The organism is Thermosynechococcus sp. Uc, assembly GCF_029335995.1.
Taxonomy (GTDB): Bacteria; Cyanobacteriota; Cyanobacteriia; order Thermosynechococcales; family Thermosynechococcaceae; genus Thermosynechococcus.
In genome coordinates this window covers 1-57,487 of record NZ_JARJMS020000076.1, presented here as the reverse complement: position 1 = coordinate 57,487, position 57,487 = coordinate 1, and the positions used below count along the sequence as shown (strand labels likewise).

Below are 57,487 nucleotides of genomic sequence, written 5' to 3'. Positions count from 1 at the left end.
CTGTGAGCAGGTGCCCCTGATTGTGGATGGGGGTCGCTGTCGCTATGGACAGCGAGGAACCCTTGTGGACTTCACCTTAGAATTTCCAACAATTATGAACTTTGGCCCTGTCTCTGTGGATGATTTACGACCTATACTACCCAACATCATTTTGCCGTCTCACCTAATGAAATAGGTATAATCGTTAAGCGTTGTCTCGCTACCGCTGGGGGATGCACGATTTCTCAGGATAACCAGTGCCTACTCATTACCGGCGTGGATACGGGTGTAGGCAAAACAATGATCACACGGGCACTATGGTCTTACGCGCATCGCTATCGTCCCCAAGAACGTTGGGGTATTTTCAAACCGATGCAGAGCGGGACTGCAGTTGAGATTGGAGACGGGGACTATTACTGCCAAACGCTGCCTCTGGAACAAACAGCCAGTGAAGTGTGCCCCCTTAGTTTGACAGCACCCCTTGCTCCTCCCATTGCTGCCGAATTGGAACAACGCACGATTGATTTGGTGCCAGTGTGGCAAACTTACCAGCAGCTTCAGGAGCGCTTTGATTACCTTTTAGTCGAAGGGATTGGCGGTCTAGGGTCACCGATAACGTGGGAGTGGACGGTGGCGGATTTGGCGGCCGCTTGGAAGTTGCCCATTGTCTTGGTGGCAACGGTGCGCTTGGGAGCGATCGCCCAAGTTGTGGCCAATGTGAGCCTTGCCCGGCAGTACAAGTTAGACATTCGCGGTTTGATTCTCAACTGCGTCAACCCCTGTACAGACACAGAGATTGCACAGTGGACGCCCCCCGCCTTCCTCAGTCACTTGACCCAAGTGCCGGTGCTGGGGGTGCTGCCTTGGGGGCAACCCACAAATGAGGAGTTAGCCGAGATTGTGGCTGAGTGGCCTCTAGACCTGCTTTGGCGCTAGGCCAACTATTTTGGCCTGACAAGGAAGCATAATAATTAAACTGATACTAGCCAAATTGACCCCTTACTGGTGACCACTCGTCTATGCTAAAGCTCTATGGCGGTGCCAAATCCCGTGCCAGTATTGTTCGCTGGTATTTAGAAGAATTGGAAATTCCCTATGAATTTGTGCTGATGGATCTGCAAGCAGGGGAGCAGCAGCAGCCCGACTTTCTCAAACTCAACCCCATGGGTAAAGTTCCTGTGATCGTAGATGGGGATGTGGTGCTGTGGGAATCGGGAGCAATTTTGCTTTATCTTGCTCAAGTCCACGGTGAACTGCCCAAGGATGCGGCGGCGGCTGCCCAAGTTTATCAATGGGTACTGTTTGCCAATTCCACGTTGACACAGGCAATGTTTCCGCCTGAAAATCGCGATCGCCAACTACCCCGCCTCCTTAAGGGCATTGAGACAGCCCTCACGGGGCACTCCTACATTCTGGGCAATGACTTCTCAGTTGCCGATGTTGCCCTGGGGTCAGTGCTGGCCTATCTTCAGATGCTCTTTCAGGTGGATCTAAGTCCCTATCCTGCGGTGGCGGACTACGTCGCTCGCTTGCAACAGCGACCTGCATTCCAGAAGGGCTTAATGGGAGCTTCGGCATGAATGTCATCTTTCGCGAAGTGAATCCCTTTGATTTATGGATTTGGGTGGAATTTGCCGCACCCCCTTCGTCTGTGGAGCAGCAGTATCTTGAAGAAGTCTTTAACTCGTGGTTTTTCCTAGGGAAATTGGGGGGATTTAATGCCGAAAACCTACAGGTGCAGGAGACGGGGTTAGACCTCAATTACCTAGAGTATGATCGCGCCCAAGCAGATAGTTCAATGATGGCGGTGATGCATAATATGGGCGAGTTTGAGTACAACGATCGCTGGGCACGCTGCTGGTTTGACTTGGGCACCAGTGATGCTTTGGCCTTGGATGTGCTGATTAACGCCCTCAGTCAATTTAGTGAGGACTATGTGCCCCTAGAAACCCTCGTCATTGGCGGTGACAACCCCGAATGGCCAATCGCCACCAGTGAACAGCGGGAAAGGATTGAACAATCAGCGTGGAACTAAGTGCCCGTCGTCTTGCCCTTCAGGCTCTAGAGCAGGTGGCCAAGGGTACCTATGCCGATGTAGCACTCCATCAGACCCTACAGCAGTCTGCTCTTCAGGGGGGCGATCGCGCTCTGGTCACTGAACTGGTCTATGGCAGTGTCCGCCAACAGCGCACCTTAGATACCCTAATTCAGGGGTTTTGCCCCAAAGTGCCTCCCCTACCGGTACAGCTTGTGCTGCGCCTAGGTCTGTACCAACTGCGCTACTTGGATCGCATTCCCCCCCATGCCGCAGTGCACAGCAGCGTGGAACTGGTTAAAGAAATGGGCTGGGGGCGCTTTGCCGCACTGGTGAATGGGGTCTTGCGCCGCTACAGCCGCTCCCCCACCGATCCCCTGCCCACCCTACTTGCTGACCTGCCGCTGGTGTCTCAACTGGGATGCCGCTATAGCTTTCCCGATGAACTGGTTGGCGCTTGGTTAGAACGTTTGGGAGAGCGGGAATCTATTGCCCTCTGTGAATGGTTTAATCAGGCTCCCCGCCTCGATCTGCGCCTCAATCCCCTGCGGACAACCGCTGAGCGTCTGATGACGGACTTTGAGGCAGCAGGTTACAGTTTGCAGTTCATTCCCCACCTACCCCAAGGACTGGTTCTACCCCACTGTGGCCAGCCAATGCAGGAACTTCCCGGCTATGCCGAAGGTCACTGGTCAGTTCAAGACCGGGCGGCGCAATGGGTCGGCCATCTCCTGGATCCGCAGCCCGACGAGGTGGTGATCGATGCCTGTGCAGCGCCGGGGGGTAAAACCACTCATATTGCTGAGTTGATGGCAGATCACGGCCGCGTCATTGCCTGCGATCGCGCCCCCAGTCGTCTGCGGAAGTTAGAGCACAATCGCGATCGCCTAGGCTTGAGGAGTATTGAAATTTACACGCTTGACAGTGCAACAGCCGAGGATTTTGTAGAAGTTGGCGATCGCGTACTTTTGGATGTGCCCTGCTCCGGTACAGGAACGCTGCACCGCCATGCCGATGCCCGCTGGCAACCCTTGAGAACCCGCTTGGCTGAACTATTGCCCCTACAGGCTCAGCTTTTGGCCAATGTTTCTCGCTGGGTAAAACCTCAGGGGCTATTGGTTTATGCCACCTGTAGCCTAGAAGCGGCAGAAAATGAAGTCCAGATTCAGCAATTTCTCTCCTGCCATCCCCACTGGCACATTGAACCGCCCCCTCCCGACTTTCCCCTAGAGGCTGCACCTGAAGGTTGGATCACCGTGTGGCCACAGCGACAGGATATGGACGGTTTTTTTATGGTGCGGTTGCGACGCGATAGCTAAGCCCCAAAGCAACCAGTATTAAGATACAAACGCCCATCAGGCCGGCGATTGGATTACCGTTAACCCCCGTCAGCCACTCTGGGGCTACACCGGTATAGCTCACTAATTTGCCGACATTAACGCCAAAATAGGCCCAGACCAACCCCCCATGGAGTCCCATGGGAAAGCCCAGCCGCCCCCCAAAGACCCACTTGCCCAAACCGAGAATCCAACCCAGCAGTGCCAAGCCAAAAAATTGCGGCCATGTGGCCAAAATAACCTCCAAAGGATGCAGATAGTGCAATGCCGCAAAAATCAGGCCATTGAGCAGCAAGGCAAACCACGGTTGATATTCTAGCTCTAGCTCCTGCAATAGCCAGCCGCGAAAGAGCAATTCTTCAGCAAAGCCCACAGCGACACCAGTCAGGACGCCATTCAACAGCAGCAGACCAAAGCGATCCGGTAGCCCCTGCCACATCACCCAACCAAGAAGTCCCTCTATCAGGAATAACAGGGCAACTAGAAAAACACCCGCGAACCAACCCCCTAGGGCATCCCGGCCAAAAATCCAGCCCCCCCTGAGACCGTAAAACCCTAAGGGCGATCGCTGTTGATGAACTCGCCGTCCCCAGACTCGCAGCAAAAAAATAAAGATCAGGTACAACAGCCCCATGTTGACAAAGCGAGCCGCACCGCCCTCTCCCCAGAAAAAATAAATACTCAAGCCCCAGGGCAGCCACAGCAGCAGCAGCGTCAAGGCAAAACTCAAGATGCGAATCCAAAAAGGGCGGCGGATCATCTGCCGCCAAAACTGTGAAAAAAGTGGCCTATTCAGCGGGTTCAATGGTACTCGTCAATCCTGCCATTTTCAGGCCTTCACAGTAAAATTCAGCGTGCTCAAGGGCACAGGTAATTACCAAAGCCACTCCTGTCGTGTGCGCCTCCATCATAATATCCACAGCTTGGGGTTGGGTGAGGCTTGGCACCGTCTTCAGCAATACCTCCACCACATACTCCATGGAGTTCACATTGTCGTTGTGAAGCAGCACACGATAGCGAGGAGCCAACTTGCGAACGGTTGTTGGTTTCTCAATAGTTTGCACTGACATTGTGAGCCATACCTCCATTCAGTGGAAGTTGAGTATGGAATCCACTAAATTATGCTTAAGATTTTAGCAAACCCATCACAGTTGCCCACCTTCAGAACGCAGGAGTGGAAAAGCAATCACATCCCGGATACTCGGCGAATCCGTCAGCAGCATCACCAAGCGGTCAATGCCAATCCCTAGACCCCCTGTAGGGGGCATCCCATATTCCAAGGCCGTGAGAAAATCCTCATCAACACTGTGGGCTGCCAAATCCCCAGCCGCCTTGCGCCGTGCCTGCTCCTCCAAGCGCTGCCGTTGTTCCAAAGGATCCGTTAACTCCGAAAAACTATTGGCGTGTTCGCGACCGACAATAAATAATTCAAATCGCTCCACTAGACCCGGTTGGCTGCGGTGGGGCTTAGCCAGCGGCGAAATCTCCACAGGGTAGTCAAGCACAAATGTGGGCTGAATCAGTGTGGGTTCAACGGTTTGCTCAAAGACTTCGTTGAGTACTCGCCCAATTGTGTCACAGGCGTCTAAGTCTTTTACCCCCACCTTTTGAGCTGTTTGCTTTGCTGTGGTCAGGTCGCTCAACTGGCGAAAATCAATACCAGTTACCTCTGCCACTGCATCGTGCATGGTTATTCGTCGCCACGGAGGCGTCAGGTCAATCGTTTCCCCCTGATAGGGAATCTTCAGTGTCCCCAGTACCTCCTTTGCCGCTGTGGTAATAATTGCCTCTGTTAGAGCCATCATATCGTTGTAGTCGGCGTAGGCCTGATAGACCTCAATGGAGGTAAATTCAGGGTTGTGCTTAGTTGAGATGCCCTCGTTGCGGAAGATCCGGCCCAATTCATAAACTTTCTCAAAGCCACCCACAACTAGGCGCTTCAAATGTAGCTCCGTGGCAATGCGCAAATAAAGCTGCATCTCCAATGTGTTGTGATACGTGATGAAGGGACGCGCTTCTGCACCGCCAGCTTCTGCCTGTAACACCGGCGTTTCAATTTCAATAAATCCCTGCTCATTCAGGTAGCGGCGAATGGCTGCGGTAATTAGCGCCCGCTTGCGGAAGGTGTCGCGCACATGGGGGTTGACAATAAGATCTACATAGCGCTGACGATAGCGTTTTTCTACATCTGTGAGGCCGTGCCATTTGTCCGGCAGAGGCAGCAGTGACTTTGTGAGGATACGGTAGGATTCCACCACCACGGAGAGCTCTCCCTTTTCAGTGCGCTTGAGGGTGCCTACAGCGCCAAGGATATCCCCGACATCTGTGAGGTGTTTCAAATCGGCAAAGGCGGCTTCTCCCATCCCTTGGGTGATAGTTTGCTTATCGAGGTAAAGCTGAATCGTGCCGCTGTCATCCTGAAGCGTAAAAAAGGCCAGCTTGCCAAAGACGCGCCGCGCCATAATGCGGCCAGCCACACTCACGCGATCGCCCACCGCTTCGCCCGCCGCCAAGTGGGTATATTTTTCCTGTAGAACTGCTGCAGTATGGGTGCGCTCCCAGCGATAGGCATAGGGGGTCATCCCTTGCATTTGCAATGTTTTTGCTTTTTCAATCCGTGTTGCCCGAATTTCGGCTCCCGTTGCCCCCACGTCAGCCATATTGGTAGAAACTCTCCACGATTAGCAAACCTTAACCTTTTCATTGTACGCTCTGGGGTTGATATCAACGCTGCAAAAGGGGAATCGAGTACAGTGGATGCTAGTGTGACTAACGAACCACAACCAACGGCTATGACCCCTGCGAAATCCCCTCGCCGTAAAGCTCCTGAATCCATTGATCTTGACAATCCACAGTACTACTTCAATCGCTCTTTAAGTTGGCTGGAATTTAATAAGCGGGTACTCCACGAAGCCTATGACCCCCGCACACCGCTACTAGAGCGGCTCAAATTTATGGCCATTTTCAGTTCCAACTTGGATGAATTTTTCATGGTGCGTGTGGCCGGTTTGAAGCAGCAAGTGGAAAGTGGCATTGTTCAAGGGGGAGCCGATGGTATGCCCCCAGCGGAGCAGTTACAAGCAGTGCGGCAATATCTGTTACCGATTGTTACCGAGCAACACCGCTATTTCGACCAAGAACTGCGTGCCCTCTTGGCAAAGGAAGCCATTTTCCTCACTCGCTTTAATGAGTTGACACCCGAGCAGCAGGCCTACCTCAACGACTACTTCCAAGCTCAAGTTTTTCCAGTGCTCACTCCTTTAGCAGTCGATCCGGCGCACCCTTTTCCCTATATTTCTAGCCTCAGTCTCAACCTTGCTGTTCTGATCCGTGATCCAGAATCTGGGCAAGAGCGCCTAGCAAGGGTGAAGGTACCGAATCAGTTTCCGCGCTTTGTGGCACTGCCCCAACATCTGTACTCACCCCAAGGTGCCCATTGGATCGGCGTTCCCCTTGAAGAAATTATTGCCCACAACCTCAGTGCCCTCTTTCCGGGGATGGAGATTCAGGCCTACTTTGCCTTTCGCATTACCCGTAGTGCCGATCTTGAACTGGAAACGGATAAGGCCGATGATTTACTGATTGCCATTGAGCAGGAAATTCGTAAACGGCGCTTTGGTTCTGTGGTGCGCCTAGAGGTGCAGCGAGGTATTCCATCGCTTTTGAAGCAAACTCTAATCGAGGAAATGGATCTCGAAGAGATAGATGTCTATGAACTCGATGGTCTGTTGTGCCTCAATGACCTTTTTGCCTTTGTGGCATTGCCCTTGCCCCAGCTTAAGGATCCGGAGTGGCACCCCCAAGTTCCTCCCCGTTTCCAGCGGGTAGAGGAACGAGAATCGATGTTTGACACCACAAGCGAAATTACGACCCTAGGCACGGACTATTGGGAAGCAGTTGCCAACGAACTCTTTGCCTTGATTCGGGAGGGGGATATCATTGTTCACCATCCCTACCATTCCTTTGCGGCAACGGTACAGCGCTTTATTACCTTGGCTGCCCATGATCCACAGGTGCTGGCAATTAAGATGACGCTCTATCGCACCTCAGGCGACTCACCGATTGTCAGTGCTCTAATTAAGGCAGCAGAGAATGGCAAACAAGTGGCTGTTTTGGTGGAGCTGAAAGCACGCTTTGATGAGGAGAACAATATCCTCTGGGCACGGAAGCTGGAGAAAGTTGGCGTCCACGTGGTCTATGGCGTGCCGGGGCTAAAAACCCACACTAAAACGGTTCTGGTTGTGCGCCAAGAGGCAGGACAAATTCGCCGCTATGTCCACATCGGCACGGGCAATTACAATCCGAAAACAGCTGGTCTTTATGAGGATCTAGGGTTGTTTTCCTGCCGCGAAGAATTGGGTGCTGATCTTTCAGAACTCTTCAATGTACTGACGGGCTATTCCCGCCAACGGGAGTATCGTCAGCTTCTCGTTGCTCCGATTACCATGCGCGATCGCACGCTTCAACTCATTTATCGCGAGATTGAGCACGCCCGCAATGGCCAACCGGGACGGATTATTGCCAAGATGAATGCAATTACGGATACACAAGTGATCCGTGCCCTTTATGAAGCTTCCCAAGCTGGGGTAGAGATTGATCTTATTATTCGTGGCATGTGCTGCCTCCGTCCCGGGGTGCCAGGGGTGAGCGATCGCATTCGGGTGATTAGTATTATTGGCCGCTTTTTGGAGCACTCACGGATTTTTTACTTTGGCAATAATGGTGAACCCGAATACTACATTGGCAGTGCTGACTGGCGATCGCGCAACTTAGACCGTCGCGTTGAAGCTATTACCCCCATTCAAGACCCCAAAATTCAAGAAGAACTCAAAGCACTACTGGAGATTCTGTTAGCAGACAATCGCCAAGCGTGGGAACTGCAACCCGATGGCACCTACCGTCAACGGCAGCCAGCGCCAGGGGAACCGGAACGCGGCACCCACAGTGTGTTGATGGCACGCACCCTCAAGGAAGTACAAGCAAGCCGCTAATTAGCCTTGGCATATCCTTGAGCCATGGCTCGGAAGTCTGGACTCGTTGCCAAAAGTTCCGGATAGCTTCCTACAGCCACCACTTGGCCATGGGCCATGAGGTAGAGGCGATCGCACTCCATGACGGTGCTAAGGCGGTGGGCAATCATGATAATTGTTTTGTTTCTACTCAGAGATTGAATGGCAGCCATGACCCCCGCTTCTGTTTGGTTATCCAGAGCCGCCGTGGCCTCATCCATAACCAGCACTGAGGGGTTGTGATAGAGGGCACGGGCAATCCCTACCCGCTGCCGCTGTCCGCCTGAAAGGCGCACCCCCCGTTCACCAACAACGGTATCTAGGCCATCCGGTAATGTGCGCACAAAAGTGGATAACTGAGCCGCTTCTACTGCAGCCCACACAGCCGTTTCATCAATCGCCTCATCGGGTAAACCAAAGGCAATGTTGCGCCGCAGCGTATCATCGGAAAGATAAATGGTTTGCGGGATATAGCCAATCTGCCGTTGCCACTGGGCAAGGTTGTGGTAAATACTCTCACCATCCACGCGAATATCCCCTTGGGAGGGTTCGAGAAGCCCCAAAATTAAATCCACAATCGTGGTTTTTCCTGCCCCTGATGCCCCCACAAAGCCAACCATTTCTCCCTGTTTGATGGTGAGAGAAACACCGCAGAGAGCGGGGCTTGGTGCATTGGGGTACGTGTAGTAAAGATCAATCAGTTCTAGGCGATCGCGAAAGGGTTTGACGGCCGCAGGTTCTGCCCTCTGAATTTGTAGCGAACGCGCCTCTAAAACATCATCGTAAATAATATCTACAGAAGCAGAGTAGAAAATGACACTATTCAAGTTGATGATCAATCGGTTCGCCGAGGGCAAAAGCCGAAACGCAGCGGCAGCAAACAAAGAAATGAGAGGTAATACTTGAGCCACTGACCCCCGCTGAATCAGTGTCAAAATAATAATCAGAATAATGGTTGTGACGGCAAGGATTTCAAAATAGGCGCGGGGCAATTGGTTAATAAAACTCAAGAAGAAATTAGCCTTGCGCTCTTCAATGAGGTTTTGTTCATAGACATCAAGAAAAACTTGTTCTCGGCCGAGTACCTTGACTTCTTTAATACCACCCAATCCTTGATTGATGCTTTGGACAACCTTTTGAGCGGAGTGAACCCGCTTAGCACCGATTGCCTTGAGCTTTCTGCGGAAGAACCTAAAGAACAGATAGGATAAGATTGCTAGAACTGCAATAACAATCAAGGAAATGAATGGATTACTCAAGATAATTACTGCAAAAATAGCAAAAACAATCAGTGACTCTGAAATGATAATCAATAAGGGTAGTAAGTAGTAGCTAAAAACATTATCAATTTCATTGTTGGCATTTTGAATAAGCTTTGCGGTGTTATTTTGGAGGTGAAAGGTATAGGGCTTAAAAAGATAGCTGCGCAGGAGCATCACTGAAAATTTAAGCCGCTTTTCGTTGAGAAATTTCAACTGAAGATAGCTACTCCCTGCAATAAATAAATTTTTGCCAATAAAGAGAATAGCGAAGCTAATACTGAGAATTAGCAGCCATTGGTACTCTTCTTGCCTTGTTAAGGAAACTGCACTGTGACGCCAAAAGAGGAGATCATTGAGGCGACTTGGCTTTTCAATAATGGCAATAAATGGGAGCACCAAGCCCACCCCTATGGCTTCCAAAATACTGCCAATGAGCATTAAGACACCAATACCTGCCAGTTGCCAGCGATCGCCACGATCAAGGAGTCGCCAAATTTTGATTAGAGGGCGTAGTGCAGGGTGCTTTAGCATTGATTTTAGAGTTCACAACGCTTTAATCTTAGGCCAGCTACGCCCAAGTTGTGCTTCCTAACTCTGGTGGCATATCTTGCCAGCGCCCTTGACCCACGGCGCGAACGGCTTCCCGTAAATCCACTGCCTTCGTATAAAGTGCCTTGCCGACGATCGCCCCCGATAAACCATATGGGCTTAGGGCAAAGAGACTGAGAAGATCCGTGAGGGAACTCACGCCACCTGATGCAATAACTGGGCGATTGGTTGCCGCCAATAACTGCCGCAGTGCGGGAATATTCGGTCCTTGGAGGGTGCCATCCCGCTGAATATCGGTGTAAACAAACCCCGCCACCCCCATTGCTGCCATTTTTTGGGCAAGATCTGTTGCCAAAACTGTTGAGGTTTCTAGCCAACCCCGGGTTGCCACATAGCCATTTCGGGCATCCAACCCAACCCAAATGCGTCCGGGGTATTCTGCGGCCAAATTGGCCACTAGCCCTGGATTCTCAAGCGCCACAGTACTTAAAATGGCACGATTGACGCCTTGGAGAAAAAGATCCGCAACTGCTTGGCGCGATCGCAAGCCACCGCCCACCTGCACAGGAATTTCAAGGGAAGCAACTATTTTGGCAATCAGGTCATAGTTTCGCGGCTCTCCTGTTTTGGCAGCATCCAAGTCAACGACATGTAAGCGGGGAGCACCCAACCGTTGCCAGTAGAGGGCGACTTTTAGAGGATCATCGTGAAAAACGTTAACTTTACCATAGTCCCCTTGCACTAGGCGCACACATTTGCCGTCAAGTAAATCAATGGCAGGGATAACATCCATTGGCGTCAGAAATCCTTATTGAAAAATTAAAAATTTGAGCGCAACTTTCATCCTAGCAGTTACAAGGGGTGGAGCGCATGAGACGATTAATATAAGGCCGCTAGGGACAAGTAAACCTGTAACCCGTTCTAGGTTGAGCTAAGTGTGGGATACGATCCAAGGAATGCAGGCCAGCCTTCAAACTATGGAGAAAAAGCTGGAGATTCACATTGCCGCCAGTAACGAGAAATTTCAAGAACTTGAGAGCGGACGATGGGATTCGAACCCACGGCGTTCAGCTTGGGAAGCTGACATTCTACCACTGAATTACGTCCGCATTCTTGTAATCTCTAATCTTAGCACGAACCGTTGCTCTGGCGATGGTGCTCGACTGTAATCACTGTATGCACATTGCCACGGGGAGCAAAATCCCCCTTGATTTTCATATAGAGGGGATCGCAAGCCGCCACGAGATCATCGAGAACCTGATTGACGGCTTCTTCATGGGAAATGTAGCGATCGCGATAACTGTTGATGTAAAGCTTGATGGCTTTCAGTTCTACGACTTTCTCATAGGGAATATAACTGACATAGAGGGTAGCAAAGTCAGGATAGCCGGAAAATGGGCACTTGCAGGTAAACTCGGGCAAAGTAATCTCAATGGTATATTGCCGACCAAAACGCGGATTGGGAAATGTAATCAGTTGACCTTCCTGAATGGCGCGTTCACCGTACTTCATTTCTGAGGTTTGCATTGCCTTGATTCCACCAGGTTGGGAGTGATATTCTCCTTACACTTTATCAAGATTTAAGTTCCTCAGCTCTTGACCCCGACGTTCTAGGGAGAGAATAGGGGAAAGAGGTTATTGAGATGAGATTGCCATGGAACGCTATCAGCCAAATGGAACCCCTCTCTCAGAGGCCGATAAAGCAGAACTGGCTCAACTAAAGCAACTCCTAGAGCGAGCGATCGCCGATGGGGTATTGACTGCCGATGAAATGGCACAGATCAAGCGCCAAATGAGTGCCGATGGCAAAGTCACCTATGAAGAGCTCGAGCTTTACCGGCAGTTTGTTGAGGAGAAAATCCGTAAGGGACTTTTGGTGCGGGAAATCCGCTAGCACCTTAGACTCTAGACTTTGTAGGGAATGTTGGTGTCCTGAAAGGAGTGGGCTGGATTTAGTCCCATCAGGATGACAGTGTCAATGACGTGGATGATACCGTTTTCCGCTTCAATATCAGGGGCAAGCACAGTGGCATTTTTCACTTCCAAAGGATTGTCGCCATGAATAGGTATGGTGGAACCTTCGAGGGAAGTAACAATCCCCATCTTTTTGAGATCGGCGGCCTTGTAGGCACCAGCAAGCATATGGTACTTGAGAATCCGCGCTAATTGGGGAGGGTTTTGCACAAGGGAGGTAATGGTGCCATCGGGCAGCTTGGCAAAGGCGTCATCATTAGGAGCAAAGACAGTAAAAGGCCCCGGCGATTGCAGGGCTTCCACCAGATTGGCCACCTTCACAGCAGTCACTAGTGTGGAAAAGCCGGAAGTATTTACTGCAATATCAACAATGGTTGCCATAAAAGCCCACCCCAAAATGCGATCAGAATGCACAAAAAAGGTTTGCGATCGCCCCATTATCAAAGCAATGGGAACTATAACAAACGCTAGAATTAGCATACTGAACCTGTATCTGAGTTACTAGCGATCGCTGGTGTCGGCTAGATAGAGAAATTTAATTATGCCAATCGCATCTGTTAATCCCGCAACCGCTGAGGTCTGAAAAACTTTCCCCCTCAGGGGCTGAGGCAGTGCACAGAACCATTGCCCAAGCAGCGATGACCTTGAGAGCTATTGCCTGACATCCTTTATCGGCGTGCCCAGTGGCGAGAAAACACTGCTGATTGACAGGCATCATGGTGCCTAGGCATTTACCGCCGTCCTCTGCAGCGACCGAGGCATTGTCAGCAGGGGTATTTCTTTGCGGATAGAGGTGACTCCAGACAACCCCGTATTTCCCTAGCCACTGAGCCGGTGCTTGAACCAAGGACAGTGATGAAGCAGCGGTACTGGTGTGGCATCTCGAAGCTGGTACTGTCTTTATTTACGCCATGGTCAAGTCCGATCCCCGTTTGCCCTTTGGTGGAATTAAAACCTCTGGCTATGGTCGTGAACTGGGATGGGCAGGCATTTTAAGGTTTGTCAATATCAAAACGGTGTGTCGTTACAGCAAGGCCTAACTAACGGCATAAAATTTCCATTCGCGATCGCCCTTTAGTTCTAGAACGTATTTGTGGTACTGCATCAGGCTCTCACGGTGACCCACACTGATGTAGTTGCGAGCCATACGCTGGATATGTTCATAAACCTTTTTCTCATTGGCTAAGTCTAGGGCACTGGTGGCTTCATCCAAAATAGCGTAGGGACGGCGATTCAGCAGCAGGCGGGCGATCGCCAGTCGTTGCTGCTCCCCAAGGGAAAGCACATCATCCCACGCCAATTCGACATCAAGGCCACCCACCCGATCCGGCAAATGTGCCAAGTTAACTTCGTCGAGAACGCGCAACAGGACATCCTCCGGTGTCTGGCGATCGCCATCGGGATAGAGCAGTTGGGTGCGCAGTGTGCCCAGCACCATGTAGGGACGTTGGGGCAAAAAGAGCACTTGATCCACTGGGGGACGAATAATGCGACCATTACCGCTTTGCCAAAGGCCAGCGATTGCCCGCAGCAGCGAACTTTTACCGACGCCACTAGGTCCCATGATGACCACACTTTCCCCCGCATCAAGGGCAAATGTGACATCTTCTACCAGTCGCCGTGCCAAGTTTGGCGTATCCACAGTCACGTGTTCTAGGGCAATGTAAGGCTTCTCCACCAGCTCAATTTGCGACTGGGGTAACAGGGGTGGCGTTGTCAGTGCCTCATCAAACTCCGCCAAACGCTCAATCCCGGCAATAAAGCCCGTGAGGTTCGTAAACTGGTTTACAATAATTGAGAGTGCCCCTAGTACCTGCGAGAAAGCAAAGCTGGCTTGACTAATCGCACCAAAGTCAATCTCACCGGCAAAGTAACGGGGGGCAACGACAGCCGCTGGCACAATTACTACAAAGTAGTTATAGGCAGTGGTAAAAAATTCAAGATTACGCTGCCAACCAATCAAAAGGTTAAAGTTACGCAGTACCTCTAGAAACCGCTGACGCACCTGCACCGCCTCTTGGCCTTCACCACGATAAAAGGCAATGGACTCCGCGTTATCGCGCACATGGACAAGGCCATAACGAAAATCCGCTTCCCGCCGCAGTTGGTTAAAATTGAGCCAAATTAAGCGCTGACCAATTAAAACAGTGATAATCGTGCCGACAATAGCATAACCAATCAGCGTCAAGGTCAAGGTTTGGGAAATGCTCCAAAGAATACCACTAAAAGCAACGAGGTCAATCATTTCGCCCAGAATAATGAGCAAAAATTGGAGAGAGGTTTGCGTAAATGAGCGCACATCTTCACTAATCCGTTGGTCAGGGTTATCAATCTCCCCTTGGTTTTCAATGGTGTAGTAAGCACGATTCTGGAAGTAGCGATCTAAAAAATGACGGGTAAGCCAATCCCGCCAGCGCAATCCTAGGTATTCCCGCACGTAGCGATAGATCACCACAATGGGTGTGCCGACAACAAAAACACCGGCATAAACCCAGAGAAACCGCCAGTAGGTCTCGGAATTTTTCTCCGCTAGCGCCGTCTGAAAGAAACGCCCCACAAAGCTAATAATTACGTTGAGGCCACTCACAGACAGAGAGAGCATCAAGAGTAATCCCAACAGTGCCCACGCCTGCCAACGGGGGAGCAGGGCTTGTTGCAGCAGCACAAAGACTCCTAGAGGAACAATGACGGTGCCAAGGAGGAGACTGCGGCTAAGGGGCTGCGCCCACAGGGATTGGATCATTTCCATCAGACCGCCAGCAATTTGTCCCATCAGCTCAGGGGCAAGGGTATGGAGACCAAAGGTCACTGCTGCCGTCAGGCCAAAGAGGAAACCAAACATGAGGGCAATTACCAGAAAAAGGAGCAGAATAAAGATCACACTGCTGCCTCGGCGATCGCGGGGAAAGAAATAGGGTTGGGCGATCCGCAGAAACTGTCCCCAAACACGAAGATTAAAGCGATGGGTCGGCTGTGACATTGGCTGGCTCCTTAGAGGTGGCAAGGGGCTACAGGCCTACTATTGTAGTGGCGAGAACTGCGGAGAAAAACGGATGGCCAACAAAAAGAGACCACCGACTATCTCACGGGTTTCTCCTTGGCTTTATTGGGGACTGTGGCCAATCTACCATCTATTTTTGCCCCTTTACTTTTCGCAGATCAGGGTTATTGGGCGAGAGCAGTTACCGAAAGAGGGAGGATTTGTCCTTGCGCCTAAACACTATAGCCGTTGGGATCCGGTACTATTGCCCTTCTTAGGATCCTATCGACTGCGCTTTATGACCAATGCTCTTGAGTTTAGAGGAATTCAAGGTTGGTTCATTCGTCACCTAGGAGCCTTTGCAGTAAACCTCAACCATCCCCAACCCAGCAGTTTGCGCCATGTGCTGGAAATTCTCAACGCCGGCCAGCCCTTGGTGATTTTTCCTGAAGGGGGAATTGTCCGCGACCAAGTGGTGCGTCCCCTAAAGCCCGGCCTTGCCCGCCTTGTCCTGCAAGCCGATCGCCCCCTACCGATTTTTCCCGTTGGCATTGCCTACCATCCGCAGCCACAGTTTCGTGCCCGTGTGGCTCTTTGGATTGGATCGCCCCTCTGGACGCCCGCTGAACGCGAGGGTAACCTTAAACAACAGGCACAGGAATTAACTCAGCAGCTTGAAGCAGCCTTGCATACGGCCGTGCTTGAGGCTCGTAAATGTGCGCAAGCATAGGGTTGGCAAACCCAGTTTGTAACTTATCAGACAATTGGCCTAGGTGAAGAGAATTTTGTAGAATAAAGGCAAGATGGAGTGAGTCATCAACAGCCTCAATCTTTATATTTTTCAACCTTTGAGCGAGCGATCGCCCCCGGTGTTGGCATACTTCAAAACTTTTCATTAAGTTCGCCAAAGTTAGGAAACTACCGCCAATCCTAAAAGTTAATTAAGACAGCGTGCAAATCAGTCTTCGGCCTTTATGCTGAAATTAAAGTTTTGCAAGGTTCAGCAGCGAACAGCCCTTTGCGCAAGGATAGAACAAGCTCAATTCAAAAAAGGCCGTAGGCAAGACTGTAGGAGTAATCGAAAAGTAGGTTTTGGTAAAGGAAGATACTTTCTTACGGGCGATTAAAACTTTAGGGGCTCCCTTCAATCCCATAAAAGTTATCTCAAGCAGCTGTTGTCACCGAGGTTCCAATGATGGTTTCCACACTCCCTGAAAAACAACCCGAAAAACACAAGGTGACAGGTTACATTCACTCCGTTGAAACTTGTGGCACAGTGGATGGCCCTGGCCTTCGCTATGTGATTTTTACCCAAGGGTGTCCGTTGCGCTGTCTGTACTGTCACAATCCCGACTGCCGTGAACCCCATCAGGGCAAACTCGTAACCGTGGATGAACTGATTGCTGACATTCAGCACTACCAGTCCTATCTGCGCCGAGGGGGCGTAACGGTAAGTGGCGGTGAACCCCTGATGCAGCCAGAGTTTGTCCGTGAAATTTTTGAGCGCTGCCATGAATTGGGATTGCACACCGCCCTAGATACGTCGGGCTATGTGATCTTGGAGGTGGCCAAACCGGTTGTGGCGGCAACGGATCTGGTTCTACTGGACATCAAATCCTTTGTGCCCGAGACCTATCGGCGGGTCACCAGTGTCACGATTACCCCCACCTTAGAGTTGGCCAAGTACCTTGATGAGATCCACAAACCCACGTGGATCCGCTTTGTTCTGGTACCGGGGCTGACGGATGATCCCGAAAATATCCGGGGATTGGCGCAATTTGTGTCAGGTCTGCGTAACGTGGAGAAAGTGGAGGTGTTGCCTTTTCACAAAATGGGGGAATACAAGTGGCAGCAATTAGGGTTGCCCTATGAACTCTTTGATACACCGGCGGCGAGTCCCGCAGATGTCCAACGGGCGATCGCCCTTTTCCGTGAATATGATCTCAACGTTCAATAACTTGCCCACTTAAGAAATTGCTTTCCTAAGGAGTCGTCCATGACTGCCCAAGCTTTAACCGATTCTCAACCCGTTCAAACCATTGTTGATCTCGAAGCACTCATTGAGCGCGTCCAAAGGGCACAAACCCAATATGCCCAGTTTACCCAAGAGCAAGTGGATCACATTTTCCACCAAGCGGCCATGGCGGCCAACCAAGCGCGCATTCCCCTTGCCAAACAAGCCGTAGCGGAAACTGGCATGGGGGTGGTCGAAGATAAAGTCATTAAAAATCACTTTGCCTCGGAATACATCTACAACAAGTACAAACATGAGAAAACTTGCGGTGTTATTGAGGACGATCCCATTTTTGGCATCCAAAAAATTGCTGAACCCGTGGGAGTCATTGCCGGTATAGTGCCGGTTACAAATCCGACCTCGACGACCATCTTTAAGGCATTGATTGCCCTAAAAACCCGCAATGGCATTATCTTCTCGCCCCACCCCCGAGCAAAGGGCTGTACAGTTGCAGCGGCCAAGGTGGTGTTAGATGCAGCGGTAGCCGCCGGCGCACCCCCTGATATCATTGGCTGGATTGATGAGCCGACCATTGAACTCTCTCAAGCGCTGATGCAGCACCCGCAGATCAAGCTGATTCTGGCCACAGGCGGGCCAGGGATGGTGAAGGCGGCCTATTCCTCTGGTCATCCAGCGATCGGAGTTGGGGCAGGGAATACCCCTGTGCTGATTGATGCCACCGCCGACATTCCAACGGCAGTGAGTTCGATTCTCCTCAGTAAGGCCTTTGACAATGGCATGATCTGTGCTTCGGAGCAGGCGGTGATTGTGGTCGAGGAGCTCTACGATGCAGTCAAAGCCGAGTTTCAACGGCGGGGGGGCTACATTCTCACCCCTGAAGAACGGCAGCGGGTAGCGCAACTCCTCTTGAAGGAGGGTCGCCTCAATGCGGCTATTGTGGGTCAATCGGCAGCCACCATTGCTGAAATGGCCAATATCCAAGTGCCCCCAGAAACGCGGGTTTTGATTGGCGAAGTGAGTGAAGTCGGGCCGCAGGAACCATTTTCCTATGAAAAACTCTGTCCTGTGTTGGCCTTGTACCGCGCACCCCAGTTCCATAAAGGGGTAGAAATTGCGGCGCAGTTGGTCAATTTTGGCGGCATGGGGCATACCTCGGTGCTCTACACCGATCCCCGCAATCAAGATGATATTGCTTATTTTAAGTACCGCCTGCAAACGGCGCGGGTACTGATTAATACGCCTTCCTCCCAAGGGGCAATTGGGGATCTGTACAACTTCAAGTTAGATCCATCACTGACATTGGGTTGTGGTACCTGGGGCGGGAATGTCACGTCGGAAAATGTTGGCCCCCATCACTTGTTGAATATCAAAACCGTAAGCGATCGCCGGGAAAATATGCTCTGGTTCCGTGTGCCACCGAAAATTTACTTCAAACCCGGCTGCCTCCCCATTGCCCTGCGGGAGCTGGAGGGCAAAAAACGCGCCTTCCTTGTGACCGATAAGCCCCTCTTTGACCTGGGCATCACTGAGCCGATTGTGCACACCCTCGAAGAGCTGGGCATCAAACACGATATTTTCCACGAAGTGGAACCAGACCCCACCCTCAGTACGGTCAACCGAGGCCTAGAACTGCTGCGACAGTATCAGCCCGATGTCATTATTGCCGTAGGCGGTGGCTCACCCATGGATGCAGCCAAGGTCATGTGGCTGTTGTACGAGCATCCAGAGGTGGAGTTTGACGGCTTGGCCATGCGCTTTATGGATATTCGCAAGCGAGTGTATCAACTGCCCCCCCTAGGTCAAAAAGCAATCATGGTGGCGATTCCCACTACTTCAGGGACGGGTTCAGAGGTGACGCCCTTTGCAGTGGTTACCGACGATCGCGTAGGGATTAAATACCCCCTGGCGGACTATGCCCTCACCCCAACGATGGCGATTGTGGATCCTGACTTGGTGCGGCACATGCCGAAAAAACTCACAGCCTATGGCGGCATTGATGCGTTGACCCATGCTTTGGAGTCCTATGTCTCGGTGCTTGCGACGGAGTTTACTGAGGGTTTGGCGCTAGAGGCAATCAAGTTGCTCTTTACCTATCTACCCCGTGCCTATCGTTTGGGGGCAGCTGATCCAGAAGCTCGCGAAAAAGTTCACTATGCAGCAACGATCGCCGGCATGGCCTTTGCTAATGCCTTTTTGGGCGTCTGCCACTCGATGGCTCACAAACTGGGTTCCACTTTCCACCTACCCCACGGCCTTGCCAATGCCCTAATGATTTGTCACGTGATTCGCTACAATGCCACGGATGCGCCCCTGAAACAAGCAATCTTCCCGCAGTATAAATATCCTCAAGCCAAGGAACGCTATGCCCAAATTGCGGACTTCCTTGAACTGGGGGGCAGCACCCCAGAGGAAAAAGTGGAACGCCTGATTGCCGCTATTGAAGACCTGAAGGCGCAGTTAGACATTCCGGCCACCATTAAGGAAGCGCTCAACAGTGAGGATCAGGCCTTCTATGAACAGGTGCAGAGCATGGCAGAACTGGCCTTTGACGATCAGTGCACGGGGGCAAATCCCCGCTACCCGCTGATCCAAGACCTCAAGGAGTTGTATATCCTTGCGTATATGGGGTGTCGGCGGGAGGCGGCAGCCTACCATCCGACGGAAGCAACTTCGAGTTGATGTGGCGCTATCTTCCCTTCTTGGCGGCACCGGGGGCGGTGCAAATGGCAGTGGATCGGTGGTTGTGGCAATCTAGCGATCGCCCCTGCCTGCGGTTTTACACTTGGTCACCGCCCGCCATCTCCCTTGGCTATAGTCAACGGCAAATTCCTGAGCACTGGCAATGCCTCCACTGGCAGGGGCAACCTGTAGAACTCGTGCGCCGACCCACGGGGGGGCGGGCTGTTTTGCACCAAGGGGATCTCACCTACAGTCTAGTGGTGTGGGGATTGGGACAACGGCGGCGGCAGGTCTATGAACACCTGTGTCAATTCCTAAGGGTGGGGTTTGAGCGCCTAGGGTGGCCGCTTCGGTTGGGACAGGAACCCTATCCTTCCCACGCTCCCATCAATTGCTTTGCGCGGGCAACGGTGGCCGATTTGGTTTTACCTAGCGGCGAGAAAGTGATTGGCAGTGCCCAAGCCTGGCAGGGCGATCGCGTCCTTCAGCAGGGTTCAATTGTCCTTACCCCTGACCCCGATCTATGGCAACAGGTATTTGGCAGTGTTCCCCATTGCCAGTCCCTTCCCCCTCTAGAGCGGGTGCAAACGACCCTCTTAGAAGCCTTTGAGGCGCAGTGGCAAGTGAGGCTAACCCCAGAACCCTTCAGCGATCGCGAGTGGCAAGAAGTTTACACCCTATCCAACTTAAGCGGTGGCTTCTCCGCCTAAGCTATGATTGGCATGTTGTCTGGAGTACCCCCATGGCACGCTGGCTCACTGCCCTTGTTTTAGCCTTTACTCTTCTCATTACCAGTTGCGCCCCCACCTCGCCCTCTCCCTACGAGCAGGTGCAACAGGAAAGCAGCCAGCGCAATGCCCCGCCCGCCGTGAGTCGCAAAGCCACGCAAGGGAGTGAATTTAATCGCTTCTTTCCGCCGCAGGAGAATGGCTTTGAGCGCATCTATGTCCAAGAGAAAAAGGGATTTGCCGAGGCCAAGCTGAAAAAAGATGGCAAAGAACTGGCAATGCTAGCTATTTCCGATACAATTAGTACCCCTGAGGCTGCCGCTAAGTTTCAACATAGTACGCTGCAAATTGCAGGCTATCCTGCTGTAGAAGTGGGAACAACGCAAACAGCAGTTCTGGTGGCAAACCGCTATCAAGTGAAGGTACTCTCCCGTGATCCCAGTTTTACCGCCAGCGATCGCAAGGCATGGATTGAAAAATTTGATCTTGCTGGTTTAGCCCAACTTGCCCCCTAAGGAGACCACCGTGAGCGAAGCTATCTACAAAATTGTCGATCAACTGCCCACTGGGGGCATTACCGTCATGGCGCTCAAGTCTTTGGACTTTATCATTCCTGGCCAGTGGCAAAATATTGTTGGTTTCGATAACACGATCCGCCATGTAACCGGGGAAACGGATCCTGCCTTGATCCGCCAAATTGGCGATCGCGCCGTGCGGCTTTTTAATGACAAATCCCAAGGCTATCAACGGGCACTGTGGCTTTATCAAACCGTGGACAACACCGATACTCTCTTAGGGGCGGCTGCCCTGGCCAATAAAGTGGGCGAGAAAATTTCGTTCCTTGGCTTTCTAGATAAAATGACACCAAAGCCAGAGCGGGCGCAGTCTATTGACCTCAGCATTAAGCTGATTGTGGAAATTCTCGCCTTTTGTCAAATCAATGGCATTCCCGGTAACAGTCTTGGCGACTTCTTGCGTGCCCTTGCCGACTACAGTGGCGAATCCCTGATGCGCATGGCGGCGCTCATCTGCTTTGATGGCCTGATTCCCCTAGGGCCAGATTTTCTTCTGAAATGCCTAGGTACACTGCAAAGCTTGCAGCCCGGTGATCTCCAGGAAAACCCCACCTTCAGAGCAATTGGCAGTGTTGTGCCAGGGGGCAATCCCAGTGGTCAACTGGGCTTTATTCTCCAGAGTTTTAATGCTGTGCAGGGGTGGATGAATCAATTTGTCAGCGGCCATGAGTTAACGCCGCAAAAGGTCATCAATAGTCTGCAAAGCTTTATTGAACTCTCGAAGGATAACCTCGATTACTTAGGTGCTTTCCTAGACATGAGCACAAACTATTACTACCACACAGGTGTGCAAACCCTTGCTCGGCGTCTGATTGAGCGAGCTGTGGCCGAGATCTAGTTTTGACATCTTCCCCGGCCTGCAGGCCGGCGTCTCCTGCGCAAGTGGAGGACATCTCCAGCATGCGTTGAATGGGTTTAAGGGCTGCAAGGCGCACTTCCTCTGGCACTTCAATCTGGGGCTGGCGATCGCGCATACATAAATAGAGTTTCTCTAGGGTATTCAGACGCATAAAGGGACACTCATTACAATTGCAGGTCTGATCCTGAGGGGGCGCAGGAATAAAGGTTTTCTCTGGGTTGCGCCGCTGCATCTGGTGGAGAATTCCCGGCTCAGTGACAACAATAAACGTATCGTGATCTTGGCGTTGGCTGTAGTTGAGCAGAGCGGTTGTTGAACCAATAAAATCAGCATGGCGGAGCACCGCCTCTTCACATTCGGGGTGGGCAATCACCTGAGCTGTGGGGTAGGCGGCCTTGAGTTCAAGAATACGACGCTCTGAGAAGGTTTCATGGACAATGCAGCTGCCGTCCCAGAGCACCATCTGCCGCCCGGTTTGCGCCATCACATAGCGCCCAAGGTTGCGATCGGGAGCAAAAATGATGGGTTGATCGGCTGGCAACTGCTGTACAATTTTTACTGCATTAGAACTGGTGCAAATAATGTCGCTCAGGGCTTTGATTTCGGCAGTGCAGTTAATGTAGGAAATGACCAAATGATCGGGATGCTGCGCCTTAAAGGCCGCAAAGGCATCGGCAGGGCAACTATCTGCTAAGGAACAACCCGCAGCTAAATCTGGCAAGAGTACCAACTTATCGGGATTGAGAATCTTGGCCGTTTCCGCCATGAAATGCACGCCGGCAAAGACAATAACATCGGCCGCTGTGGTTGCCGCCTGCTGTGACAACCCCAAGGAGTCCCCAATGTAGTCAGCCACATCCTGAATGGCGGGATCCTGGTAGTAGTGAGCGAGAATCACTGCATTGAGTTCCCGCTTGAGGTCTTGGATGGCGGCAACTAAATCCAACGGCAGGGAGGGTTGAGGGGCAGCGAGGGTTGCAAACACAGGGCGTGGGGCTCCTTTTGCAATTTCTAGGCGGTTTCTCTATTATAGTGATTTCTACCAAAATGGTTATCACTCGCCTGCAATTGCTGCACAAGCGCACGGGCAGCGTAACTGACACCAGCTGTGCCTTCCCCCGGATGTACAGAATCTCCCACTAACCATAGGTGGGGAATAGGGGTGCGGGTTGCCAGACCAAAAGGGCCAAAGGTACTCAGGCGTTGACCAATGCCGCCAACAATGCCATCAAGGCGTGCGGTATAGCGCCAGAAGGTGCGGGGCGTAGCCGCTTCACAGTGAACTATGTGCTCAGGCCGCAGATCAAAGAATTGGCTGAGGCGCTTTAGAGCCGTTTGTGTGTATTGCGCCTTGGTGGCGGCGTAGTCTAGGTCGGGCTGACGCCAGAAGTTTGGTTCAGTAAAGCTAGAGGCAATCAGAGTTCGATAGCCGCTGGGAGCACGCCCATCCTCTGGCTGACTCACAGAAACAAACAGGGAGTTATTTTCGCCAATGGGGCCTTCAGGATCGTAGAGAAACTGCAGATGGGCAGGGCAAGCTTCGGGAATAGCGGCTTCCTTAACGCCAAGGTAAATGACAAACGCACCTGAGGCCGGCGGCAGGGTTTTCAGGCGGCGGGCATAGCCAGGGGGAATGGCATCGCCTAGGAGTTGGAGTAGGTTTTGGGCAGGGACGTTGGCCACAATGTGATCCGCTTCAACGCGCTGAAGGGTTTTTGTTTTGAGGTTTTCCACCTGCACGGCGACAGCACGCCCCCGCTCGACCTGAATGCGCCGCACTAGATGGCGGGTGTAGATTTGACCACCATCGCGCCCTAGGGCAGCGGCCAGCAGATCACTGAGAACTTGCATGCTGCCGTGGAGATGGTAGAGGCCATGGGGTTCTTGAGACAGACACAGGGCAGTGGCGGCATAGAGCAGTGCCGTCTCACTGGCATCCACTTGGGAGTAGAGCTTGAGTTGCAAATCGAGAAATTGCCGCAGCCGGCGATCGCCCCCCACCCCACAGAGAGTCATCCAATCGGTCACCGTCATCAGGCTCAAGGGCACCGTGAGGAGTGTATCCGCTCGCAGGGCTTGGAGCAGTTGCCACAGATCAAAACCGTTGCGGGGGGGCAAAATGGGCTGTCGCTGCTGGAATCGCCAACTGATGGCAAAAAGCTGTTCTAGGCCTTGCCAAAATCGCTCACTGTGGGGAAAGTGGCGTTGACGTTCCAGTTGCCAGCGATCGCGACTGCGCCAAACGTTAATAGGCGTCGTTTCCCCCGGCAAATAGACGGCACAGGCAGGGTCACAGGGGGTAGCGGGCGGCGGAGGCAGCTGCAGCGCAGCAAAAATTTCCGCATGAATTCCCCCCGGCTCTAGGCCAGCCACTTGGGTTGCGCCAACATCAAAGGTAAACCCGCGCCGCTGAAAGGTTGAGGCACAGCCCCCCAGTTGGGCTGCCTGCTCAAAAAGCTGAACGCAATAGCCGCGCTGCGCCAGCAAGGCTGCCGTTGTTAAGCCGCCAATGCCGCCACCAATGACAACAACGCGTTTGGCCATGCTGAAACCTGCAAGGGAGAGCCTATATCCCAGTGTAATAATTTTTAACGAAGAGTTACAAAATTGTTACAAGATTACCCCACCTCTAGCGCCGCCGCAACTGTAGCTGCTCATACACTTGCCGTAGGGACACGCCGTGGTAGGCAAGCGCCACTAGTGTGTGGTAAAACAAGTCCGCTACTTCACTGGCGATCGCCTGCGGAATATTGTCCTTACAGGCCATCACTACTTCTGTAGTTTCTTCCCCCAACTTCTTGAGAATTTTGTTGTCTCCGCCCGCAAGAAGGCTACAGGTGTAGGATTCGGCTTGGGGAACAGCCTGCCGCTGACAAATCACTTCGTATATTTGGGAGAGGGTATCCGCAGGGGGAGAAGCAATAGATTCTCCTTGGGAACCGTGGCGGTGAAAACAACTGCGCTCCCCTGTGTGACAGGCCACATTTCCCACCTGTTCTACACTCAGCAGTATGGCATCACTATCGCAGTCGTAGCGAATGCTTTTTACCCACTGCACATGGCCTGACGTTTCCCCCTTTGGCCACAAAGCTTGCCGTGAGCGACTCCAAAACCATGTGCGCCCAGTCTCAAGGGTTTTCTGAAGCGATTCCCGATTCATCCATGCCAGCATTAAAACTGTTCCATCCAAGTAATCTTGGACAATGGCTGGCACCAAGCCGCGCTCATCGTAGCGAATGTCATCGAGGGGTAAGCTCAAAGCAGGGGCAGACATGAGTTATCAGTAGTTCTCCAGAGGGTGACCCGGAGATCACGCCTATCACAAGCATCCCGTATTGCTGCTTCCTTCCGGACCTGACAAGGTTTAGGCGTTGTGATCGCATGATTCCGAGCCAAATTGTATCTTAGCACACGTCATCGAACGCCATAAATTGCCCTATTAGGAATCTTTATCCCTAGTTGCTTAAAGAAAGTTTATATTGGAGACGTAAGAGCGTAAGATTTGGTAATACCTATGACCCTTGCTGCACTGATGGTGACGCAGGCTGAGACTCTCCGTGGTCTCTTTCGCACGTTGACAGCAACCAGTTGTCCCTATCGCTATAACTTTCATCTCCATACCATCTGCTCCGATGGGCAACTGACACCGCAGCAAGTGGCGCAACAGGCAATGATCCATGGTCTTAAGGGCTTTGCCATTACAGACCACCACGCCCTTGAGGGATACTTCCAAGCACGCACCTATGTCGAGGCCTATCGTGGGAGCGATCGCCCCCAAGTGTACACAGGTATTGAAATTACCGCTCAGCTTCTTGGCACCGAGGTACACATCCTTGGCTATGGGTTTGACCCCCATGCGCCTGTGCTCCATCCCTATGCCATGGGAAGTGCTCCAGAGGGAGACTTGGCACAGGTAGAACGGGTGATTGCGGCACTCCATGAAGCGGGGGGCTTGGCCATTTTGGCACACCCAATGCGCTATCGCCTGCCCGCTGAACAATTGATCCCTGCCGCCGTGGCACGGGGAATTGATGGAGTTGAAACCTACTACTGTTACGGCAATCCCGACCCGTGGGAATCCACCCCAGAGGCAACGGCTTTAGTCCATGGCTTGGCCATCGAACATCAACTCCTAGAGACCTGCGGTACCGACACCCACGGCCAGAATATTCTCGTGCGGCGATGACAGGAACGGAAATTTTAATTACCGTGGGGGCGATCGCCATTAGTTGGTTTGTGCTCCACTGGCTGATCAAGGTTCTCAAAGTTACTGTCAGTACTGCGATTAAAATTGCCCTTATTGTTTTCCTGTTACAAATCTTTTTCGGGATTGGCCCTGATCGCCTCTGGCAGCAGGTACAGTTTCTATGGTTACAGGTGGCGAGCTACTTACCGGCGCCTTCTTTACCCTCCTCGCAATAGGCCGAAAATGCAGGTTTCTAAGGCTATTGACCTTTGACGGACACCTTTTGTCAGATGGCTAGGAATCCAGTAAACTGACTGGCATCAAGCTCTTTTTGCGCCAACCTCATGACCCAAGCAGCGTGGTTAGAACTGGTCAAATCCGTCAGTGAGCAGGGCATCCAGTTACCCGCCAGCGGACTCAAGATTGGCCGTGCCCCCGATAATGACATTGTCCTCAATGACATTTCTGTGTCCCGCTACCATGCTTTCTTTGGGTGGCAAGAAGGGCAAGTTCATCTGGTTGATCTTGGCAGTAAAGCGGGCACCTATCTCAATGGCCAACCAGTTGTGCCCAATACTCCCATTCCCCTCGAAGATGGCGACCTGATTACGCTGGGAAACTCTGCGGTGCGCTTTCGCCTCATCTGGCAGTACCGTGACTATCAACCCCGTGCCATCGAGACTAGCAAAGACGCTGGAGTCCCTGTGATTGAAGTGCGCACCAAAACGTGGCGACAATGTTGGGGGCTACAGGAGCAGACGGCGCTTTTGGGAACCCATCCCGCCTGCGATGTGGTGGTGGATAGCCCTGAACTCTTGCCCTGCCACTTAAAATTACGGTTTACGAATCAGCATTTGCAGGTGGTGGATCTCAGTGATCCGCAACCTGCAATGAATGTGCAGTTGGGGATAGGGGAGAGTTATGCCCTGACGGAATTTGTCACACTGACCTATGTGGGGCAACAGCTGCCCGATCAGATTGACACAGAGCGCCATGCCGTTGCCTTTAGCGCCGCGACAGAGTTGTGTTTGACCAGCACGGCAACTGTACTTGCTATTCCTGAGGCAGATGCCACACCCACTGTTCCTGTGAAGACGATTTCGCTGGCAGGATACAACACGTTCAGGATTGGCCGCGATCCAACCAATGATCTAGTGATTGAGCATCCAACGGTGTCGCGTCACCATGCCAAAATCGAGCGCCGCAATGGAGATTTCCTGCTCACCGATCTGGGGTCTAGCAATGGCACGTTTGTCAATGGCCATGAGGTGGAGGAGCCGACGCTGCTGCGGGTGGGGGATAGTATTCGCATTGGCAGCGATCGCCTAGTTCTCAATGTCGATGAAACATTGACCCAATATGCCGAATCGGGTCATTTGCGCCTTGATGCCATCAACCTTAACAAGGTGGTGGGCAAGGGAACGCAAATTCTCCACAACATTTCCCTGTCCATCCTGCCCAAGGAGTTTGTGGCCATCCTTGGTCCTAGTGGTAGCGGCAAATCGACGCTCCTTGATGCCCTCAACGGACTGTGGCCAGCCACGACGGGTACGGTACTGGTAAATGGCACAAATTTCTACCGCAACTATCAGGCTTTTCAAGCGCAATTGGGCTATGTGCCCCAGAAAAATATCATCCACGAGGAGCTGACAATTGCCCAAGCTCTGGAATATGCAGCAAAACTCCGCATGCCCCCTGATACAACCCCAGCAGAACGCCAACGGCGGGTCACAGAGGTGTTAACGGAATTGGGACTGAACCATCGTCGCCATGTACCTATTTCCCGTCTCAGTGGCGGTCAGCAGCGGCGGGTCTGTATTGGTGCCGAATTGCTCACGCAGCCCAGTCTTTTCTTCCTTGATGAGGCTACCTCTGGCTTGGATCCGGGCACCGAAGCCGACATGATGTTTTTGCTGCGGCAGTTGGCAGATCAGGGACGCACAATTCTTATGATTACCCACGCCACCCAAAATATCCGTGAGTGTGATTTGGTGATCTATCTTGTGGAGGGCGGTCGGCTCGCCTACTTTGGTCCTCCTGATCAACTGTTACCCTATTTCCGCGCTACGTTTGGCGATCGCTTTAGTGGTATCAAGCTCGAGGACTTTTCGGGCATCTACCGTGCCTTAGATAAAGAGAAAAACCCCAATGCACCGACATCTTCAGAACTAGAAGAAGCCTACCGGCGATCGCGCCTCTATCAGGAATACGTGGTCGGGCGACAGCAGGTGCTGGCTCACATGCCCGATGAACCCCAACGGCGCACCAAGGGCAAATCCCGTCGCAGCAGCGAACCCAAGTCTAAAATTTCCCCTTGGCAACAATTTCTCATTCTTACTCGCCGCAATCTGACGATTCTTGGCCAAGATCGCAGTAACCTGCTGCTGACTCTCTTAATTGCCCCCCTGTTGGGGAGTTTGAGTTTTGTCTCTTGGCGGCGGGATCTCTTCGACCCAGAAACGGGAAATGCGGGTCAAGCTCTGACAATGATTTTTGTCACTAGTCTAATTGCCGTCATGATTGGTGCTATGACAACGATGCGGGAATTGGTCAAGGAGGTGGAAGTTTATCGGCGCGAACGGATGATTGGCCTGGGGTTGTTGCCCTACATTGGCTCCAAGGTGGCGATCGCCCTTGGGCTTGCCCTTTATCAGGCGGCCACCTACCTGGCGGTAACAAAATTGGCGGTCAATTTACCGGGGGATTGGGGGATTACGTTGGCCATGTACATCACCCTTGCCCTTGCCATTTTTGGCGGCATGGCAATGGGACTCCTCGTCTCTGCCTTTGCCCCTAGTCAGAACATTGTGCCCCTACTCGTGCTGATGTTTTTAGTGCCGCAAATTATCTTTAGTGGTGGTATTCAGCCTGTTTCTTCCTTTGGGTTGCCAGGGCAGATGATTAACCATCTGACGGTGATTAAGTGGCCCTTTGAAGCCATGGTAAAGCTCACAGGTATGGGGAATGACATTGCCAATGACCCCTGTTGGCGCGAGCCAGAAGAGGAACGGCAGAAAATGACCGAGGAGATGCAACGGGATTTTTGTCTTTGCTATGGTCCTGGCCTATTCAAGACCTGCAACTTCCCCGGTATCCGCTCCAAGTATGTTCCCGAAGTGGATGAACCCGCCCCGCCTCGGCCAGCGTCTCCGGGGAATCCCCCCAGTGATCCGGCGGCGCTCCAAGACTATTTCCAACGGCTACAAGCCTACCAGGAGGCAATGGATGAGTGGGAAGTGAAATACTCCAAGTGGAATCGTCAGCGCAGTCGCGCCATCAATGAAGCGCAAGGCATCATTAGTCGCTTCCAGCGAGACCAAGGCTATATGTTTACAGTGGAAGTACAACGCCATTGGCGAGATCAAAGCATTCTCATCTTGGCAATGCTGGTAGCTTTGCCCTTTTGCCAAAAACGCCGCGACTTTAGCCGCTAAGAGACTGTCATCTTCAGGGGTGGGGTTTTGGAACAAATTTTTTGATAATGGAAAAGCTGTCCTGTTCACGCTTCCATGTCTGTCCCCAATCTCTTGCTCATTGATGGCCATTCCTTGGCCTTTCGTGCTTACTACGCCTTTAGTAAGGGGCGAGAGGGGGGCTTGCGCACCTCCACGGGGATTCCCACCAGTGTTTGTTTTGGCTTTCTTAAGACCCTGCTGGAAATTTTGGATCAGCAGCAGGCAAATCATGTAGCGATCGCCTTTGATTTGGGGGAACCCACCTTTCGCCACACAGCCGATGAAAACTACAAAGCGGGGCGGGCAGAAACACCGCAGGACTTTATTGCCGATATTGCCAATTTGCAGGCGTTGCTGCGGGCACTGCGTCTGCCTCTGTTGAGTCAGCCGGGCTATGAGGCGGACGATGTGATTGGCACTGTGGCTCATCGCCTGCGTCCCCAAGGATGGCAAATGTCCATCGTCAGTGGCGATCGCGACCTTTTTCAATTGATTGATCGCCAGGGTCAAGTACAGGTTTTGTACCTAGGGAATACCATCAGCCAGCGCAAACAGGGTCTGGAAGCCTTTGATGCCCTCAAGGTCAAAGAAAAGATAGGCGTCTGGCCAGAGCAAATTGTGGACTATAAAGCCCTCTGTGGCGATGCTAGCGATCGCATTCCCGGCATCAAGGGCATTGGCCCTAAAACAGCTGTGCAATTGCTCAATCAGTACTCTACCCTAGACGGGATCTACGCCCATATCAACGAGATTACGCCCCCAAGCCTGAGAACCAAACTCCTCAATGGAGAGGCCGAAGCCCGCCACTCCCGCAATCTTGCCCAGATTGTCTTGGATGTGCCCTTGGAACTCCCCCTAGAAGAACTGCATCTGAGTCCCTTTGATTGGCCGACGTTGGATGACCTGCTGGATCACTTGGAGTTTCGTGCCCTACGGATGCAACTTCAGGACTGGCACCTACGCTTGGGGGGCACCTTACCCGCAGCGGAGACCGAGGGCGACGAAACATGGTTTTTTGCGCCGACGGCTACTCCTGATCCGTTGCAGGTGCAACTCATTCAGACGCCAGAGCAACTGCAATGGCTAATCAGCCAATTAGAAAACTGTACAGACGTGAACCATCCCGTGGCGTGGGACACAGAAACCACGGCCTTGAATCCCCGCGATGCTACTTTAGTGGGCTTAGGTTGTTGTTGGGGCACAGCGCCTGACCAGGTGGCCTATCTGCCCTTGGGGCACAAAGAGGGTCAAAACCTGCCTCTGCAAGAGACCCTCGCTGCTTTGCGACCCCTTCTGGAGGGCGATCGCTACCCCAAAGTCTTGCAAAACGCCAAATTTGATCGCCTGGTCTTGCGGTTTCAGGGGATTCAATTAGGGGGCGTGGTGTTTGACACAATGCTGGCAAGTTATGTAATTAACCCCGAAGCCAGCCACAACCTTAAAGATCTGTGCCAGCGCTATTTGCCCCTACAGACCCAAACCTACCGCAGTCTAGTCGGCAAAAACCAAACCCTTGCGGATCTGCCCCCCGCCATTGTGGCGCAATACTGTGGCCTCGATGTGCATACCACGTATCTTCTCAAGGAAAAATTAGAGGCCGACTTGACCCCCCGCCTGCGGCAACTGCTCCTAGAGGTGGAATTGCCCCTTGAGCCGATTCTGGCGGAAATGGAAGCCACCGGGATTCGCATTGACAGTGACTATCTGCGGCAACTCTCCCAAGCCCTAGAACAACAACTGGCGCAATTGCAACAACAAGCCTGGGATGCTGTGGGGCAACCCTTTAACTTGGCCTCCCCCAAGCAACTGAGTGAGCTGCTCTTTGGCAAATTAGGGCTGGATACGAAAAAAACCCATAAAACTAAACTGGGCTATGCCACTGACGCCGCTACCCTCGAAAAACTGCGGGGAGACCACCCCGTAATTGAGCTGATTTTGAGCCATCGCACCCTTGCCAAGCTCAAATCCACCTATGTGGATGTGCTGCCAACCCTTGTGCGTCCAGACACTGGTCGCATTCACACGGACTTTAACCAAGCCGTTACAGCCACGGGGCGTCTTTCTTCCTCCAATCCCAATCTGCAAAATATCCCCATTCGCACCGAGTTTAGTCGGCAAATTCGCCGCGCCTTTATTCCAGAAGCTGGCTGGTTGATGGTGGCAGCCGATTATTCGCAAATTGAGTTGCGCATCCTTGCCCATCTCAGTCAAGAACCTGCCTTGCTGGCGGCCTATCAAAAAGGGGAAGATGTCCATCGTCTTACCGCTCAGTTTCTCTTGGAAAAAACGGAAATTAGTTCCAGTGAGCGACGTTTGGGGAAAATTATTAACTTTGGCGTCATCTACGGAATGGGAGCACAGCGATTTGCCCGCGAAGCAGGGGTGAGTGTAGCGGATGCCAAAGTCTTTATTCAGCGATTTTACGAGCGCTATCCGCGCGTTTTTGACTATTTGCGGCAAATGGAGCGCCTTGCCCTCAGCCAAGGCTATGTGGAAACCCTTTTGGGACGGCGGCGCTACTTTACATTTGAGAGTCGCGAACTGCAAGCCCTGCGGGGCAAGCCCTTGGAGGCGCTAGCCGAGGTGGATCTGAGTAAACTAAAGATGAGCAATTACGAGCGGGGACTCCTGCGGGCAGCAGCCAATGCCCCCATTCAAGGCTCCAGTGCCGATATTATCAAGTGTGCGATGGTGAAGCTGGCACCTTTGCTCTCCCCAGAGCGGGCGCGCCTATTGCTGCAAGTCCACGATGAATTGGTGTTAGAGATGACCCCTGAGGCGTGGGAGCAACTGCAAATAACCATTCCTGAGGTGATGACGACGGCGGTGCCCCTGAGTGTGCCCCTGGTAGTGGAGATTTACGCTGCTGCGAATTGGCTGGAGGCTAATTGAGTTTGTTCATGCGGCAACAACATCCTTGGCAAGTCTGGCAAACTTACCTTCGGTTCTGGATTCTCTGCTTTTTCCTTGGGGCGATCGCCCTCTGTTTGCCCGCCGATGCCCAAACGCTTCGCCCCTACCTTGACCGCGCCATGGATCAAATCAGTGAATTTTACCTTGACAATGGAATGCATTTTATTGTAATGGAGCAGCACCAGGCTCCAATTATTTCATTTCTTACCTATGTAGATGTGGGGGGCGTGGATGAACCCGCCGGCCAGACCGGAGTGGCTCACTATCTGGAACACTTAGCCTTTAAGGGCACCCGTCGCATTGGCACCACCAATTATGCTGCCGAAAAAAAGAAACTCGCCCAACTAGATGCCCTTTTTGAGCGGCTCCAGGCCACTAGGGATGAGCAGCAGCGGGAAGCACTTTTCAGGGAATTTGTTGCTGTGCAGCAGGCCGCTGATCGCTATGTGATTCGCAACCAGTATGGCCAAATTGTCCAGCAAGCCGGCGGGGTGGGTCTAAATGCAACAACCTCCGCCGATGCCACCCGTTACTTCTACAGTTTTCCTGCCAACAAATTGGAACTGTGGATGTCCCTAGAGTCGGAACGCTTTTTGGAGCCAGTCTTTCGCGACTTCTATCAAGAAAAGGAAGTAATTCTAGAGGAACGGCGACTGCGCACGGAGAACTCCCCCACTGGTCAACTTTTTGAGGCCTTTTTGGCCACCACCTTTCGTCAGCATCCCTATCGCCGCCCCGTCATTGGCTACCGCGAGGATATTGAAAATCTGCGCCGTGCCGATGTGGAACGCTTTTTTCGCCAGTATTACACCCCCGACAAAATGACGATGGTGCTGGTGGGAGACGTGGATCCCCAAGAAGTCAGGAAATTAGCCACGGTTTATTTTGGTCGCTATCCCAAAGGTAAGGCTCAGATCACAGCTATTCCCCCAGAACCGCCGCAAACGGCATCGCGGCAGATTACCCTTGAATTGGCCAGTCAACCCCTTTATCTTGAAGCCTATCCCTGCCCCCCCCTAAAAGAGGCCGCCTACCTCAGCTATGAAATTTTGGCACGCCTCCTCACTGGCGGTCGCACGTCCCGTCTCTACCGTTCCCTTGTCCTTGAGCAAAAACTCGCCATCAATATCCAAGCTTATGTGGGCTTTCCCGGCAATAAATACCCCAATCGCTTTCTCATCTATGGGGCGCCCGCACCGGGGCAAACAACAGCTGCCCTTGCCGCCGGCATTGCCGAAGAACTCAGAGCCCTGCAAACTACCCCGGTGCCTCCGGCAGAACTGGATCGAGTGAAAACGCAACTGCGCATGGAACTGCTGCAGAACCTAATGTCCAATGAGGGCATGGCCAAGCTCTTGGCAGAGTATGCGGTCAAGGGGGGCGGCTGGCAGCAACTCTTTGCCCGTTTAGAGGCCATTGAGGCAATTACTCCTGCCGATATTCAACGGGTAGCTCAGTTGCTGCAACCTGAGCAGCGGACAGTGGCGCAAATTCAAACCCGTCCATGAAGGCACTTTGGCAGGAATGGCTGGGGGCGATCGCCTTTTATACATGCTTGCCCCTTCCTCCTAACTGGCCCATTCAGGTGGCGGGGGCAGCCAAGTGGTGTCCCTGGGTGGGATTGCTCCTAGGGGGAATTCTCTGGGGGGCGCAGGTGCTCCTCAGGTTGTTGCCAGTTCCTCCCTTTGTAGCCAGCGTCTTGCTGGTTGCCCTTTGGCTGGTGTTGACCGGCGGACTACACTTGGATGGCGCTATGGATACTGCCGATGGTTTAGCGGTTAGAGAGCCCCAGCGACGACTGGAGGTGATGGCAGATAGTCGAACGGGTGCCTTTGGCGTCATGGCCGCAATGGTGATTCTGCTGCTAAAAGTGGCGGCCTTGGGCAGTTTAGAGCAGGGCAGTGTCCTCCTGTGGGTCTTGGTTGGCGGACGCTTGAGTCAAGTGTGGGCGATCGCCCGCTACCCCTATTTGAAACTCCAAGGCAGTGGTCAAATCCATAAAGCCAGTTGTAGGTTTCCCCGAGATTTTTGGCCCAGTGGTTTGCTGGGGCTGTTACTGGGTTTCCTGCTGCCTATACCCCTGGGGCAATTACTTTTGGGCTTGCTCTTAATCCTTTTGATCCCTGCATGGTTTCAGTGGCAGTTGGGAGGACACACCGGGGATACCTACGGGGCTGTTGTGGAGTGGACGGAAGCCTTGATGCTGGTTGCTTTTACCGTAGAGCCGGCCAGTTGATTGGGCGTAACTACGGCCACGGTAATGATTCCTAATACCTTGTATCCCGCTTCGCGTAATACCGCAGCTGCGGTTTGTGCAGTAGTACCAGTGGTGTAGATGTCATCACACAGCAGCAACCAGCGCTCCCGTTGGAGACCTTTGCCAAGATGGAAGGCATTCTCCAGGTTGGCTTGCCGCTCTCTTAGGGAGAGTTGAAACATGGATTGGGTTGCTCGTTGGCGGATTAACCCCTGCGGCGCAAAGGGTAGCTCAAGGGCGCGACAAAAGCCCTGGGCAATGCGCACCGCTTGATTAAAACCGCGGCTTTGCAATTTGTCCCGATGAAGGGGGATGGGCACAATCTGCAAGGGGAGGTGCTGCGCCATTTTGGCTTCTAGCCAACTGCGAGCCAGCCATTGGCCAAAAAGATTCCCCAGTTCTGGGTGGTTGTTGTATTTCATAGTGGCGATCGCCCGTTTTAGGTCTTGCTGATAGTATCCCCAGGGAAACAGGGGAAGACTGCCCTGCCAGTAGCGTTGCCGCTGCTGTACTTCCCATGCTTTCAAGCGGCGCTCACAATCCCTACAGATTGTTTTGGGACTGACCCGACCGCAACAGGGACACGGCTGCTGCCACAAAAAGGAGATGAGCGATCGCCACACCAGCGCATCCCCTAGAGTCTAACAGTAGGCACTAATATCCTCATGGCACTCATCTGCTAAGTAGCAAAGAGCACGGTAACGCAATGCCATCAACTCCTCATAGAGGGGATTCAGGTGGCACAGGGGCGGAATGTGAATATGCCATTTTGCAACCACAACATCGCGTTCAAAGGGACACTGGGCGGGGATCAAGCGGCATAGACGATGGGCAAGCTGGCGATCGCGCACTTCCAGATGTTCTAGCCATTGCCGTACTGGCCACAGAATTGTGCGGAGTAAGCGTTGTCCCAACGTAAAAATTGTCATCAACTCAACACCTCAACTCAATCCTTGAAGTTGGCAGCGAAAAATTCCCTTCCTCACCTTATTTAAGAAGGTAGTTTCAATCCCTTAAAACAACGTCCTAAGAAAGGCAAATTTATCGCTGCATTTGATGGCAAAAGGAGGGCTCTGACTCGCTTTCGATCGCCCTTAGCGAGGTGCGACATCCCAGAAAAATCTCAATGAAAATCGCATCACGATAGACAATCTCCTTGCTTGCGCGAGACTTAGTAGCAGTGGATACATTTTTGAATTAAATGATGACCTTGTATCCATTCTTATTCTAGTGATTCCTGTTAAAGTTGACGATGCAGTTTTCCGAAAAGTTGCCCTTGCAGCCCCCGAAGCCCTTGGCGATGACTTAAAAAATATCCCTTTGGAATGAGTGGTCATACTCTCGATCTGAGGCCAATATTTTCTTGGGCTATGATATGGAGCCTAGTAGCGCCCGTTCCCCTTCCTAAGCTAATCTGCAATTAGAGTTTGGTATTGGGGAGCACTGGCATGTTCAAGAACATATTGATTCCAACAGATCTCCATGATGGCCTCCCCAAACTCACCCACTACCTTGAGGCGCTGAAAGCAGCCGGTGCTCGCAAATTAATCTTTCTCCATGCCCGCCCTATTAATGAGGAGGGCGATAAGCCCCGGCTGCGGGCAGAAAAACTACAGCAGGTGCGCGAATTACTCAAAGTTGACACAACAAAAGTTCCAGCCGATCTCAAAGCAGAGGCGATTATCGAAAACCGCCGCCCCGCCGATGCTATTCTTGACGCTGTTGAAAAACATCAAATTGACTTGGTACTGGTCAGCCGCCCCATTCGCAGTTTATTGGATGAAAAGCTCTTTGGCAGTACAACGATTGAGGTGCTGCAACGGATTAAGGTGCCAGTGATGATTCTGCGCCCACAAGTGTTGTGGGTGATGACAACCGCAGAACTCAACCTCCGTTGCCAAAATCTCTTTCGTCATCTACTGGTACCCTACGATCACAGCCCCTCCGCCCAACACCTTGTCCAAAAACTGCGAGAAGGCGTGAAAAAGCCAGAGCAAGCCAGCATTGGTTCACTGACCTTTTGTTGGATTATCAGCGATGCGGGCAAAGGGGAACTGGGAGTTGGCGAGCAACGCCCAAAGGCTGAAAAAATTCTTGCCGACCTAAAGCAGGAATTTACGAGCTATGGCCTCAATGTTGAAACAGAAATCCGCTTTGGCAGCCCGGTTGTTGAAGCTCAACTCGCTGCCTACGATCGCGACATCCATGGAATTGTTGTTTCCTCTGGTTCCGTGGGTAAAATTTGGGAGCTCTCGATCCCCAGCTTTGCAGGAGAGATCATTCGCCGTTGCGTCTTTCCCGTCATTTATTTTCCACCCACTGGTCGCTAATTGATTAAAAGATGGGGCAGCAGAACTACCCCAGGGAATCTAGATCAAGCAGACAATTCAAACCTCAACTGATGGTTACCTCACGGGGTTCCTCAGGGGCAGCAGCCTTCGCTGCTTTTTGCTCCATCATTTCTGAGCGGACTTCGGCAACCAAGTCTTGGAAAGACTCACTGGCTTCGGCGACAGCAGTCTGTGCCTTTTCATAGGCTTCAAACGCCCACATCAAGCCTGATTTTGCCGCATTGCGAGCTTGCTCTGCCAAGTTGTGACCAGTCATGGAGTCAACGGCACCCACAACGGGGGCAACGGCAACAGCACCAACTCCAAGGGCAAGCACGGTGAGTGGTTCTAAACCAAGTAACAGGGCTTCAAGCTCCATTCTGCGGCATCCTCCAAAGGAAAAGATAATGATCAACACATCGCACCCATGATAGCAAAGGTGCAGGCAGGGCAATGTCCCCACTGGCTTAATCGTTTCACGAAGATTCCTATGCAGGGCTGAGCCAAAAGATTAGCAGAGCTTAAGGGCAGTAATGGGAACATCATCCCAGGAAGCTACGGTACGCAGGCGCACTTGCCAACCAGCGGCTTTTTGTTCCGTCGTCAAGTTTTTCTCAAAGGACTGCACACACTCCTTCGCCTGTGCTTCATCACAACAGGCAATACAGGCATAAAGCAGACCGGAGGGATCCATTTGTTCGCTCACCCAGATGGTTGCCATTGCTCACTCCTTGGCACAGTTTGCCGATTTCACGGTACTATTCCCAGCCTAGACGAAACCCAAGGGAGTCGTCAGCCCTTCTTAACAGCACTTTAGGAGTACAGCCAATGCTGCCAGTAATTGCTCAATGTGCTCAGGGGTGTGATCGGCTCTTAGGGTGATGCGCAGACGACTAAAGGGCACAGTCGGTGGCCGCACCGCTGCCACCCAACATCCAGCCTCTTGTAATTTCTGACCCCATTGGAGGACGGTGACTGGATCAGGCGCAGGCAGACAAAAAATTGGGGTCGGTAGCGGATGGGGCAAAACTGGGCAGCCCAATTTTTGCAGTCCCTCTTCCAGTTGTTGAATGCGCTCCTGTAGGGTCTGACGAAGGGAAGGGTCTGTTTGGAGTTGCTCAAGGGCAGCAAGGGCAGCAGCGGTATCCGCCGCTGAGAGTCCAGTGCTATAGATCCACGTGCTGGCGCGGTGTTGCAGATAGGTGATCAGGTCTTGGGAACCAGCAATGTATCCCCCCAAACTGCCAAGGGCTTTGCTGAGGGTACCCATTTGAATGACAGTCGGGCTAGATTGCCCCAAGGCGGCTAAGGTGCCGGCACCGTTAGTTCCCAACACCCCTGTGCCGTGGGCATCGTCCACTAGCACCATGGCTGTATAGGCCTCCGCCAGTTGCAAAATCCTATCCAGGGGAGCAACGTCCCCGTCCATGCTGAAGACGCCATCGGTGAGGATGAGACAACGGCGGTATTGGGAGCGATAACTCTCTAGGAGTTGGGCAAGGGCAGCGACATCGTTGTGGGGGTATTCGTAGAACTTAGCATGGCTGAGGCGGGCGCCTTTTTTGAGACAGGCATGGTTGTAGGCATCCCCCAGTACCAGATCCCGCTGATCCACAAGGGCAGGAATGGTGCCGAGATTAGCTGCTGTGCCCGAACTAAAGACCAAGGCTGCCTCTGTGCCTTTCCACTGGGCGATCGCCCGCTCTAACTGCTGGTGAAGGGGACGTTGGCCGCTGAGGAGTCGCGAACCTGTTGCCCCGGTTCCCCACTGGTGAATGGCTTGCATGGCCGCTGCTTTCACTTGGGGATGATTGGCAAGCCCCAAATAATCATTGCTGCAAAAGTTAATCAACGGACGCGGCAACTCACCGACAGCCACCACTGCGCTCGGCGCACCGCTGAGAAGGGGTTGGCGATACCACTGGGCGCGGTGCAGGGTTTTGAGCGCAGGTTTTAACCAGGCAAAGGGATCAGCCATTGCCAGCAATCAGGATAGGATCACAGGAAGAAGATTTGTGAGCGCATCGTGATTGGCGATGAGGTCGTCAATGGCGTGGCGAAAGAATTTGTTCTCAGAGCCGTGGCAAAGAAGCTGATCCCCATCCCTCTGCCGCGGTTTCCGGCTGAGCTGTTGGCGATAATCATCGTCCTCTACAAGTTGCAATGCCTTCTCCACGTACTCGCGCAAGAGGGGGCACTGGGTCTGGCTGAGGATCGCGCGTAGGAGTTGTAGCAACGGAGGATTCACCTTTTGGACATACCAACTACAGTTAATCGCCAGTGGATGGGTGGCAGAAGGAAGATATTGGGGCTGATATGGCGGACGGATATAGCTTTGACCCAAGCTGGGCAGGAGAATCAAGCGTTTGCTGTAATGTTGAGCGGCTGTCGCTGGCTCCACAGCAGCACCACCGATGAAGTCATCAATCTCAAAATTACTAGTATAAAACAACCTCCTAGGTTTCTTGAAGAGCCTGGACAAAGGGCTGAAGAATGCGATAGGCGGCTGAGCGGGAAAACCAGCGCCCAGAGATGACGCCAATCCGACGCGGGTTTGGGGGAATATGACAAGTCACTAGTTCTCGAATTTTGGCATTTAGCTTCGCCTTTCCCCTTCCCCATCAATATTAGGTGGCGCCAAAATTCATCTGGTGAAGTTCCGCCAGCGGATCCAAACGATTATCAAAGGCCGCCATTAAATCTTTGAGTCGCTGTTTGGTATGGAGATTGGCACATAGGCCGGCATAGTGGGTAAAGGAATAGCAGTAGGCTGGCGAGGCGGGGGATAGATTAAAGAACCGTTGGAGGGGATATGACGATGATTGCGGGGGGAGAGGGTAAACGGACAGTGCTATGACGTATCAGCGGGGTTGAGGCCGGCTATCCCAGCGTCAGCAAAACTTTGAGCAGCAAGATTCCCCTTGGGGAAAGGGCAGGGCTTCCCGCCGCTGAGCCAAAGTGCGACCACTGGCCAAGAAAATGCTCAATCCCATGGTGGTTCCTCAGGAATGGCTGGGTAAACCAGCAACTCCCCAGTGCACCCGTACAGCAGCGGTGGAAGCCACACCGAGCACAAGGGCGATTTGCCAAGGGGGCGGACTATTTGCCGACATCGGGAATGGCGACGGGGGCCTCACCATCGAGACCAAAGGCTGTGTGCACCGCCTGTAGTGCCCGCACCCCTTCGGATTCTGCCACCACACAACTAACGCGAATTTCCGAGGTGGCAATCATTTGAATGTTGATGTTCTCACGAGCGAGGGCGGCAAACATTTGCGCGGCAATGCCCGGACGGTGGATCATCCCCACACCCACAATGCTCACTTTGGCGATCGCTCTATCCACAAGGATATCACCGTAGCCCAATTTGGCCTGAACCCCTCTAAGAAGTTCCATGGCTTGCTCAGCATCGGCAGAGGCCACCGTAAAAGCAATGTCACGGGTGATTACCCCCCCCAAGGAGCGCGATCGCTGTGATTGGATAATCATATCTACGCTAATGGCCGCATCCGCAAGGGTCTGAAAAATTGCTGCTGCCATGCCGGGGCGATCGGGGACATCCCGAATCGCAATCCGTGCCTGCTTCGTATCTAAGGCAACACCCCGCACAGGTGGGGAATCAGGAGCCTCTTGGGGGATCGTGGCGGCTGCTTCGACATCAAAGGTTTGGGAGAGGACGGCGATCGCTCGACCTGCATCCGCTGCGGCCACTGTACAACTGACATTTACTTCCGAGGTGGAGATCATTTGCAGGTTAATCCCCGCCGCCGCCAGAGCTGAAAACATCTGAGCCGCTACCCCCGGTCGGCCAATCATCCCCGCACCCGTAATACTCACCTTGGCAATATCGGCATCCACAAGCACATCAGTCTCCTCGACCCGTGGATTCAAACGGGGATAAAAGGCCATGGCAACGGCTTCTGCCTGCTTGAGGACACTCTTTTGTACCGTGAAGGCAATATCATTTGTTTGCCCTTCGTGAATTGATTGGATAATCAAATCCACGTCCAAGTTTTGCTGCGCCAGTTCGCCAAAAAGCTGTGCTGCAACCCCGGGGCGATCGGCTAGCCGCAGGAGGGCTACCTTCGCCTGATTGGTGTCAAGCGCCACCCCATCCACGGGTTTCCCCAGTTCAAGATTTTCCACAGGACGCGGTGGCCGGGCTGGTGCAATTACTCGTGTGCCAGGCTCATCAGTCCAACTGGAGCGCACGACTAAGTCCACACCATAGTTGCGGGCAATCTCTACCGCGCGCGGGTGTAAGACTTTTGCCCCTAGACTAGCCAACTCCAGCATCTCATCGCAGGTAATTTCGCTCATCAGTTGGGCATGGGGCACTAGTCGTGGATCGGTGGTCAAAATGCCCGGCACATCGGTGTAAATTTCGCAACAATCTGCCTGTAAAGCAGCCGCTATGGCCACCGCAGAGGTATCGGAACCACCGCGCCCCAGGGTTGTCACTTCAAAGTCGGCAGCGGCAGTAATTCCCTGAAAGCCGGCCACCACCACCACCTGTCCTTCTTTAAGGTGCCGTTCGAGGCGCTGGGTCTCAATGTGAAGAATGCGGGCACGGGTGTGGGCAGGTTCAGTAACAATTCCCACTTGAGCACCTGTAAGGGAGATGGCGGGTTCCCCCAAGGCATGGAGAGCCATTGTCAAAAGGGCAATCGAAACCTGCTCCCCCGTTGAAAGCAGCATATCCATTTCCCGCTGACTGGGGCGATCGCTAATGGCATAGGCCAGTTGCACCAAGCTATCTGTGGTTTTACCCATGGCTGAAACCACCACCACCACCTGATGTCCCGCTGCCACCGTTGCTTTGACCCTGCGGGCTACGGCTTGGATGCGCTCGACACTGCCGACGGACGTGCCGCCATACTTTTGTACAATCAGTCCCATGGGCGCTTTGAAGAGAATGCTGTCCTATTTTATATTCAGGGGGATGATTCTTGGCTGTGTCTTATCTATGGCGCTAAGGAACTAAAAAAATCACTGTTAAACTGAAAATTAGAACTGAATTTCGGAAACGGGTGCCGATGAAATACGCTCAACGCCTTTCCCAACGGCTGAGTCAATTGGCTTTAGTCGTGGGTCTCTCGTTAGCCCCCACAAACATTGGTCTAGCCCAGTCGAGCAACAACAACACCGTTTCCTACAGTCAATTTCTCAATGCCCTTAAAGCTGGGGAAGTCAGCTCTGTCGAACTCTATCAGGAGCAGCGCCTAGCCAAGTTTCGCCGCAAAGATCAGCCACAACAATCTCCCTCCCAAGAGGTGCGGCTCTTTGATCGCAACCCTGAATTGGTCGAACTACTGCGCAAAGCAAGTGCCCGTTATGACACGGCGGTGCGGGTGGTACCCTCAGGCAGTGAGGGGGCGGTTGTCGGCGTTATCTCTAACTTGATACTGGGCTTCTTGCTGCTGAGTTTGTTCCTGATGATTTTGCGACGAGTCAGCAATGCCCCCGGCGGCCCTGGGCAGATTCTCAACTTTGGTAAATCCCGCGCCCGCTTCCAGATGGAGGCACAAACAGGGGTGACTTTTGCTGATGTGGCAGGGATTGAAGAGGCCAAGGAAGAACTCCAAGAAGTGGTGACTTTCTTGAAAAACTCAGAGAAATTTACCTCCATTGGCGCGCGCATTCCCAAGGGGGTACTGCTGATTGGACCACCGGGGACTGGTAAAACGCTCTTGGCCAAGGCGATCGCCGGCGAAGCGGGGGTTCCCTTCTTTTCAATTTCTGGTTCTGAATTTGTGGAAATGTTTGTGGGTGTCGGTGCCTCCCGCGTGCGGGATCTGTTTAAAAAGGCCAAGGAAAATGCGCCCTGTTTAGTGTTTATTGATGAAATTGATGCGGTCGGCCGCCAACGGGGTACTGGCATTGGCGGTGGCAATGACGAACGAGAGCAAACCCTCAACCAACTGCTCACCGAAATGGATGGTTTTGAAGGGAATACCGGCATCATTGTGATTGCGGCAACCAACCGCCCCGATGTCTTGGATGCTGCTCTACTGCGCCCCGGCCGCTTTGACCGCCAAATTACCGTCGATTTGCCCAGTTACAAGGGGCGCTTGCAAATTCTCCAGGTTCATGCCCGCAACAAAAAAATTGCACCCGAAGTGTCCTTGGAAGCGATCGCCCGCCGTACCCCCGGTTTTTCCGGTGCTGCATTGGCCAACCTGCTGAATGAAGCCGCGATTCTCACTGCCCGTCGCCGCAAACCAGCCATCACCAGTGCCGAAATTGACGATGCGATTGATCGGGTGACAATTGGCATGACACTCACTCCCCTCCTCGATAGCAAGAAAAAGTGGCTCATTGCCTACCATGAAGTGGGTCACGCCCTGTTGATGACCCTCTTGAAACACGCCGATCCTCTGAATAAAGTGACCATTATTCCCCGCTCCGGTGGTGTCGGCGGTTTTGCTCAGCAGATTTTTGATGAAGAACGGGTAGATAGTGGCCTTTATACCCGTGCATGGCTCCTAGATGAAATCACGATTCTATTGGGGGGACGGGCTGCCGAGGTGGAGATTTTTGGCGATGCCGAAGTGACTGTTGGCGCCAGTAGTGACTTGCAAGCGGTGGCCAATCTGGCGCGGGAAATGGTTACCCGTTATGGCATGTCGGATTTGGGACACTTAGCCCTTGAAACACCGGGCAATGAGGTCTTTCTCGGTCGGGATTTGATGCCCCGCGCTGAATATTCTGAAGCTGTAGCGGTGCAAATTGACCACCAAGTGCGGGAGATTGTAATGGGCTGCTACGAAATTGCCCGCCAACTGATTCGCGAGCATCGGGCGGCCATTGACAAGTTGGTGGAGCTGCTCCTTGAAAAGGAAACCATTGATGGGGATGAGTTCCGTGCCTTGGTGCGCCAATATACAACCTTGCCCATCAAAGAACCCACGTGGAAGGCAACAGCTACACCGGTGTCGTTTCGTCAACAGACCCAGCCGTCCTAGGCAAGGAGGCGCCGGTGAGCCATGAGCGCCAGGAAGTCCGTCACCTGTTAGTCCTCGAAGACAGTGAGGGACGACGACCCATTTTGCTAGAAGCAGCCACCTATTCCATCGGTCGCGATCCCACAAACTCAATTGTACTTCACTCCAAAATGGTCTCCCGTCAGCACGGGATTTTGTTGCGGGTGACGAGTCCGGAGACCAATAGTCATCTTTTTCGCCTTATTGATGGCGATTTGCAGGGCAAGCGGAGTACGAACGGCATTCTCGTCAACGGGCAGCGGATTGTTGCCCACGATTTGCGCAGTGGCGACATGATTGTGTTTGGCGGTGACGTGCGTGCCCGCTACCTAACGTTAACCAACATGACCGATAGCGAGTTTGAGAACTTTTGCCGCAGTACTGATGTCTTAGGATTTCTCTCAAAAAGCACCAATCCCTTTGCAACGCTTGTACCTCTCGGTGATGGCAATATCGAGAATTTTAGTGAAGCGGCCTTGGTGCGCTTGGCCTCCTATCCAGAGCTAACGCCCAACCCGATTTTGGAGGTGGATCTCGAGGGGCGAGTGACGTATCTCAATCCAGCCGCAGTGATGCAGTTTCGCGATCTACAGCAGCAGAAGTTGACCCATCCCCTGTTGTTGGGATTGCCGGAACTGGCACGCTACATGAAGCAAACCCAAGAAAAAGTCCATGTGCGGGAGGTAGAGTACCAAGGGCGCATCTACGAGCAATCAATTCATTACATCTATGAAAGCGAGCTCATCCGCAGCTACGTTATGGATGTTACAGATCGCAAACGAGCTGAAGAACAACTGCGCAACCAAGCCCGCCGTGAGGCCATCATTAACCGCATTATTCAAGCCATGCGCACTACCATGGTAGCAGCGGAAGTCCTGCAAATTACCGCTGATTTACTACTAGAAGCCCTGGGTTCAACCCTGTGCCTCATTACCCAGACAGCAGCACCCGATACGCTTACCTACGCCACCCGTCCCCAAGTCCTCCATCTACCTGGGTCTTTAATTAGCCTCAACCAGCGGGCGATCGCCTTCTTTGAACCAGCCCTCAGCAACGGCGAACAGGTGGTTTTGGCTACCAGTTGTTCCGATTTACCGGAGCCGCTACAAACAGATCTGAGAATCCTAGACGTGCATGCCTTGGTGATTACCCCTTTGATTTACCTTGGCCAACTCCTCGGACATATTAGCCTTTTAGATTGCGAATGGGAGCCGACTGAAGCCACATCTATTTCAACAAATCATTCCCAACTCTTACAGCAAACCCTGCCCAAATCATGGACAGCCGAGGATTTAAGCCTTGTGAAAACCATTGCCGATCAGTGTGCCCTTGCCATTCATCAAGCCCAGCTTTACCAGCAGGTACAAGAACTCAATGCCGATTTAGAGCGACAGGTGCGTGCCCGTACGGCTGAACTGGAACAGAAAATGCAGGAACTAGAGCGCCTCAATGCCATTAAAGACGATTTCTTAAGCACTGTTTCCCACGAATTGCGCACGCCCATGGCCAACATGAAAATGGCCATCTACATGCTGAAGCAGTTTGCCACCGACGATCGCCAGAAACGCTACCTTGATATTCTCGCCCATGAGTGCAACCGCGAAACGGAACTGATCAATGATTTGCTGGATCTACAACGCCTAGAGGCAGGGCGCAGTCAGATTCAACAGGAGGTGATTGATCTCGACAGTTGGCTGCCCTCAGCACTCGAACCCTTCCATAACCGCATGCAACAGCGGCAGCAATCCCTTGAGATTGTGCGCCCCCCCACTTTGCCACCTCTCCTTTCTAACCGCCATGCTTTAGCCCGCATCTTGGCAGAGTTACTCAACAATGCCTGTAAATACAGCCCTGCCGGAGCGCAGATTGTGGTCCGTTTTGAGCCAATTGGGGGCGATCGCCTGCAAATTCAAGTGAGTAATCCCTCAGAGATTCCCAGCGAGGAACTGCCGCGCATCTTTGAAAAGTTTTATCGCATTCCTAATGCAGATCCGTGGCAACAGGGAGGAACGGGTTTAGGCCTCGCCCTCACTCAAAAACTGGTGGAGCAATTGCAGGGTGAAATTAGCGCCGACAGTGAAGCGGGCATGACCACCTTTACCCTCAGCCTACCCACTGCGTCAGGTGATCCCGCTGCCTGATAAAATAGGGTGCTAACGTTTTTAGGGTGCCATGACCCTTTCGCGAATCGCTTTAAGTAGCCTACAGCAAGATCTGGATCAGTTAATTCGTCGCTTGGATAGTGTGCCCCACGGCGACGTAATTTACCAAGCCCTGCAACTTTTTCTGGATATTGCCGACGAGGAACTGGAACGACTAGATTGGAAAATTCTGCGTTCCTGCCTGCGGGATATGCACCAGGCCTTGCGGGTCTTTGCTCCCTATCGCCATACCCGCAAAATTTCAATCTTTGGCTCCGCCCGAACTCCCTCCACATCGCCAGTCTATGAAATGGCGGTGCGCTTTGCTCAAGCTGCCAGTGCCACGGGGTTTATGATTATCACGGGTGCCGGGGGCGGCATCATGGAGGCGGGTAATAAAGGGGCAGGTCCCAATAAATCTTTTGGCCTCAACATTGAACTCCCCTTTGAGCAGGGTGCCAATCCCTATATTGAAGGCGATCCGCGCCTGATTCACTTTAAGTACTTCTTTACGCGCAAGCTCTTTTTGCTCAAAGAAACCGACGCCATTGCTGTCTTCCCCGGTGGCTTTGGCACCCAAGATGAAGCCTTTGAATGCTTGACCCTCTGCCAAACGGGCAAAGCTCCCCCTAAACCCTTAGTCTTGATGGATGTTCCCGGTGGCACCTACTGGCAACATTGGCATCGGTTTATTTGTGAAGAACTGGCGGCCAAGGGACTGATTAACGGTGAAGATCAGGAACTCTACCGCATCTGTACCAGTGTTGAAGAAGGCTTAGCTTACCTGAGTGGCTTTTATCGTGTCTATCACTCTAGCCGCTATGTAGGCGATCGCTTGGTGCTGCGCTTGAACCAAGACATTAGTGATGCCGCCTTGGCGGAACTCAATCGCGATTTTCAAGATATTCTTGTGTCGGGGCAGATTGAACGTGCTGCACCTTTGCCGCGGGAAGTGGAAGACGAGCAACCCATTAACCGCCCTGCCTTGACACACACGCTCCATTTGCCGCGATTGATCTTGCACTTTAACCAGCGGGACTACAGCCGTCTTTATCAGCTCATCTACCGTCTCAATGGTTTTGCCACGACGGAGGCTGCGTACCATCCCGAACGCAAATAGGCGATCGCCCTTCAATGCCGGTAGATTGCAGTTTTTTATCCCCCTTAGTAAAGAGACACGCCCATGATCGAACGCTATACCCTTGCCCCCATGGGGAATCTCTGGACTGATGCCTACAAATTCAAAACATGGCTGGATGTTGAGATTGCAGTCTGTGAAGCCCAAGCTGAACTGGGGCATATCCCTGCCGACGCCGTCGCTCAGATTAAGGCGAAAGCCAAGTTTGACCCCCAACGGGTGGCCGAAATTGAAGCGGAAGTGAGGCACGATGTCATTGCCTTCCTCACCAATGTCAACGAGCATGTCGGTGATGCTGGGCGCTATATTCACCTTGGGCTGACCAGTTCGGATGTTTTAGACACGGGTTTGGCGCTGCAATTGGTGGCTAGTCTGACCTTGATCCAAGAGCAGTTGGAGTATCTCATTCAGGCGGTGCGCCACCGCGCCCAAGAACATCGCTATACAGTGATGGTGGGACGCAGTCATGGGATTCACGCCGAGCCAATTACATTTGGTTTCAAGCTGGCTGGTTGGCTGGCGGAGCTGCTGCGCCATCGCGATCGCCTATGTCAATTGCAGCGAACCGTGGCGGTGGGCAAAATTTCCGGAGCGGTGGGCACCTATGCCAATGTGGATCCGCGCGTGGAGGCGATCGCCTGCCAAAAACTGGGACTGCAACCGGATACGGCTTCAACACAGGTCATTTCCCGCGATCGCCATGCCGACTATGTCCAAACCCTTGCTCTGTTGGGGGCAAGTCTTGAGCGCTTTGCCGTTGAGATTCGCAATCTACAGCGCACCGATGTCCTCGAAGTCGAGGAATTTTTCTCTAAGGGACAAAAAGGCTCCTCGGCTATGCCCCACAAACGCAATCCCATTCGCTCTGAACGGCTGACCGGGCTGGCACGGGTGCTGCGGGGCAATGCCCTAGCCGCCCTAGAAAATGTTGCCCTCTGGCATGAGCGGGATATTTCCCACAGTGCCGTGGAGCGGGTGATTTTGCCCGACAGCTCGATTCTCACCCACTTTATGCTGGTGGAAATGACTGACTTGGTGCAAACGTTACAAATCTATCCCGAGAATATGCGCCGCAATATGAATTGCTACGGCGGTGTCATCTTTAGTCAGCGGGTGCTCTTGGCGCTGGTGGAGAAGGGGCTGAGTCGCGAAGCCGCCTACGCCTTAGTGCAAAAACACGCCCACGCCGCTTGGAATCAACCCAATGGTGATTTTGCTGCCAACCTGAAGGGGGATCCTGAGATTCAGCGCTACCTTACACCAGAGGAACTCGAGGCTTGCTTTAACCCTGAACATCACCTCAAGCACCTAGAGGAAATTTACCAGCGGTTGGGGATTTAAACCAAATTGAGATAGGCTTCAAGGTCACTAATTTGAAAGAGCGATCGCAGGGGTATCCCCTGAGCGGCAAAGGCGGCTTCCCCGCCCGCCTGGCGATCGACAATGGCAAGAACTTCATTGACGAGGTAACCTGCCTCTTGAAGACGCAAAACGGCCTTGAGGGCAGAGCCGCCGCTTGTGATTACATCCTCAAGCACCGTAACCACCGCCCCTTGGGGCAAGGGGGGGCCTTCAATAAAGCTCATTGTGCCGTGGCCTTTGGCTTCCTTGCGCACAATCAGCGCCGCCCGATCCTGCCCCCGCAAATTGGAGAGCACACTCACGGCCACCACCAAGGGGTCTGCCCCAAGGGTAAGACCCGCCACCGCCACTGCTTCCGGGGCTAATTGCTCCAAGAAGAGCCGCCCCACCAAGTAAGCGCCCCGCGCCGATAGGGTAACGGGTTTACAGTTAATGTAGTATTGGCTCTTTTGGCCAGAGGAAAGGATAAAGTCACCGGTACGGTAGGCATCGCGGCAAAGAAGCGCCAAGAGTTCCTGACGCAGCTCAGGAAGAGAATCGTTCATGATTGACTCCAAATTCAAGGGGTTAAGCCAGTGGGTATGCGAAACCAATGGGTGGTGCCGTCCTTTTGATCCACAAGTTTGACCCCTTGAGCCAATAGGAGATCCCGCAGGCGATCGCTCTCGGCATAGTTCTTAGCTTGACGGGCAGCAGTACGAGCCACAACTAGCTCCTGAATTTCCTCATCGGTCAGTCCCATTGTCTGTACAGCTTTTGACTCCTCTTTGACCTCTAAACCCAACACCTGAGCAAGGGTAACCAGAGTGTGCCAATCGCGACTCACCTCAGTCAGCGATCGCCCCAAGTCTCCCCCATGGAGATAGCGATGCTGCTCACGATTGAGGGTTTTCGCCAGTTCAAAGAGCACTGCCAAAGCAGCGGCAGTGTTTAAGTCTTCATCCATGGCTTGACAAAAGGCCTGGGTACTAGCGTGGCTTTTGACCTCATCGGCATCCACAGGAGAGAGGGGAACCTGCTGATTCAAACGCAGTGCTTCCGCCAAGGTTTGCCAGCCCTTTGTAGCGGCGGTAAGTGCCTGCGGTGTAAAGTCCAAAGGTTTGCGGTATTGAGCTTGCAAAACCAACAGGCGTAACGCCATTGGATCAACCCCCTGTGCCAGCAAATCGCGAATTGTGGTGAAGTTGCCCAAAGACTTAGACATTTTTTCGGCATTCACAGTAACAAAGCCGTTGTGAAGCCAAAATCGTGCTAGGGGCTGTTGTGTTACCGCCTCCGATTGGGCAATTTCATTTTCATGGTGAGGGAAAATTAAATCCATGCCACCGCAATGAATGTCAATGGTTGGCCCCAAGACCTGTCGCACCATGGCTGAGCATTCAATGTGCCAACCGGGGCGTCCTTTGCCCCAAGGCGCTGCCCACGGTTCGTACACTTGGGTTTCTTCTGCTTTGGCAGCTTTCCAAAGAGCAAAATCTAGGGGGTGATGTTTGCGCTGCTCTTCCGCTTCCTCAACCCGACCACTGGCACCGGCGACCAATTGAGAAAGTTGGCGTCCAGAGAGCTTACCGTAGGTGGGAAACCGCTCCACTGCATAGTACACATCTGCATCCACCACATAGGCATAGCCGCGCTCAATGAGACTTTGGATGAGGTCTAGGATGGCCGGAATGGCCGCTGTGGCACGGGGATAGACATTGGCTGGCAAAATGTTCAGGCGAGCCATATCCTCGTGGTAGGCCGCAATGTAGCGATCGCTAACTGCCGCCATTGTTTCTCCCTGTTCAAGGGCACGCCGAATAATTTTGTCGTCAACATCGGTAAAGTTCTGGACGTAGTACACAGAGTAGCCCAAGAACGTGAGATAGCGGCGCAGTACATCCCAAACCACGTAGGAGCGGGCGTGTCCCAAATGGCAGTAGTCATACACCGTAACACCACAGGCATAGATGGTCACCCGCTCTGGGTGCAGGGCGGAAAAGGGTTCAAGGCGGCGAGACAGTGTGTTGTACAAATGTAAGGGCACAGAAACACCCCGCAAGGATCAACAGTTGCAGCGGCAAATCGCTCTTTGATACGATATAGGATACCAAATTCACGATTGTCGAGGACAAGCACACCCCCATGGCCAAAAAAAGCATGATCGAACGGGAGAAAAAGCGGCAACGGCTTGTTGCTAAATACGCCAGTAAACGCCAAGAACTCAAAGCCCAACTGGCCAAGGCTGAAACCCAAGAAGAGATCATGAGCATCCATCGTCAACTCCAACAGTTGCCCCGCAACAGTGCCCCTTCACGGCTGCGGAATCGTTGCTGGCTGACGGGTCGCCCACGGGGTTATTATCGTGATTTTGGCCTCTGCCGCAACGCCCTGCGGGAAATGGCACATCAAGGGTTACTGCCGGGAGTGGTCAAGGCCAGTTGGTAAGTTGGCTTTGCTACCCTAGAACTCAGGGATTGGAGAAAAACCATGGCAGAGCGATTATCTCAAGCCGAGTTTGAGGCACAGCTCGCTAGCTTACCCGGCTGGAAATTCGTGGGCGATCGCCTTGAGCAAACCTTCACCTGCAAAGACTTCTTAGGTTCTATTGCTTTTGTCAATCGCCTTGTGGATCCTGCTGAACAGGCGGGACATCACCCTGATTTAGCGATTTCTTGGAATCGGGTAACAGTTTGCCTCACTACCCATGAGGCTGGCGGGATTACCCAAAAGGACATTGACCTAGCCAAGGTGATCTCTAATCTGGCAGCAGGATAACTTTCGGCTGAATTATGAAATGCCTTGAAAATGAAGGCGTACCCTGACAAGCCCACCCCCTATGCATGACAACTGCGTCAGGGCATTGTGGCAGGCGACCGCCAATAGGGGCAAGATGAGAGTTTTCCCGTCAAGCCGCAGAAGTTAATCCATAACCTACGCTAAGTGATGGGGGCATCAGGCATCGCTATTCTGCCAACGCTTAAAACAGCTTTAGCGCAGTCTGTCCTAGCGTTATTGATGTTCCCGTGGACTACAGCGAGAATCTATGCCTCAATCAACGCCTTGGGGAACTGAGCTGCCCAACTTAGACCACATGCTCTACCCGAATCCAGGGGGCATAAGGGTTCATAAAACCTGTAACCGTGATTAGCTGCCCATCTCTGTAGGTTTGCAGGCGATCGTTGACAGTGGGGTGGAGCGTCACTAAAGGCCACAACCGTTGATCTGTGCGCAGTTGATAGGCCTGCTCCCCTGATTTCACGAATTCGCCCCTGATAGTTTGCATTTCTGCGGTCACAGTCATCGGTGTTGGTTGGGCGATCGCCACCTCTGGCAGTAGAGGAACTGTAGGATCAAAGGTATTCAATGTCTGAAGTTGCCAAGCTTCCCATTGCGGATGTTGCGGCGGCAGGTTAAAGAAGGGAAAAATTGCCTGTCGGCACTCCTGAATGAGGGGCTTCAGGTCAAGGGCACCCACCAGTTGGTGTAAAGATTTCCCTTGGCGAATGGCTGTGGCAGCTAACCACCCTGCCCCCTGTCCAATGCCCATGACCAGAGGTTGCAAGCGGGTGGCACCATTGGCAATGTGGGTTACGGAGATATTTTTCTCTGCAACTAAAAAGCCTTCTACTCCCTGGGGAATTAAGGATGTATAGGGAATTACAAAGGGCGTCCCTGTCCAGCGACCGCCCCAACGGATAGACTTAGGCATCAGGGGAAGTTCCATCCCTGGATAGTGGTGATCGTTCGGGTAGTTGCCAATAGCAATGCCGGTGTAGTGACCTTGAGCATCAAGGGGGGCTGGGGCATTGGGGAGAATATCCTGCTCTTGAATCGTGGTGAGGCCGATCAGACGGCGACTTTCACGGTAGTAGGGATGAAGAGCATAGGCACCACCCCCCAAGCTGCCGGGGAATCGGGGAAAGGTATCCTCCGCTAGGCCATAGCGGCGGCCAAGGTGGCGTTGGATGTAGCAGGCAAAATCCTGAGCATGCCAGCGCGCCTCTTGACAAAAGGCCTGTCGAGCTTCGGGAGAGCCAACTAGGCGCTCTAGACCCACTCCATAGTCATTTCCTTGCTGCGGCCAGTTAAGCATAAAGCGATTTCTTGGCAGGCGGCCATAGTTAAGAAAGTGCTGGGGGTCATACCCTGCCCAAGCACCACTAAATTTGTGCTCATCCCAGAGAGGGGAAGGGGGAATCTCCGGGGCAGTGGCTCCCTCACCATAGTCCTGCAACACCACAATCCATGTGGGGGCTTGAACGGGATAGGTTTGAGTCAGAGGTGTGGGGGCTGGAGGTGCGGACGGTTCTTGGGTTTCTGCCTGCCACTCCCACCCCCAACGATAGGGAATTTCCCCCAAGGCAAGGAGATCCCCCAGTTCTGTGGCGTCAATGGTGATTTGGGCATAGATAGTGAGGCTGGTAAATTCTACACCAAAGACGCGATCGCCTTGGCGCAAAACCGCTTGGGGAAGATCGCCGCCAATCCACGTCAGGTTAGGGGTTGCTTTGATCCACTCGGCAAAGAGGTCAGCGGCAACCTTTGGCTCAAAGGTAAAGAAACTAACCCAAGCATGATCTAGCCCCCCCGGCTGTCGCTGAGCGATCGCCCGTAGAAACTCGCCCCACAGTCCTGTTTGCCAAGCCATGAGTTCATTGCCATCGGGCGCGGCCACTCCAGCACTCGTGAGCATGCCCCCTAACCAAGGGGTTTCACTGACTAGCACCGTTTGCGCACCCGCACGAGCCGCTGTTAAGGCAGCAGCTACCCCCCCTGTACCACCGCCAACCACAAGTACCTCAGTGCGAAGCATTTGCCTCACTGTTGCGGTTCCTTGGGATTTGTAATTAGTCCCCAGCGATCGGGGGGCCAAAAGCGAATCGCCGCACGACCAATAATGTAATTGCGCGGCACCACGCCCCAGCAGCGGCCATCAAAGCTGTTATTGCGGTTATCTCCCAAAACCAAGTAACTATTGGCGGGAATGACCTGCGGTTGTGCCAAATAGGGCTGTATGCCAGCACAGGTATCCACCGATGTAAAAGATGAAGGCGCAAGATAGGGTTCAAGCAGGGGTTGATTGTTAATATAGACTCGCCCTTGACGCAGCTCCACGCGATCGCCGGGTAAGCCCACTACCCGTTTGATAAAGGCATCGTGAAAGCCCGCCTGCTGAAGCGTTGGGGTTGGATTAAAAACAATAATGTCGCCACGGTGGGGGGGGTGAAAATAGTAACTGATTTTTTCAATAATCAGGCGATCGTTAATCAGCAGGGTTTCTTCCATCGAACCGGTGGGGATATAGCGTGCCTCTGCCACAAATGTGCGAATACCAATGGCAAGGACAGCTGCTAATCCTAGGGTTTTGGCCATTTCCAACCACCAGGGTTCTGTGGCCTTCTGGGGCTTGGCTGTCACTGATTCAGGGGCAGAAGCATTTGTGGGTGGCACTTTGCCATCGGACATAGGAAGGAATCTCGCAAACACTCAAAAATATGAAGTCATGCACTCCACGATACTACAGCGATGTGAGGCTAACGGTCACTGTTTGATCCTAGAGTGCTCTGGCAAGTGTTCTGTTCCACGGCAATGATCTGGGACATTGCTGCTCAGGGCAATCAGAGGATCTGCTCAATCATGTCAATCATGTGTTGGGCTTGGGCAGCATAACTGCCGCCAAAAAGATTAAAGTGATTGAGAATGTGGTACAAGTTGTAAATGGTTTTCCGTTGTGCATAGGCGGCGGGTAGGGGATACGTGGCGTTATAGCCCTGATAAAAGGCATCAGGAAATCCCCCAAAGAGTTCACTCATTGCTAAGTCCACTTCGCGATCGCCATAGTAACTGGCGGGATCGAAAATCACAGGTTCCCCTGTGCGGCAAAAGGCAGCATTCCCCGACCAGAGATCGCCGTGGACTAGGGTAGGGGTTGGCTCATGATTCAGGAGTTTTGGAATGGCTGCCAGTAACTTTTCAGCTTTGGGAAAGTGCCCACCTCGACGGCGAGCTAAATCAAACTGATAACGCAGCCGAGCATCACAGAAAAATTCACCCCAGTTGTCTGACCAAGGATTGATTTGGGGGGTAGCACCAATGGTGTTATTTTCTGGCCAGCCGTAGCGATCGCCGGTGCCCTTGAGATGCAACCGCGCCAGCTGTGCCCCCATTTGCCACCAATCCCCTGAACTGGTCAGAGGCAAGTATTCTAAAATTAAAAAACTGGCGTCCTCCACACTTCCCCACAACAGGGGTAGAGGAACACGAATTGCCTGAACCTTGGCGATCGCCTGCAAGGCATTGGCCTCCGCAGCAAACATAGATTGCCGTTCAGGGCGATTAAATTTGATAAAAAGGGTTTGCTGCGGATGTTGCCACACATAGGTGGTGTTAATACTGCCGCCCCCCACTGAAAGGGCTTGGCCATCATGGAGCCGCTGACCCGTCGCTGCGGCAAATTGATCCCACAACTGTTGCCAGCGACCCACACCCTCAACCCTTAGTCGTCGTAAATGCGACACTCAGCAGCATCAGGGTTATCCTCACAGTACTGCTGAAAGGAGGATTTGTGATCTTGTTGTTCAGCGCGTTGGTGGGCAGCTTCTGCCTGTAGTTCCTCGAGGGCGTCCCAAGCGGCAGCGCACTGTCCAGAGGTTGCCCCTTTGGTATCACAGATTTGATGGGCTTCCTCGCGAGCTTGTTCAATTTGTTTCTCAAGATTACTCATAGAGCCTTTATTGAATCACCGTATTCAGTTTACAGCCCTTTTCTAGGGGATGGAGACAAAAGAAGAGATTGAGTACTCTTCTACCCTAGTTTTCACAGTGCTAAGCACATACTATCTTTGGGAAAAGGGTTGTGTGCAATCTGCCCAAGGGCAGGAATGCCGTTACTCTACTCTAGCAATGAATCCCTTGACCTGCCAGTTGGCAAACGTGCATCCCCATGATCCTACAGGGTACTGTTGGCAACTGCTGCCTCACTCAGCAAACTGGGAGCAGATTGCGTTAATTGAGCATAGAGGGGCAGATGGTGTTGCGCAACTGCGGGGAGGGCAGCATGGACGTGAGTGGCGACTGCCGTTGTTGTCACGTCATAGGTCTGGGTAGCTAGTTTGGGATACATCCCCACCGCAATAATCGGTAACAGGAGGGAGAGGGCAATAAAAGTTTCACGGGGATTGATATCCAAAAGTAGTTTGTCAAATATATCGCCCGCTTGTTTGCCCGTAAAGACACGGCGCACCATCGAGAGCAGATAGACGGGCGTGATAATTACCCCCACCGCTGCTAGGAACATCACCCCCACTTTGAAGGTGGTGGAGTAGGCATCGCTGTTGGTCAACCCCAAAAAGACAGTGAGTTCACTGGCAAAACCACTCATACCTGGCAGTGCCAAGGAGGCCATGGCGGCAGCGGTAAAGAGGGCAAAGGTTTTCGGCATGGATTGGGCAATACCGCTCATTTTTTCCATAGCCAAGGTGTGGGTGCGATCGTAGGTAACTCCTGCCAAGAAGAAGAGGGCAGCCGCAATCAAACCGTGGGAAAGCATTTGGAGCATGGCTCCATTGAGGCCAATGCCATTGAGGGCACCAATCCCCAGCAGCACAAAACCCATGTGGGAAATTGAGGAATAGGCCAGTCGCCGTTTTAGATTTTCTTGGCCAAAAGCAGTCAGGGCACCATAGACAATATTCACCACGCCAAGGGCAACGAGGACAGGGGCAAAGTAGATGTGGGCATCGGGGAGCATTTGCAGGTTGAAGCGAATTAGACCATAGCCCCCCATTTTCAAAAGCACTCCCGCCAACACCATGGAGACTGGAGCAGAAGCTTCACCATGGGCATCGGGCAACCAAGTGTGTAGGGGAAAAATCGGCAGTTTGACACCAAAGGCAATCAGGAAGCCACCATAGGCAAGGAGTTCCAGCGCCAAGGGATAGTCCTTGAGGCCTAAAGCCGCCATGCTGAGGGTAAAGTCACCGCCAGAGAAGGCCATCGCTAGGCCAGCAATGAGGATAAAGAGAGAACCAACGGCAGTGTAGAGAATGAATTTGGTTGCGGCGTATTGGCGTTTGCTACCGCCCCAGATAGAAATCAGCAGATAGACAGGTACCAGTTCCAGCTCCCAAATCAGGAAGAAGAGGATGAGGTCTTGAGCGGCAAAGACCCCAATTTGAGCGCTGTAGAGTGCCAGCATCAGGAAATAAAATAAACGCGGCTTTTGCTTCACTTGCCAAGCTGCAAAGATTGCCACTGTATTCACCAGACCCGTCAGTAAGATCAGGGGGACGGCAAGGCCATCAACCGCTAAGGACCAGTTCAGGCCAATTTGCGGGAGCCAAGGCACAAGTTCTGCCATTTGCATCTGGGCAGATTGGGCATCGTAGTGTTGCCAGAAAACCATTGCCGAAAGGCCAAATTCGAGGAGTGCGATCGCTAGGGCATACCAGCGGACTGTCTTCCCCTCGCGGTCAGGCAACACGGGAATCAAAAAGGCTGCCGCTAAAGGCAGCAGCGTCAGTACAGTCAGCCAAGGAAATTGGACGTTCATCAGACAACCCCCCAAGGGACGAGTCCAGTAATCTGTTCAAGTATTTGAAAGTGTCTGAGTAAGAATATATACCTATTTGTTAATTGGTGGCAATTGTTAATTATTTTTTCTATATTTTAAAATTCTCGGCACAACTATTGTCAAAAACCTATTTAACTGTAAATTGACAGTGATCTCAATAAAGTTAAGATGGTGTGTAACGTGCGGAAGGATGCGTTCTGGGACCCAACCGTTGGCTACGGCGGTGGA

Annotated in this window: 48 protein-coding genes, 1 tRNA gene, 1 other RNA gene and 4 pseudogenes; 27 read left to right on the top strand and 27 right to left on the bottom strand. The window is 52.7% G+C overall.

The genetic code is table 11. The annotated features are described in order from the left end of the window. The 5 genes and pseudogenes from P3X23_RS12005 to P3X23_RS08495 form a co-directional block, all read left to right on the top strand. Positions 1–175 (top strand): annotated as a pseudogene (locus tag P3X23_RS12005) (Sua5/YciO/YrdC/YwlC family protein); the annotation flags it as partial. Between the two features lie 44 nt (positions 176–219). Beyond that, the gene (bioD, locus tag P3X23_RS08510) at positions 220–915 is read left to right on the top strand and encodes a dethiobiotin synthase (protein WP_300875408.1); all 696 of its coding nucleotides are present in this window, start codon (positions 220–222) and stop codon (positions 913–915) included. 83 nt (positions 916–998) lie between these two features. Then, positions 999–1,559, top strand: a complete 561-nt coding sequence (locus tag P3X23_RS08505) for a glutathione S-transferase family protein (RefSeq protein WP_300875397.1) — start codon at positions 999–1,001, stop codon at positions 1,557–1,559. Continuing rightward, on the top strand, positions 1,556–2,014 hold the full coding sequence (locus P3X23_RS08500) for a DUF3531 family protein (RefSeq protein ID WP_300875394.1): 459 nt from the start codon (positions 1,556–1,558) through the stop codon (positions 2,012–2,014). Before P3X23_RS08505 ends, P3X23_RS08500 begins: the two co-directional genes overlap by 4 nt. After that, positions 2,005–3,333, top strand: coding sequence for a 16S rRNA (cytosine(967)-C(5))-methyltransferase (locus tag P3X23_RS08495; protein WP_300875391.1), 1,329 nt, complete (start codon positions 2,005–2,007; stop codon positions 3,331–3,333). Before P3X23_RS08500 ends, P3X23_RS08495 begins: the two co-directional genes overlap by 10 nt. Here the strand turns inward: P3X23_RS08495 and P3X23_RS08490 are convergent. From P3X23_RS08490 to lysS, 3 genes are all read right to left on the bottom strand, one after another. Further along, positions 3,305–4,111 (bottom strand): type II CAAX endopeptidase family protein, encoded by an 807-nt coding sequence (locus P3X23_RS08490; protein ID WP_300875388.1) that lies wholly within the window; start codon positions 4,109–4,111, stop codon positions 3,305–3,307. The two genes, P3X23_RS08495 and P3X23_RS08490, sit on opposite strands and share 29 nt — an antisense overlap. A 28-nt stretch (positions 4,112–4,139) precedes the next feature. Then, positions 4,140–4,421 carry an ATP-dependent Clp protease adapter ClpS gene (gene clpS, locus P3X23_RS08485; RefSeq protein WP_300875386.1) on the bottom strand — a complete coding sequence of 94 codons (282 nt, stop codon included), beginning with the start codon at positions 4,419–4,421 and terminating at the stop codon, positions 4,140–4,142. Positions 4,422–4,496: 75 nt separating this feature from the next. Next, the gene (gene lysS / locus P3X23_RS08480; RefSeq protein ID WP_300875383.1) at positions 4,497–6,011 is read right to left on the bottom strand and encodes a lysine--tRNA ligase; all 1,515 of its coding nucleotides are present in this window, start codon (positions 6,009–6,011) and stop codon (positions 4,497–4,499) included. A gap of 132 nt (positions 6,012–6,143) precedes the next feature. On the opposite strand from lysS, the gene ppk1 reads away from it, so the two are divergent. Next, positions 6,144–8,342: a polyphosphate kinase 1 gene (ppk1, locus tag P3X23_RS08475; RefSeq protein WP_300875405.1), complete on the top strand. Its 2,199-nt coding sequence runs from the start codon at positions 6,144–6,146 to the stop codon at positions 8,340–8,342. Here the strand turns inward: ppk1 and P3X23_RS08470 are convergent. From P3X23_RS08470 to queF, 4 genes are all read right to left on the bottom strand, one after another. Next, on the bottom strand, positions 8,339–10,153 hold the full coding sequence (locus tag P3X23_RS08470; RefSeq protein ID WP_300875380.1) for an ABC transporter ATP-binding protein: 1,815 nt from the start codon (positions 10,151–10,153) through the stop codon (positions 8,339–8,341). The genes ppk1 and P3X23_RS08470 overlap by 4 nt on opposite strands. A gap of 37 nt (positions 10,154–10,190) precedes the next feature. Continuing rightward, positions 10,191–10,964 carry a 1-(5-phosphoribosyl)-5-[(5-phosphoribosylamino)methylideneamino]imidazole-4-carboxamide isomerase gene (gene hisA, locus P3X23_RS08465; protein ID WP_300875377.1) on the bottom strand — a complete coding sequence of 258 codons (774 nt, stop codon included), beginning with the start codon at positions 10,962–10,964 and terminating at the stop codon, positions 10,191–10,193. 244 nt (positions 10,965–11,208) lie between these two features. Next, positions 11,209–11,280 (bottom strand) — tRNA-Gly (locus P3X23_RS08460). Between the two features lie 19 nt (positions 11,281–11,299). Further along, entirely contained in the window at positions 11,300–11,698 is a 399-nt protein-coding gene (queF, locus tag P3X23_RS08455; protein ID WP_300875374.1) for a preQ(1) synthase, read from the bottom strand. A gap of 127 nt (positions 11,699–11,825) precedes the next feature. Between queF and P3X23_RS08450 the strand changes: the two genes are divergently transcribed. Next, complete coding sequence (locus P3X23_RS08450) at positions 11,826–12,065, top strand: hypothetical protein (protein ID WP_299041890.1); 240 nt, start codon at positions 11,826–11,828, stop codon at positions 12,063–12,065. An 11-nt stretch (positions 12,066–12,076) separates the two neighbouring features. Here P3X23_RS08450 and P3X23_RS08445 read toward each other — a convergent pair whose 3' ends face one another. Continuing rightward, positions 12,077–12,526: a fasciclin domain-containing protein gene (locus P3X23_RS08445; RefSeq protein ID WP_300875403.1), complete on the bottom strand. Its 450-nt coding sequence runs from the start codon at positions 12,524–12,526 to the stop codon at positions 12,077–12,079. Positions 12,527–13,014: 488 nt separating this feature from the next. Here P3X23_RS08445 and P3X23_RS08440 point away from each other — a divergent pair. Beyond that, positions 13,015–13,185 (top strand): annotated as a pseudogene (locus P3X23_RS08440) (aldehyde dehydrogenase family protein); the annotation flags it as partial. Here P3X23_RS08440 and P3X23_RS08435 read toward each other — a convergent pair. Beyond that, complete coding sequence (locus tag P3X23_RS08435) at positions 13,182–15,125, bottom strand: ABC transporter ATP-binding protein/permease (protein ID WP_300875371.1); 1,944 nt, start codon at positions 15,123–15,125, stop codon at positions 13,182–13,184. The pseudogene P3X23_RS08440 and the gene P3X23_RS08435 overlap by 4 nt on opposite strands. A 73-nt stretch (positions 15,126–15,198) precedes the next feature. Here P3X23_RS08435 and P3X23_RS08430 point away from each other — a divergent pair, with 73 nt between their 5' ends. From P3X23_RS08430 to P3X23_RS08405, 6 genes are all read left to right on the top strand, one after another. Next, complete coding sequence (locus P3X23_RS08430) at positions 15,199–15,855, top strand: 1-acyl-sn-glycerol-3-phosphate acyltransferase (RefSeq protein WP_300875368.1); 657 nt, start codon at positions 15,199–15,201, stop codon at positions 15,853–15,855. Between the two features lie 462 nt (positions 15,856–16,317). Then, the gene (gene pflA, locus P3X23_RS08425) at positions 16,318–17,082 is read left to right on the top strand and encodes a pyruvate formate-lyase-activating protein (RefSeq protein WP_300875365.1); all 765 of its coding nucleotides are present in this window, start codon (positions 16,318–16,320) and stop codon (positions 17,080–17,082) included. Between the two features lie 39 nt (positions 17,083–17,121). Next, complete coding sequence (gene adhE, locus P3X23_RS08420) at positions 17,122–19,779, top strand: bifunctional acetaldehyde-CoA/alcohol dehydrogenase (protein WP_300875362.1); 2,658 nt, start codon at positions 17,122–17,124, stop codon at positions 19,777–19,779. Further along, a complete protein-coding gene (locus tag P3X23_RS08415; RefSeq protein WP_300875359.1) occupies positions 19,779–20,489 on the top strand; it encodes a lipoate--protein ligase family protein in 711 nt (236 codons plus the stop codon). Before adhE ends, P3X23_RS08415 begins: the two co-directional genes overlap by 1 nt. A 32-nt stretch (positions 20,490–20,521) precedes the next feature. Next, positions 20,522–21,022 (top strand): hypothetical protein, encoded by a 501-nt coding sequence (locus P3X23_RS08410; protein ID WP_300875356.1) that lies wholly within the window; start codon positions 20,522–20,524, stop codon positions 21,020–21,022. A 10-nt stretch (positions 21,023–21,032) separates the two neighbouring features. After that, positions 21,033–21,920: a hypothetical protein gene (locus tag P3X23_RS08405; RefSeq protein WP_300875353.1), complete on the top strand. Its 888-nt coding sequence runs from the start codon at positions 21,033–21,035 to the stop codon at positions 21,918–21,920. Positions 21,921–21,966: 46 nt separating this feature from the next. Here the strand turns inward: P3X23_RS08405 and nadA are convergent. From nadA to ffs, 4 genes and pseudogenes are all read right to left on the bottom strand, one after another. Beyond that, positions 21,967–22,926 (bottom strand): annotated as a pseudogene (nadA, locus tag P3X23_RS08400) (quinolinate synthase NadA); the annotation flags it as partial. Between the two features lie 26 nt (positions 22,927–22,952). Next, entirely contained in the window at positions 22,953–24,485 is a 1,533-nt protein-coding gene (gene crtD / locus P3X23_RS08395; RefSeq protein ID WP_300875350.1) for a C-3',4' desaturase CrtD, read from the bottom strand. 85 nt (positions 24,486–24,570) lie between these two features. After that, positions 24,571–25,215 carry a bifunctional phosphoribosyl-AMP cyclohydrolase/phosphoribosyl-ATP diphosphatase HisIE gene (gene hisIE, locus P3X23_RS08390; protein ID WP_300875347.1) on the bottom strand — a complete coding sequence of 215 codons (645 nt, stop codon included), beginning with the start codon at positions 25,213–25,215 and terminating at the stop codon, positions 24,571–24,573. Positions 25,216–25,238: 23 nt separating this feature from the next. Next, positions 25,239–25,335, bottom strand: an RNA gene (gene ffs, locus P3X23_RS08385) — signal recognition particle sRNA small type. Positions 25,336–25,455: 120 nt separating this feature from the next. On the opposite strand from ffs, the gene P3X23_RS08380 reads away from it, so the two are divergent. The 6 genes from P3X23_RS08380 to cobS all read left to right on the top strand — a co-directional run bounded on the left by P3X23_RS08380 (position 25,456) and on the right by cobS (position 34,731). Next, positions 25,456–26,127 (top strand): PHP domain-containing protein, encoded by a 672-nt coding sequence (locus tag P3X23_RS08380; protein ID WP_300875344.1) that lies wholly within the window; start codon positions 25,456–25,458, stop codon positions 26,125–26,127. Continuing rightward, positions 26,124–26,363 (top strand): hypothetical protein, encoded by a 240-nt coding sequence (locus P3X23_RS08375; protein ID WP_300875341.1) that lies wholly within the window; start codon positions 26,124–26,126, stop codon positions 26,361–26,363. The genes P3X23_RS08380 and P3X23_RS08375 overlap by 4 nt, the downstream gene beginning before the upstream one ends. Positions 26,364–26,471: 108 nt before the next feature. Then, positions 26,472–29,561 carry an FHA domain-containing protein gene (locus P3X23_RS08370; protein WP_300875338.1) on the top strand — a complete coding sequence of 1,030 codons (3,090 nt, stop codon included), beginning with the start codon at positions 26,472–26,474 and terminating at the stop codon, positions 29,559–29,561. Between the two features lie 75 nt (positions 29,562–29,636). Beyond that, the gene (polA, locus tag P3X23_RS08365; RefSeq protein WP_300875335.1) at positions 29,637–32,474 is read left to right on the top strand and encodes a DNA polymerase I; all 2,838 of its coding nucleotides are present in this window, start codon (positions 29,637–29,639) and stop codon (positions 32,472–32,474) included. 8 nt (positions 32,475–32,482) lie between these two features. Beyond that, positions 32,483–34,003 (top strand): pitrilysin family protein, encoded by a 1,521-nt coding sequence (locus P3X23_RS08360; RefSeq protein ID WP_300875333.1) that lies wholly within the window; start codon positions 32,483–32,485, stop codon positions 34,001–34,003. After that, the gene (gene cobS / locus P3X23_RS08355; RefSeq protein WP_300875330.1) at positions 34,000–34,731 is read left to right on the top strand and encodes an adenosylcobinamide-GDP ribazoletransferase; all 732 of its coding nucleotides are present in this window, start codon (positions 34,000–34,002) and stop codon (positions 34,729–34,731) included. Before P3X23_RS08360 ends, cobS begins: the two co-directional genes overlap by 4 nt. Here cobS and P3X23_RS08350 read toward each other — a convergent pair. Both P3X23_RS08350 and P3X23_RS08345 read right to left on the bottom strand, forming a co-directional pair. Beyond that, positions 34,662–35,375, bottom strand: coding sequence for a ComF family protein (locus P3X23_RS08350; protein WP_300875327.1), 714 nt, complete (start codon positions 35,373–35,375; stop codon positions 34,662–34,664). The two genes, cobS and P3X23_RS08350, sit on opposite strands and share 70 nt — an antisense overlap. A gap of 18 nt (positions 35,376–35,393) precedes the next feature. Then, positions 35,394–35,642, bottom strand: a pseudogene (locus P3X23_RS08345) (Mo-dependent nitrogenase C-terminal domain-containing protein); the annotation flags it as partial. A gap of 558 nt (positions 35,643–36,200) precedes the next feature. Here P3X23_RS08345 and P3X23_RS08340 point away from each other — a divergent pair. Further along, positions 36,201–37,082, top strand: coding sequence for a universal stress protein (locus tag P3X23_RS08340; RefSeq protein ID WP_300875321.1), 882 nt, complete (start codon positions 36,201–36,203; stop codon positions 37,080–37,082). Positions 37,083–37,146: 64 nt separating this feature from the next. Here P3X23_RS08340 and P3X23_RS08335 read toward each other — a convergent pair whose 3' ends face one another. The 5 genes from P3X23_RS08335 to P3X23_RS08315 form a co-directional block, all read right to left on the bottom strand. Further along, positions 37,147–37,461 carry a DUF5132 domain-containing protein gene (locus P3X23_RS08335; RefSeq protein WP_300875318.1) on the bottom strand — a complete coding sequence of 105 codons (315 nt, stop codon included), beginning with the start codon at positions 37,459–37,461 and terminating at the stop codon, positions 37,147–37,149. Between the two features lie 132 nt (positions 37,462–37,593). After that, positions 37,594–37,803, bottom strand: coding sequence for a glycogen debranching protein (locus P3X23_RS08330; protein WP_300875315.1), 210 nt, complete (start codon positions 37,801–37,803; stop codon positions 37,594–37,596). 81 nt (positions 37,804–37,884) lie between these two features. Continuing rightward, positions 37,885–39,060 carry an 8-amino-7-oxononanoate synthase gene (gene bioF / locus P3X23_RS08325; RefSeq protein WP_300875312.1) on the bottom strand — a complete coding sequence of 392 codons (1,176 nt, stop codon included), beginning with the start codon at positions 39,058–39,060 and terminating at the stop codon, positions 37,885–37,887. Positions 39,061–39,069: 9 nt separating this feature from the next. After that, the gene (locus P3X23_RS08320; protein WP_300875309.1) at positions 39,070–39,534 is read right to left on the bottom strand and encodes a hypothetical protein; all 465 of its coding nucleotides are present in this window, start codon (positions 39,532–39,534) and stop codon (positions 39,070–39,072) included. Between the two features lie 647 nt (positions 39,535–40,181). Beyond that, complete coding sequence (locus tag P3X23_RS08315; protein ID WP_300875306.1) at positions 40,182–41,981, bottom strand: aspartate kinase; 1,800 nt, start codon at positions 41,979–41,981, stop codon at positions 40,182–40,184. Between the two features lie 137 nt (positions 41,982–42,118). On the opposite strand from P3X23_RS08315, the gene ftsH reads away from it, so the two are divergent. The 4 genes from ftsH (at position 42,119) to purB (ending at position 48,685) form a co-directional block, all read left to right on the top strand. Continuing rightward, the gene (gene ftsH, locus P3X23_RS08310; RefSeq protein ID WP_300875303.1) at positions 42,119–44,047 is read left to right on the top strand and encodes an ATP-dependent zinc metalloprotease FtsH; all 1,929 of its coding nucleotides are present in this window, start codon (positions 42,119–42,121) and stop codon (positions 44,045–44,047) included. Beyond that, the gene (locus P3X23_RS08305; protein ID WP_300875300.1) at positions 43,993–46,206 is read left to right on the top strand and encodes an ATP-binding protein; all 2,214 of its coding nucleotides are present in this window, start codon (positions 43,993–43,995) and stop codon (positions 46,204–46,206) included. Before ftsH ends, P3X23_RS08305 begins: the two co-directional genes overlap by 55 nt. 31 nt (positions 46,207–46,237) lie before the next feature. Then, positions 46,238–47,326, top strand: coding sequence for an LOG family protein (locus P3X23_RS08300; RefSeq protein WP_300875297.1), 1,089 nt, complete (start codon positions 46,238–46,240; stop codon positions 47,324–47,326). A gap of 63 nt (positions 47,327–47,389) precedes the next feature. Continuing rightward, positions 47,390–48,685 (top strand): adenylosuccinate lyase, encoded by a 1,296-nt coding sequence (gene purB / locus P3X23_RS08295; protein WP_300875294.1) that lies wholly within the window; start codon positions 47,390–47,392, stop codon positions 48,683–48,685. Here the strand turns inward: purB and pyrE are convergent. Both pyrE and cysS read right to left on the bottom strand, forming a co-directional pair. Continuing rightward, positions 48,682–49,251, bottom strand: a complete 570-nt coding sequence (gene pyrE / locus P3X23_RS08290) for an orotate phosphoribosyltransferase (protein WP_300875291.1) — start codon at positions 49,249–49,251, stop codon at positions 48,682–48,684. The genes purB and pyrE overlap by 4 nt on opposite strands. A 14-nt stretch (positions 49,252–49,265) precedes the next feature. Beyond that, positions 49,266–50,732 (bottom strand): cysteine--tRNA ligase, encoded by a 1,467-nt coding sequence (gene cysS, locus P3X23_RS08285; protein ID WP_300875288.1) that lies wholly within the window; start codon positions 50,730–50,732, stop codon positions 49,266–49,268. A 98-nt stretch (positions 50,733–50,830) separates the two neighbouring features. On the opposite strand from cysS, the gene rpsN reads away from it, so the two are divergent. Both rpsN and P3X23_RS08275 read left to right on the top strand, forming a co-directional pair. Next, positions 50,831–51,133, top strand: a complete 303-nt coding sequence (gene rpsN / locus P3X23_RS08280; protein ID WP_300875285.1) for a 30S ribosomal protein S14 — start codon at positions 50,831–50,833, stop codon at positions 51,131–51,133. Between the two features lie 42 nt (positions 51,134–51,175). Then, positions 51,176–51,463, top strand: a complete 288-nt coding sequence (locus tag P3X23_RS08275; protein WP_300875282.1) for a 4a-hydroxytetrahydrobiopterin dehydratase — start codon at positions 51,176–51,178, stop codon at positions 51,461–51,463. A 307-nt stretch (positions 51,464–51,770) separates the two neighbouring features. Here P3X23_RS08275 and P3X23_RS08270 read toward each other — a convergent pair whose 3' ends face one another. The 5 genes from P3X23_RS08270 to P3X23_RS08250 all read right to left on the bottom strand — a co-directional run bounded on the left by P3X23_RS08270 (position 51,771) and on the right by P3X23_RS08250 (position 57,238). Beyond that, positions 51,771–53,501 carry an FAD-dependent oxidoreductase gene (locus P3X23_RS08270; protein WP_300875400.1) on the bottom strand — a complete coding sequence of 577 codons (1,731 nt, stop codon included), beginning with the start codon at positions 53,499–53,501 and terminating at the stop codon, positions 51,771–51,773. A 5-nt stretch (positions 53,502–53,506) separates the two neighbouring features. Then, positions 53,507–54,154 carry a signal peptidase I gene (gene lepB, locus P3X23_RS08265; protein ID WP_300875280.1) on the bottom strand — a complete coding sequence of 216 codons (648 nt, stop codon included), beginning with the start codon at positions 54,152–54,154 and terminating at the stop codon, positions 53,507–53,509. A 152-nt stretch (positions 54,155–54,306) separates the two neighbouring features. Further along, entirely contained in the window at positions 54,307–55,173 is an 867-nt protein-coding gene (locus tag P3X23_RS08260) for a fructosamine kinase family protein (RefSeq protein ID WP_300875277.1), read from the bottom strand. An 11-nt stretch (positions 55,174–55,184) separates the two neighbouring features. Further along, positions 55,185–55,412, bottom strand: coding sequence for a Calvin cycle protein CP12 (locus P3X23_RS08255; RefSeq protein ID WP_300875274.1), 228 nt, complete (start codon positions 55,410–55,412; stop codon positions 55,185–55,187). Positions 55,413–55,636: 224 nt separating this feature from the next. Next, the gene (locus tag P3X23_RS08250) at positions 55,637–57,238 is read right to left on the bottom strand and encodes an NAD(P)H-quinone oxidoreductase subunit 4 (RefSeq protein WP_300875272.1); all 1,602 of its coding nucleotides are present in this window, start codon (positions 57,236–57,238) and stop codon (positions 55,637–55,639) included. Between the last annotated feature and the right edge of the window lie 249 nt (positions 57,239–57,487).

What these genes read in the sequence shown, in the direction of transcription:
- P3X23_RS08275 (WP_300875282.1), top strand. Translation starts at nt 51,176, where the DNA reads ATGGCAGAGCGATTATCTCAAGCCGAGTTTGAGGCACAGCTCGCTAGC.
- P3X23_RS08370 (WP_300875338.1), top strand. Translation starts at nt 26,472, where the DNA reads ATGACCCAAGCAGCGTGGTTAGAACTGGTCAAATCCGTCAGTGAGCAG.
- P3X23_RS08375 (WP_300875341.1), top strand. Translation starts at nt 26,124, where the DNA reads ATGACAGGAACGGAAATTTTAATTACCGTGGGGGCGATCGCCATTAGT.
- P3X23_RS08360 (WP_300875333.1), top strand. Translation starts at nt 32,483, where the DNA reads ATGCGGCAACAACATCCTTGGCAAGTCTGGCAAACTTACCTTCGGTTC.
- P3X23_RS08490 (WP_300875388.1), bottom strand. Translation starts at nt 4,111, where the DNA reads ATGATCCGCCGCCCTTTTTGGATTCGCATCTTGAGTTTTGCCTTGACG.
- bioF (WP_300875312.1), bottom strand. Translation starts at nt 39,060, where the DNA reads ATGGCTGATCCCTTTGCCTGGTTAAAACCTGCGCTCAAAACCCTGCAC.
- P3X23_RS08300 (WP_300875297.1), top strand. Translation starts at nt 46,238, where the DNA reads ATGACCCTTTCGCGAATCGCTTTAAGTAGCCTACAGCAAGATCTGGAT.
- adhE (WP_300875362.1), top strand. Translation starts at nt 17,122, where the DNA reads ATGACTGCCCAAGCTTTAACCGATTCTCAACCCGTTCAAACCATTGTT.
- P3X23_RS08410 (WP_300875356.1), top strand. Translation starts at nt 20,522, where the DNA reads ATGGCACGCTGGCTCACTGCCCTTGTTTTAGCCTTTACTCTTCTCATT.
- P3X23_RS08505 (WP_300875397.1), top strand. Translation starts at nt 999, where the DNA reads ATGCTAAAGCTCTATGGCGGTGCCAAATCCCGTGCCAGTATTGTTCGC.
- P3X23_RS08470 (WP_300875380.1), bottom strand. Translation starts at nt 10,153, where the DNA reads ATGCTAAAGCACCCTGCACTACGCCCTCTAATCAAAATTTGGCGACTC.
- P3X23_RS08330 (WP_300875315.1), bottom strand. Translation starts at nt 37,803, where the DNA reads ATGGCAACCATCTGGGTGAGCGAACAAATGGATCCCTCCGGTCTGCTT.
- lysS (WP_300875383.1), bottom strand. Translation starts at nt 6,011, where the DNA reads ATGGCTGACGTGGGGGCAACGGGAGCCGAAATTCGGGCAACACGGATT.
- queF (WP_300875374.1), bottom strand. Translation starts at nt 11,698, where the DNA reads ATGCAAACCTCAGAAATGAAGTACGGTGAACGCGCCATTCAGGAAGGT.
- ppk1 (WP_300875405.1), top strand. Translation starts at nt 6,144, where the DNA reads ATGACCCCTGCGAAATCCCCTCGCCGTAAAGCTCCTGAATCCATTGAT.
- P3X23_RS08335 (WP_300875318.1), bottom strand. Translation starts at nt 37,461, where the DNA reads ATGGAGCTTGAAGCCCTGTTACTTGGTTTAGAACCACTCACCGTGCTT.
- P3X23_RS08340 (WP_300875321.1), top strand. Translation starts at nt 36,201, where the DNA reads ATGTTCAAGAACATATTGATTCCAACAGATCTCCATGATGGCCTCCCC.
- hisA (WP_300875377.1), bottom strand. Translation starts at nt 10,964, where the DNA reads ATGGATGTTATCCCTGCCATTGATTTACTTGACGGCAAATGTGTGCGC.
- ftsH (WP_300875303.1), top strand. Translation starts at nt 42,119, where the DNA reads ATGAAATACGCTCAACGCCTTTCCCAACGGCTGAGTCAATTGGCTTTA.
- pyrE (WP_300875291.1), bottom strand. Translation starts at nt 49,251, where the DNA reads ATGAACGATTCTCTTCCTGAGCTGCGTCAGGAACTCTTGGCGCTTCTT.
- P3X23_RS08430 (WP_300875368.1), top strand. Translation starts at nt 15,199, where the DNA reads ATGGCCAACAAAAAGAGACCACCGACTATCTCACGGGTTTCTCCTTGG.
- P3X23_RS08435 (WP_300875371.1), bottom strand. Translation starts at nt 15,125, where the DNA reads ATGTCACAGCCGACCCATCGCTTTAATCTTCGTGTTTGGGGACAGTTT.
- P3X23_RS08270 (WP_300875400.1), bottom strand. Translation starts at nt 53,501, where the DNA reads ATGCTTCGCACTGAGGTACTTGTGGTTGGCGGTGGTACAGGGGGGGTA.
- P3X23_RS08250 (WP_300875272.1), bottom strand. Translation starts at nt 57,238, where the DNA reads ATGAACGTCCAATTTCCTTGGCTGACTGTACTGACGCTGCTGCCTTTA.
- cobS (WP_300875330.1), top strand. Translation starts at nt 34,000, where the DNA reads ATGAAGGCACTTTGGCAGGAATGGCTGGGGGCGATCGCCTTTTATACA.
- pflA (WP_300875365.1), top strand. Translation starts at nt 16,318, where the DNA reads ATGATGGTTTCCACACTCCCTGAAAAACAACCCGAAAAACACAAGGTG.
- clpS (WP_300875386.1), bottom strand. Translation starts at nt 4,421, where the DNA reads ATGTCAGTGCAAACTATTGAGAAACCAACAACCGTTCGCAAGTTGGCT.
- lepB (WP_300875280.1), bottom strand. Translation starts at nt 54,154, where the DNA reads ATGTCCGATGGCAAAGTGCCACCCACAAATGCTTCTGCCCCTGAATCA.
- crtD (WP_300875350.1), bottom strand. Translation starts at nt 24,485, where the DNA reads ATGGCCAAACGCGTTGTTGTCATTGGTGGCGGCATTGGCGGCTTAACA.
- rpsN (WP_300875285.1), top strand. Translation starts at nt 50,831, where the DNA reads ATGGCCAAAAAAAGCATGATCGAACGGGAGAAAAAGCGGCAACGGCTT.
- P3X23_RS08315 (WP_300875306.1), bottom strand. Translation starts at nt 41,981, where the DNA reads ATGGGACTGATTGTACAAAAGTATGGCGGCACGTCCGTCGGCAGTGTC.
- P3X23_RS08445 (WP_300875403.1), bottom strand. Translation starts at nt 12,526, where the DNA reads ATGGCAACCATTGTTGATATTGCAGTAAATACTTCCGGCTTTTCCACA.
- polA (WP_300875335.1), top strand. Translation starts at nt 29,637, where the DNA reads ATGTCTGTCCCCAATCTCTTGCTCATTGATGGCCATTCCTTGGCCTTT.
- purB (WP_300875294.1), top strand. Translation starts at nt 47,390, where the DNA reads ATGATCGAACGCTATACCCTTGCCCCCATGGGGAATCTCTGGACTGAT.
- P3X23_RS08255 (WP_300875274.1), bottom strand. Translation starts at nt 55,412, where the DNA reads ATGAGTAATCTTGAGAAACAAATTGAACAAGCTCGCGAGGAAGCCCAT.
- P3X23_RS08450 (WP_299041890.1), top strand. Translation starts at nt 11,826, where the DNA reads ATGGAACGCTATCAGCCAAATGGAACCCCTCTCTCAGAGGCCGATAAA.
- P3X23_RS08500 (WP_300875394.1), top strand. Translation starts at nt 1,556, where the DNA reads ATGAATGTCATCTTTCGCGAAGTGAATCCCTTTGATTTATGGATTTGG.
- hisIE (WP_300875347.1), bottom strand. Translation starts at nt 25,215, where the DNA reads ATGTCTGCCCCTGCTTTGAGCTTACCCCTCGATGACATTCGCTACGAT.
- P3X23_RS08415 (WP_300875359.1), top strand. Translation starts at nt 19,779, where the DNA reads ATGTGGCGCTATCTTCCCTTCTTGGCGGCACCGGGGGCGGTGCAAATG.
- P3X23_RS08380 (WP_300875344.1), top strand. Translation starts at nt 25,456, where the DNA reads ATGACCCTTGCTGCACTGATGGTGACGCAGGCTGAGACTCTCCGTGGT.